We start from the raw sequence: 57,671 nt of genomic DNA, 5'->3' as shown, positions 1-57,671 counted from the left end.
CGACAACCTGTTCACCGGCACCAAGCGCAATATTGACCATCTGCACAGCAACCCGCGGTTCGAGTTCATGCGCCACGATGTGACCTTCCCTCTGTTCGTGGAAGTGGACGAGATCTATAACCTCGCCTGCCCCGCCTCGCCCGTGCATTACCAGCACGACCCGGTGCAGACGACCAAGACCAGCGTGCATGGCGCGATCAACATGCTGGGACTGGCGAAACGTCTGAAATGCAAGATTTTTCAAGCCTCAACGTCTGAGGTTTACGGCGACCCGACGATCCATCCGCAGACCGAAGACTATTGGGGCAACGTCAATCCGGTTGGGCCGCGGTCCTGTTATGACGAGGGCAAGCGGTGTGCCGAGACGTTATTCTTCGACTATCACCGTCAGATGGGGCTCGAGATCAAGGTCGCCCGCATCTTCAACACTTACGGGCCCCGAATGCACCCCGCCGACGGGCGCGTCGTGTCGAATTTCATCATGCAGGCCCTGACCGGCGAGGCGATCACGATCTTTGGCGACGGCACGCAGACCCGGTCATTCTGTTACGTGGATGATCTGATCGAAGGCTTCATCCGCCTGATGGATACCGGCAAGGAGGTCACCGGCCCGGTCAATCTGGGCAATCCCAACGAATTCTCGATGAACGAGCTGGCCAGCGAAGTGCAGGCGCTTGTTGGCGCGGAAACCCCTATCAGTTTCAAAGAGTTGCCCGAGGATGACCCGAAACAACGTCAGCCCGATATCACGCTGGCGCGGACCCTGCTGAACTGGGAGCCTACGGTGCAGCTGAAGGAAGGGTTGGACGCAACGATCCGGTATTTCCGGGCGCTTCAGTCAGAAGGCGCAGCCGGATAACACGTCTCACCGTGGCTCGGGGACCGGGTCAGACCGCCGTGCCGATCAGCGCGACGCCAATGGCCATAAGGACAGCGGCACCCAGGCGTCGCATCCAATTGCCTTCCTTCAGGAAAATGAACCCGATAAGCGCCGCAAAGATAACCGAGGTTTCCCGCAGAGCCGAAACCGCCCCCAGCGGCGCAAAGTTCTTGGCGTAAAGCACCAGACCATACGCCGTCATCGAAACCAGCCCGCCCAAAAGGCCCGTCATCCATATTCTGACGGGCAGGTCTTTCAGGGTGGCGCGTTTCCTGACCCCGATAAACCCTGCAATGAACAGGTGCAGAAAGGCCCCCCACGCCCAATAGCTGAGCGTATTGCCGGACAGCCGCACCCCGACCCCGTCAACAACCGAATAGATCGAAATGCAGAACCCGGTGCCTAGCGCAAATCCCAGCGCGCTGCGCCCGACGCCCGAACGCAGCGCGGCCCAGCTGCTCAGCTGAATGCCAACCGCGATCAGGGCGATCCCGCCCCAAGCCTGCCAGGGCAGAACTTCGCCCACCAGCACCATCGCCCAAAGCGAGACCAGTGCCGGAACAATCCCGCGTGCAATCGGGTAAACCACACTCAGGTCGCCATGCTGGTAGGCCTTGCTCAGCATGAAGTAATAGCCGAAATGCACGACGGTCGAGAGCAGGATATAGACAAAGCTCTGCGTGTTCGGCAGGGGCAGGACCATCACCATTACCGCCGCTGGCAAGACCTGACCCAACGCGACCAGACCCAGCATCGTGGTGCGGTCCGTCGCCGTTTTCACGATGGCGTTCCATACGGCATGCAGCAACGCCGCCGACAGAATAATCAGAGTGACGAACAGGGTCATGCCCGACCTTTCCCGCAGAATACGCGCAACAAGGGTCTTGGGCCCTATTCACTTGGGCGTGGTGTCTGCCAAAACCGGGATTTTTGTCAAGCCGGATTCCAGTGGTCAAAATACCGCCACCGTTGGGAATGTGTCCGCAAGCCGTTTCCGGTCTCGTCCTGCGCCTTTGTGCCCGGTAAGAAGTTACAACTGCACGTGATCCCGGTTGCAGGACGCGCATCAGGTTCTAAGATCGGGCACATGAGTTTTGTGACAGACAACCAATTGCCCCTGCTTATCCTGTTTTTTCTGTCAGGATCGATCGGCACCGCCTTTTTGTTCCGCAAACCAGCGGGGCACCGGGCGTGGAAACTGGCCGATCTGGTCTGGGTCGTGCTGGGTGGTATCGGCGCATTGGTGGCTGTTCTGGCAGGGCTTTATACGTCGGACAGTTCGCGACTGGATCGTCAGATTGATGTGGCCTACGCGGCAACATTGGCGTTCGACAGGGATGCCGCACGGTTTCGTCTGCGTTTCTGCGACCCTGCTTACGATCCTGACACGGCAGTGCTGTGCGACAAGGTTGAATTTCTGTCGGCTTCAACTGCCAGCAACTCGGAATTGCCCCTGTTCATCGCCGTTACCAACGAAGTAGCCCCCCTGCAGGGCCTGCACTTCCTGTTCGGAAGTCAGGCCAAGGATGATATGGACGAGCTACGGGATATGACGGCCAAAGCCGATGCTTTCGATATCGACCAGTTCCTCGTATTCACGTCCCTGGACGACAAAACTCAGGTAGCCATCGACAACATGCGCCGTAAGGTGCCCGCGATTGCCGGAGATTATCAGATCCTGGCACAAAGCTATGACGACCTGATCGAGCAGGTCGGCAAGTTGAAAAACGAATGGGAATACCTGCAGGCCAACGCCCATATTCTGGTGCTGCAAATCGTGGCGCTTTGTCTTGTTAGCTTTGCGGCCCCATTTCGATTGGGAAAATCTTTGGTCGAGTTACGTACGAAGCTCAACGCCGATAGCCCCGCGCCAACACCTGTGGATCAACTCCCAGAAAATAGCGCAGAAGTGTCCACAAGTTCCGCGTGCCCCGCCGAAACCAACCTGCCTGTTCGTAGCGCTCCGCGCTCGTAAAGGCGCGCGACTCGAGTATTGCGATCCGTGGCAATACGCGCACCAGCGCCACATCTTCCATCAAGGGTTGGTCCGGATACCCGCCAGCCGCCAGATAGACATTACGCTGAACCAGCAACCCCTGATCTCCGTACGGTAAACCGAACAGCCTGCTGCGCAAATTGGCCCATCCGGCCACCCAGGCTGGCGCAAGCCCACGCGCGCGAAAAGCCAACCGAAACGCCGCTGGTGCGTTGGATGGCAGATGGGCGCTTACGCTCTTGGCCCATCCCTCTTGCAACACGGTATCTGCATGAAGGATCAGAAGCCAGTCTCCATCAGCATGCGCGCACCCCCGGCGCAATTGACCGCCGCGCGATGGCTCACCTCTAATGACATGCGCGCCAACATCTTCTGCTATTCTCAACGTCTGGTCAGTTGAGCCTGCATCGCTGACGATCAGGTCCCGGATCAGCCCGGAATGCACCCCTTCCATCAGGGCTTCAAGGCACGCAGGCAAGGAATCGGCGGCATTCAAGGTTGGAATCACTACAGTGACGGGTGCGGGCACGTCCGATAACCTCTGGTCTTGGCTGCGAGACTTCCTATATCACGAGGCCAAAGGCAATGACGAGGACCAAGCCATGCCCACCCGCCGCATCCTGCGCCTGACTGGCTCGGACACCGAAAACTTTTTGCAGGATCTTGTAACCAATGACGTTCAGGGATTGGGCAATGGGTTGGTCTATGCCGCACTGCTTACACCACAGGGCAAGTATCTGGCAGATTTCTTTCTGAAACGCGATGACGTTGGGGTGCTGCTGGACGTGGCCGAGCCACTTGCAGATGACCTGATCAAGCGCCTGAACATGTACAAACTCCGTGCGGATGTGGTGATCGAAGGCACGGATCTGCATCTGCAGCGCGGCACAGGTCCAGCACCGGACACCGCCCTGCCCGACCCCCGTCACGCGGATATGGGTTGGCGTGACTATTCGACAGCCCCAGATGGCGATGACGGAACCGACTGGGACGCGCTGCGCGTTCGACACTGCATCCCCGAGGCTGGGGTCGAACTTACGCCAGACAGCTATATCCTCGAATCCGGGTTCGAGGCGCTGAATGGTGTGGATTTCAAAAAGGGTTGCTATGTCGGTCAGGAAGTGACTGCGCGCATGAAACACAAGACCGAGTTGCGCAAAGGCTTGCGGCGGGTCTTTGTCGAAGGATCGGTTCCGGCGGGGACTGAGATTACCGCAAACGGCAAACCCGTCGGCACCCTGTTCACGCAATCAGGCGGCCAAGGAATCGCGTATCTGCGCTTTGACCGTGCGAATGCAGACATGATGGCCGGAGACGTCGTGGTTCGCCTGACGGACCAAGCGTAACTTGTTGCCAAATCGGCACGGCCTTATCCGCCGTATGTTTCATAAAGTTTGAACCCGTTACCCAGCCCTGCCAATGTGTCGTCACAGGGGCAACACGGATACCCGCATGTTTCAGCTTTATTCCGCGATTTGGCGCGCCAGCGCCGGGCGGCAGATTATCCTCATCCTGTTATCCATTGCCATTGCGGCGCTTGCCGCTGTTCCGCTTGAATTTCAGCGCGATATCGTCAACCACCTTACGTCCAATGATCTTCACGTCGAAAAGCTGGTTCTGCTGGGCATCGGCATGATGATTGTCATCCTGCTGAGCCTCGCCCTGAAATGGGTTCTGGGTTTTCGCGCAGGGATATTGGGCGAAGACATGATCCGGCTGATCCGGCAACGCTTGCTCTGGCGCGCTACTGACCTGAAAGAAACGGGTGAAAACCTGCGCAAGGGCACCATGACGACCGCCATCTCGGCCGAAGCCGAGGAGTTGGGCAAGTTTGCCGGGGGCGCATTCTCGGACCCGGTGGTTCAGGTCGGAACGCTGATCAGCGTGATCGGGTACATATCCTCAACGCAGCCAGGCCTTGGCCTTATCGCGTTTTCCATGATTGTTCCGCAGATCATTATCGTTCTGGTGTCGCAACGCAAAGTGAACACGTTCGTCGCCGAACGCGTCCGCCTTTTGCGCAGCGCCACTGATAGGCTGACCACCGAGGATATCGATGCCGTCGAGCGGGATATCAATGCCCTGTTCGACGACATCTATGACACACGACGGCGCATGTTTCTTTGGAAGCTTTCGGCCAAGTTCCTGTTGAGCGTGATCAATGGCGCCGGAACCGTCGGTATTCTGATGTTGGGCGGTTATCTGGTGCTGCACGGCAAATCCGATGTCGGCACAGTGGTGGCCGCGACCAGCGGGCTTGGTCGGATACAGGGCCCGACCGCGTTCCTGATCGCCTTTTACAGACAAGTCAGTGCCAACCGCATCAAATACGAACTTATGTTGGAACTATTCGGCCCGGACCCCGCGCATTACCGGTACCGCAACAGTGCATAAAAAAGACCGCGCAGCGGCTGTCTGCGCGGTCTGATATTAAAAGCGACGAAACGTCACGCGCGTTCGGAATATTCCATGGTTTCGGTGTTCACGATGATCATTTCATCCTGACCGATGAACGGCGGCACCATGACTTTCACGCCATTGTCCAGAATTGCAGGCTTGAACGAGTTCGCGGCGGTCTGACCTTTTACGACCGGCTCAGTTTCGACGATCTTGCAGGTCACTTTCTGCGGCAGTGTCGCGTTCAGCGCTTCACTTTCGTAGAATTCGACAACAATCGTCATGCCATCTTGAAGGAACGGACGACGCTCGCCCAGCAAATCCGCTGGCAATTCAATCTGTTCGTATGTTTCGGCATCCATGAAGACCAGCATGCCATCGGTTTCATACAGGAACTGCTGATCCTTCTGCTCAAGGCGCACACGCTCAACCTTGTCAGCTGAGCGGAACCGTTCGTTCAGTTTTGAACCATTGCGCAGGTTGCGCAGTTCGACCTGCGCGAAAGCGCCGCCCTTGCCGGGCTTCACATGGTCAACCTTGACCGCGGCCCAAAGGCCGTCGTTATGCTCAAGCACATTGCCGGGGCGAATTTCGTTCCCATTTATCTTGGGCATTACATAAATCCTTCACAAACGGTTGATGCGTCAGTTGCGCCTCCTATATCTGGCGGGAACATACCTGACAAGACAACCAAACCTAGTGCTGCAGGTGCAGCGAGATATGCAAGTGACGCAACGCAACTATGCATATTAGCTGTATCCGAATCGCACTTTATCGGTCATAAGGACCGTCACGCCGAAAATTGCAAGAGCAAGAAAAACAAGGAAGACGAGATGAGAGATTTCGTTGACGGCACTGCCTTTAACAACGAACAAGGCAATCGTGCTCGCAAACTTTTCGCGGCCGTTGTGTTGGCCGCACTCGATGACGCCATTGCCGATGACAAGAAATATGGCAATGGTCCGGAACAAATCGCCCGTTGGGCGCGCTCGCGCGATGGACGCGAAGTGCTGTCTTGCGCGGGAATCGACCCGAACGAACGGGTTGTCAGCGGACTGATGGAGTTCGTTGGCCGTGGCGTGCGGACCTCGGTCGCGCTGTCGCGTGAAGAAAGCGAGCGTCGCAACGCCGCTCAGCAGGCTGAAGCTGCCTGATCCAAGGCTGTTTCAACTCAGAAAAAACGCGCTCTGCCATCAGAGCGCGTTTTTCTATGCGTATACCGCCACAATCCCGATCCCGGGCGTCAAGGTGAGTTCGGGGCTTCCCCTGCCCGCCCAAATCAGGTCATCTGCGCTTTGACAGGTAGGAGACAATCCATGGTTCGCGCCATCATGATTCAAGGCACCGGCAGCAATGTCGGAAAATCCGTTCTGGTGGCGGGGCTTGCGCGAGCTTTTACACGGAGAGGTCTTCGGGTTGCGCCCTTCAAGCCGCAGAACATGTCGAACAATGCTGCTGTTACGGAAAACGGTGGGGAAATCGGTCGCGCACAGGCCCTTCAGGCACGGGCGGCAAGGCGAGCGACGCATACGGATATGAACCCTGTATTGCTGAAACCTGAAACCGATACCGGCGCACAGATCATCGTTCAGGGGCAGCGTGCGGGCACCATGAAAGCCGGTGATTATCGCAAGGATAAATCCAGGCTAATAAGCGCCGCACTGGAAAGCTTTGACCGACTGTGCAGCGATGCGGATCTGGTTCTGATCGAAGGTGCGGGCAGCCCGGCCGAAACCAACCTGCGCAAGGGTGACATCGCCAATATGGGCTTTGCCTGCGCTGCGAATATACCTGTTATACTTGTCGGCGACATTCACCGCGGCGGTGTGATCGCACAGATCGTTGGCACTCAGGCGGTTCTGGATGAGGGTGATCTTGCGCGAATTCGGGGCTTCGCCGTCAATCGGTTCAAGGGGGATGTGTCCCTTTTTGACGAAGGGCGCGAGGATATCGCCTCTCGTACAGGGTGGCCCTGTCTGGGGGTTGTGCCATGGTTTCACGACGCCTGGAAACTTCCGGCCGAAGATATGATGGACATCCGCTCTCACACAGGCGGCACCTGCAAGGTTGTTGTGCCGCAGCTTGAACGGATGGCGAATTTCGACGACCTTGATCCATTGTCGGCCGAACCCGGTGTGAGTGTCGAGATCATACCGGCCGGACGCGCATTGCCGGGCGATGCCGATCTGGTTTTGCTACCGGGCAGCAAATCCACCATCGGAGATCTGGCCTATTTCCGTGCACAAGGCTGGGACATCGACCTGTACGGTCATGTTCGGCGCGGCGGGCATGTTCTGGGTCTCTGTGGCGGCTTTCAAATGCTGGGCAAGACCATCTCCGATCCCGATGGCGTGGACGGTCGACCGGGTAAGGTCGAAGGGTTGGGGTTGCTGGATGTAGACACGGTCATGGGGGGACAAAAGCAAGTTGTCCTGCGTAAGGCCCATGCCTTGCCGGACCGCGAGCCGGTCACCGGATACGAAATCCACATGGGCCATACAGACGGACCGGATTGCGCCAATGCATGGCTTGAGGTCGAAGGCCGCCCCGAGGGCGCGGCCAGCGCAAACGGGCGGATCAAGGGAAGCTATCTGCACGGTATCTTTTCGTCCGACGCATTCCGGGCGCGGTATTTGTCAGCGTTAGGCGTGACCTCGGACCTGTCCTATGAAGATGGCGTCGAGCAGGCGCTGGACGATCTGGCCGATCATCTGGAGCGCCACATGGACCTTGACCTGCTGCTCAGCCTCGCGCAGCCCCCGCACCGCAGCTGAGAGTTACTCCAGATCCTGAGCCGCAAGAGCGCGGGCGATCTCTCGTCTGACCATCTTGCGCACATTTCTTGTAATTCGCTCGCCCATCGTTCCTTGCAGTTCGGTGCGGACAACCTCTGCGATCAGGGTGCGCAGAGCGTCCTCGTCCATGTCGATCGTCCTGACGTTTTCGTCGGAATCAGGTTCTTCGGCATCGACATCAGACACAACAGCCTGAGACGACCGGATGAATTCCGCCTGATAAGGTGCACCTTCGTCCTGCTGAGCCGCCTCTGGTTCATCGTCTCCAGCAGCATCAATCGACATCGCAGCGGCAAATTCTTCTTCGACATCCCATGGCAGCGCATGTGACGGTGTGCCCGAATATGCATCCTGGCTGTCACCGTCCGGTTCCCACTGGTCTTCTGTTTGTGCAATGGCCGCTTCCAACGCTTCGATCTTTGCACTCAGGCTGATTGCAGCATCATCCGACGGGGCGTGTTTCGTCTCGGCTGCTTCTGGCTTGTCCTCGTCGGCGTTCGCGGGTTGACCCGTCTGAACGATGTCACAGGTTCGCAGCAACATCGGCTTGGCGGCATCTGTAACTTCGGCTTTGGATACAGCTTTAGCGGGAATCACTCCTAACTGATCTGGTGTGCTGATCCGCAAAGCATCGGTAAGCACCAGCCGCCCCGGCTTGCGTGCCTTAGTCGTTTGATCCGAGACGGATTTATCACGACTGTCTTCACTGACCAGACGTTTGACCGAAGACAGAACGTCTTCGATCCCTGCTTTCACGACATTATCAGACATTGTTCTCTACCGCTCTATCCTTGGATCAAGTGTAGCCAAACAATCCGTGCCTCACAACAAATAGTATTGGCGATCAGTCCCGGCGCAACGCTTTGAGAACACGATCCAGATCCTTGCTTTGCTTGCTGACCTGTGCAGGTGCATTCTTGACCAGGTTGTAATACAAAGTCGGATCATAGATTTGCACCGCCAGCCCAAGACGCTCGGCTGTCAGAAGGCCCTGCGCCTGCAACAACTGATAGGCAGCCCGCGACCGTTCGGTGCGCGAAGCAACTTCCGCCAGCTGTGCATCCAGCAAATCCTGCTGTGCATTCAATACATCCAGAGTTGTTCGCGCGCCCAGAGTCGCCTCTTCCCGGATGCCATCAAATGCCACCTGCGAGGCGTTAACGCGCTCGGTTGACGCCCTCAAACTGGCGCTGGCCGCCTGAAACGCCGCATACCGGTCGGTCACACCCTGCGTGATGTTCTTTTGAACGTTCAGCAGATTCGCACGCGAGGCATCCCGGCTGGCCATTGCGCGGCGCACATTTGCCGCCAACCGGCCACCTGCGTAGATGGGTTGATTGAAGTTCAGCGACACGGTCGCGTCGTTCACATAGTCACTATTGTCATAGCGCTCGGACACGCCAGCGTCGGCATTCAGGCTGACATTCGGCCCAAGGTTGGCCCGCTGTTGCTGCACGACCAGATCGAACGCCCTGACCTGATGCTGTGCCGACAGAATGGCCGGGTGGTTGCGTTGCGCCAGGTTCACAGCTTCAGCTTCGGAACGCGGCAGATTGGGCAGGCTCGGCTGGCCAGCCGTTCGCCCCGGTGCCTTTCCGACCGCGTTCACGTATTCGGCCTGGGCAATGCTCAATTCACCGCGTGCCACAGCCAGATCCGCCTGAGAGCTTGCCAGCTGCGCTTCGGACAATGCGACGTCCGTCCGGGTTACTTCGCCCACTTCGAAGCGGTCATTCGACGCCCTAAGTTCCTCTGCCGACACATCCACGTTGTTCTGGCGGATCGCCACGGTCTCTTCCTGCAACAGGACGCCCAGATAGGCATTTGCTGCGCGGATAAGAACCTGTTGTTCGATATCGATCAGGGTTTGCCGGGTCGATAGCACCGTTTCCTGCGCCGACTGCTTGCCCAGCACCGACGCGCCGCCATCATACAAAAGCTGGCTCAGCGTCAGGCCCGAAAAGAACCGCGACGGCTCGTTTGTCGTCACGACGTTATTGACCCGCGAACGGGTGTAATCCTGGCTGACCTGCACGGTCCAGTTGATGATTGGCCGCAACGCAGAAAGCGCAATGGCCACATCTTCATCCGCCGCGCGCAGCAACGCCCGGTTCTGCTCAAGCAAACCACTGGTGTTATACGCGCCGATGAACGCATCCGTTATGTTGTCTGCCCACGCTGCACGCCCTGGCATCACGCTCATGGCAAGTCCTGCGGTCACAGCAAACGCCCTGACCAGCTTACCTGTCGCCGAACCACGCATACCAAAATCCTCTCAAACGAAATTACACTGCCCTACAGGCAGTTTGCGGCCTTCTTTTCAACTAATCAAGGCGATAGAAAAATCTATCGGCGGACTATAGCGAAAATGCACACTCTGCCGAAAAACCTTCCAGAACCGGCGCATGGGCATTGAACACATCACGCCAACTGACGCGACCACCGGTTTTTCGACCGATCCGCACGGTACCCAGGTTGCCGTTGACAAACAGACACACGATCCGACCGTGGTCCTTGAGCTGATCCAACAGGGCATCGGGCACCTGCTCGACACCGCCCTGCACCATGATCGCATCATAGGGGCCGTGTTCCGCCACACCCTGTTCCAACGCGCCGACGTGGATGATGGCGTTGTGCACGTCAGCTTCGGCCAAGAGGTTTTGCGCCTCGGCTGCAAGGGTTTCGTCGCATTCAACACCCACAACCAACTCAGCCATCCGTGCGGTGACAGCCGTGGAATATCCCATTGCCGGAGCGATATCGAGGACCATCTCGTCCTTGGATATGTTCAGCACGTCCAGCATTTTAGCCAGGGTCCGCGGCTCCAGCATGCTGCGCCCTCCACCCAGATCAATCAGGCCGTCCACATAGGCCGCCTCGCGTTGAGAATCGGGTACGAAGCTTTCCCGCGGAACACTCAGCATAGCCTCAATGATCGGGAACTTGGTGACGTCAGAGGGGCGGATCTGTGTATCAACCATTGTGCGGCGCCGGGCTGCGAAGTCAGTCATTGGATATCTCGTCTCATTCCCAAAGATGTCGGGCTTGTGCCATATCCTGAACCTTCCAGCAACGCCCCTGTTGCCGCAACCTGAATCGTGATCACCTTCTTGGGCATGGACTTCGGCAAATTTCAGTCTTGCCGGCAAATTCGCACGCAATCCACTGGACGCCCCCGAGGAAAGCTGTTAAAAACCCAGTTACACCACAGCAAGTATTTGATTTTACTTGAAAAGGCGAGTTGGCGGAGTGGTGACGCAGCGGATTGCAAATCCGTGTACACCGGTTCGATTCCGGTACTCGCCTCCATTTCATTCTAAATCATTGACTTAGCCCTGTGGTGCTCGGGTGTGACACAAAGTGGGACACACCTACAATGATGCAGTCATCCTACCTAAGCCATTCAAGACACGGCGTTTATTACTTCCGCTGGCCTATCCCTCCGTCTTCTGAGCAAAAGAGAACATCTGTCAGAATATCGCTGCGTACCCGATGCCCGCATAGGGCTAGTGATCTGGCGCGATTTCTAGCATCTTGCGGTCGATTAATACCGGATCAAGAGAACGTGCCACGACTAAGACAAGACCAAATCCGATCAATGGTGCATCGGTACTTCAAGGCTTCGCTCGACAAATACTCGGAACGGCTGAACGACAAGGGTTTTTTCGAGAAAGCTGTAAGCGCAATGCAGCAGGAATGCAGCGTATGGTTCCTCAACATCATGGATGAAGGTGACGACGACAACAAACGTATAAAGTCAACTGCAGCTCGACGGAAAGTCCCGGTACACCCGGATTTGATCGGCCTAGGCTTCCTCGAATTCGTGGACAGAAGATGGAATGGCACCCGGTTATTTCCAGACTACAACTACAACGCAAACGGTGGCTATGGTCGAACCTTGGGGCGCTGGTGCAATGAGAGTTTTCTGCCTAAGCTAGGGCTTAAGGAACCCGCGCTAGTATTTCACTGCCTTCGCCATACAGTCGTAACACGACTGAGCCAAGCGGATGTTCCCGAACCTATTGTGCAATGCATCGTTGGCAATGCACGATCAGGTGTCAAGCAAGAGGTCTATAATCGGGAAGGCTACATGCTGGCCCAATTGAAAGAGGCCATTGACCGCATCACGATTGACAAAGCCAACTGAGCGATACTCGGGTCGGGGCCATTCCGCATGGCCTCTTCCATCTTCAAAGCAAAGTGGCCAGCTTCAATCCGCACTGCTTCGAGCACTATGGAAGTCACTTTTTCTATGACCTCCGCTCTGCTGTCCGGGCCAATCTTTTCCATGCCGCCCATGACTAAGAAAGTACGCAACGATAAACGCCGCGTAATGTGTGCAGTTATCAAGGTCGGATGGCAGCAAGTCGAATGCCTGCAAAGTTCGGTACGATGCGCGAAGTGCATCTGCAGTAATCTGTTTGTCCTAACAGTCGTGTTTGATTGCAGTCAAATTGCCAAACATGATGCACAAGCAATGTAGTGGTCAGGCGACTTGTTGTTAAGTTTCATGGTGCTTTCTTAACTGCGCTGTGTACCAAGTATCGACCGTTAAGACACTACCTTCTTAGATAGTCATATTGCGTATCGGCATCGAAACTTCGGCTTCCGCCATCGCGAACATCCAACACGAGGATGAAGGCTACGGGCGAAACAACAAAGAACAGAACCAAGGCGGCTACCTTCAACCTTTCGACCACCATGTCAGCATCTAGTCTGCTCTGAGTATAGCGAACGAACTTCACACCACCCCAAACAAATAACCCACATACGGCAAGTACGATTACTCCGAGATAGGCAACAAGAAACTCGCCGCTATTCTGCGTTGCAATGCCCAAAATCGAAGCGGCACCGAAGAAACTTATTAGGATGTAGTGAAGTCGCGTCATCGTATATTCTCGAATTGGTCGGCTTTTCGTGACTTTTTGCCCCAGTGGTGGGGAGAGACCTTCTCCAGTCCCGGCAAACTAGCAAGAGTAGAAAAAGGAAACGGACCACCTGCATAGCGCGCCTTTAGTGAATGCAGCGCCAGCAGGTTGTTGCCCTTGATGAGCAGGTTGTTGCCCTCCGAAGTCATGTACTCAGGTCTATACCTACGCTCACGATCAAGCCGTTCTTTCTGTCTACCTATGCCAAGCGGCATGCCCTGTCGCTTCACGTGTGCCCTCCCCCGCACCCCTGTGCGCGATGCAACGCAGTCTGCAAAGGTTCTTAGCTTCGCTGTAGGGAAGTAACCACCCTAATCAATCGAGTTCGATGATCGACCGCAGTCTCGGGTGAGTTAGCCCCACAAGAGTATTAGGTGCCAGACGGACCGCGATGTTCCGGCCCGGCTGGTCTTCGCTAATTCCACCAAGGCAGTTGGTATAGCTGATGTACCATTCAAAAGACTTACAAAGATACGTTAGCCAGACTGGTTTTCTTCCTCATCAGCACCCATCGCGATGTGAAGAGCTTCGTGGATCATGAAAGCCTCCAGCAAGGACAGACCATAACCTGTTCCAATTGGGATCATGTCACCAGAAATCGTCTTATTCACGTAGGCTTCGACGTCCCATCTCTCTCTTGCTCTTGTTAGATTTTGTACTTCCATTCGGTACATCGCATCTTCGAAGGCGTAGTTCGCTATTCTGATTGCCTTTTGGCGCAATGCGCCGGTTAGGCCCGGGCGACCAAACAACGGCGTCGCGTTTAAACGTGCAAAAAGATTATAGATGGCACCGTTTTTTTGAAGTTTCTCGAGGAAATTGAGAGAGGTAAAGCGGATTTGTTGCCCAAGCATCTGCACCAGCGTATCTCACGCGTCTGCGATCGAGAGCTGTTAGGTCTTATAAACCCAGTCAGATCTGCCTAAGAGCAATACAGGCACTCAGAAGAGCTGGGGGAAGCAGAGATGCTATCTATTTTTCACACTATCCAATGCTGATTGGGCCGTTACCTCATCAACCACCAACGTATTAATATGTTGGCCATTTAATGCAGCTAAGATCGGTTCAACTTTCTCTTTACCGCTCGCTACGCCAATTCGTATCGGAACCAACTTGGCGTCTAATAGCGGTAGGCTGACAAGTCTGGAGTTAAGCGCACTACTGCACAACTCTCCTTCACAATCGACCAGATGCCCGAGCAGTTCAGCCCTAACTCCGCTGTTGTACAGCTTTACCCGTTCCTCGTCAGACAACGGATGAGCTTTGTAGTAGGTCGCATCCTCATCGGTTACTGCACCCAGCCCCAATAACGAGACATTTGCGTTCCGTGCCTGATTGAGCACATCGCTGACCGCACGGACCGACAGGAGCATGTCGCGCTCTTCCTTGGTATCTGCGTGCAATGGAATGTGGATAAGAGTTGCCGTACCGCCAAGCCCGTCTGCAATGCGCGTTGCCAGATGGTTTACGTCTGTATAGTGCTGTCCCTGAACACCGCCCGTCATTGGTATGACAATGTTCGACGTAGCTCCTTGAGGTTGGAGGTGATTGGCAACAACGCTCAGGGCTTTGCCTCCCGAAATTGCGATGACATCGTCCTCTTTCACGATGTCCTGAAGATGCTGAGCTGCCGCCTTACCGACCAAATCCAGCGTGGTACCCGCATTCTCGGTGACGGTATCGACCACAAGAAATTCAACACCGGACCATCGCTGTTTCAGTTGGTTTTCCAGATTGAACAACCGCTGAAACGGGCTGTGAATACGAAATTCGACCATACCCATTTCGCGGCCCTGCTTGATAAGCCGGTTAACTTTTGCAGTCGACAACCTTAGATTTTTTGCGATCTCGGCCTGCAATTGACCTTCTTGAAAATGCAGGGTCAGGACACGTGCGATCAGGCGCAAGGTTTTTGGGTCAGGTCCGCTTGCGTTCAACTTTCACTGTCCTTTCTGCTCACCAAATGGTTCGACGCCGCTGCCAGCAACAACGCGGCTCCTACTACAAGAGTTTGGAAATAGGCGGGCACCAGTGTCAACATTCCGACGGTTAGGGACATAATTATCAGAGCCCCAATAAAGGACTTCAGAACACGCCCTTCACCGCCACTGAAGGCAGTACCACCCAACAGAACTACAAGTATAGCGGTTAACTCCATACCGTCACCTGACAATGGATCGCCCAGCGACATAAAACTGGACCGCGCGATCCCAGCCAGTGCAGCGCAGATGCCAATCAGCACGTAAAGGATGATCACGGTCCGCGCTGTATCGATGCCCGACAATTTCGCCGCCATTGGATTGCCCCCAGTTGCTGCCGCGTATTTCCCCAACTTCATCCGATCCTGCGCGACAATCATTGTGATCGTGACCAAAATGGCGACCCAGAATGCCCAAGGCAGACCAAAAAATACGCCATCGCGACCATAGTCGTTAAACCAACCCGGCATTTTCAACCCTCCGCCGGATTTTATGGCCGAAACGCCATCTTCGACCAACAATAATGCGATACCTTTATAGAGGCTCAGTGTGATCAGCGTGGCGATCACCGGCGTAATCTTTAATCGGATCACAAGAAAGCCGTTGATCGCGCCCAACAGAACACCGACCAAAACTGTTGCCAGAAAGGCAGGTACAAATGGTACACCGTTGATGGCCAACAGGGCATAGACCACCGCGCTAAGGCTCATGGCGCTACCCACGGAAAGGTCAATATAACCCGAGATCATCAGCAGCGTGAACGCCCCTGCAAGCGTCAGGATCGGGGCCGAAACGCGCAGAATGTTGATGATATTGCGCTCACTCAGGAAGTTGCCGCGCTCGAACAGCGGGAACTTGTCCAGATTGGCGGTGCTGAGCACTACGACCACAAGGATCAGGACCAAATAGATGTAGTAGTCTTTCAGGAACCGTTTTAGCCGGTCACCGGAATGTGGGGATTGGGTCAAATCAGTCATCCCGCGTGCCTCCGGGCCAAGGCCCAAGTCTGGGCCATGATCGCGATGAACACGGCGATGGCTTTTAGAGTGAATTGCCAGTCTGGCGACAGCACCAACCCAGTGGCCGCCGAGGTCACTGTCGCAAGAATGATCGCGCCAAAGAACATTCCGATGACAGAGCCGAACCCACCCGCGATTGCAACACCGCCCAGCAATGAGATCACCAGCGCGTCAAACTCCATCAATGTGCCGCGGTTCGAGAACCCGGATTTGAACTCGGACGCGAGCAGGATACCCACCCCCCCAGCCATCACAGCGCTGAACAGGTATAGCTTGACGACATGGCGCGCATTGTCGACCCCCGACAGGCGCGAGGCGACGGGGTTGGCGCCGATCAGATAGGTTAGCCGCCCGAAGACGGTCTTACGTTCGACAAACACTGCCACAAGGATCAGGGTCGCCATTAGCACCACCGGCAGTTTGATCGAGGTGCCGAACATGGTCATGTTCCCCAATGTCCCGAAATCCGCCGGCAGGTTGGTGTTGCGTTGCGAACCTTGCGTGACCACCTGAGCGATCCCGCGCGCCAGCATCATCGTGCCCAGCGTGACAATGATCGACGGCACCCGCAGCGCGACCACAAAGGCGGCGTTGACGGCTCCGATCGACATCGCGCCGATCAGCGCGCAGACCATTGCCAGCCACGTGGGCATTCCCCAGCCCGAAGACAGCGCGTTGGCCCCATCCGTCGCCTGCGCGAACCACACAGCCAGCACGCCGGACAGCGCCACGATACCTCCGACCGACAGGTCGAAATTGCCCGAGACCAGCAGGAACGTGACCCCAACGCCCAGCGAGATCACCGCCCAGTTGTTTGTCACCAGATTCACAACATTCTGAAACTGAAAGAAATTCGGCACCAGAATGGACGCCAGCAGGAACAACGCCACAGCGGCCCCGGCCACCAGAGACGTGATGAACATCTCATCGCTCAGCCTGTTGTCCTGTTTGGCCAGCCTGCGGCCTGCAACTGCCTGATCGGTCATTTGTTTTCACCGCCCCCGCCGGTTACAACATTCAGGATATGCTGAATGTCGACCTCTGTCCCGTTCTTGATTTCAGCCTGGATGCGCCCGTCGTACATCAGGAAAACCCGGTCGCAGATACCCAGCACCTCTTCGAGTTCGGATGAAAAGATGCAGATCGCGCGGCCATTGTTGGCCAGATCGCGGATCAGGTCGTAGATTTCGGATTTCGCGCCCACATCGACGCCGCGTGTGGGTTCGTCGAGCAACAGCATATCCGCATCTGCAAACAGGCATTTCGACAGGACTACCTTTTGCTGGTTCCCGCCCGAGAGTTTCTCGGCATATTTCTCAATCGAATTCGTTGCGATCCCCAGCTTGCCGACATATTCGCGGGCGACTTCTTTCTCACGCTCATCCTGAAAAACGCCGAAACTGGCCAGTTTACGGATCTTCATGATCGGAATGTTGCGCCGGATCGTGAGTTCGGTGAACAGACCCTGCGTACGCCGCTCCTCGGGCACCAGAGCGATGCCTGCGGCGATAGCCTCCTTGGGAGAAGCCGCACGTTTGCGGCCCTTGAAATCGATCCGCCCGTCGGCTTTGTCGGCCCCATAGATGGCGCGCGCAACCTCGGTCTTACCTGCGCCGACCAGACCGTAAAAGCCGACGATCTCACCCCCTTTCACGTGAAAAGACACGTCTTTCAGCAGGTGGTTGGTCAGCCCCTTGACCGTTAGCACCGGTTTACCCGCGATCTCACCACGCGGTTCATATTCATGGGTAATCGCACGGCCGACCATCATCTCGATTAACTCTGGGCGACCATTCACGTCTGCCAGAGGTTTTGTAGCGATGTGCTTGCCATCGCGCAGGACGGTAACGTTATCGCCCAGCTCAAAAATCTCATCCAATTTATGCGAGATATAGATGACCGTCACATCCGAGTCCCGCAGACGGCGGATGACCCCAAAAAGCCGTTCAACCTCGCGCTCCGACAGGGCAGCGGTGGGTTCATCCATAATGATAATACTAGCCCCGGAAGAGGCCGCGCGGGCAATCTCGACAATCTGTTTCTGCGCCACACTCAGCGATGAAACACGCGCTTTGGGGTCAATCGTCGGTTCTATCGCGGCAAGGGTTTCGACGACACGATCTTCAAGGTTGGACTTGACCAAAAAGCCAAACCGGCTGGCCTCCATCCCCAAGGTCAGGTTCTCAAGAACGGTCAGCTGATCGACCACATGCAGTTCCTGAAACAGCGTCCCCACACCGCTTTCGCGGGCGTCCTGCGTACTGTTCGGCTCAAAACTCTGACCCAGAATGGCCATCGAACCGCTGGTCGGGGCCAGCGCGCCGGTCAGCATCTTTACAATGGTCGATTTTCCGGCCCCGTTCTCGCCGACAAGGCAATGCACGGTGTTGCGTTCAATGTCGAAAGACACGGTATCCACAGCCCGCACGCCAGGATAGTCCTTGGTCAACTCTCTGACAGATAGTGCTTTTTCCTGCGCGTTTTCGGCAAAAGCATTCTGCACGATCATCCCCTTTTTGCCCGCGCCGTTCCAGAAGGCGCAAAATGGCCGCGCCTTGATGTCAGCTTATCCAAGTTTGATTGTTTTGCCACCAACACCGGGACCCATACGCAGATCCCGATGTTGGACGAATGACAGATCAGCCGGTCAGCTGCCGAACTGATCTTTCAACCACTGTTCGGCCTCTTCTTTCGGCATCGACCAGTAGGACACGGTGTAGGCCTTGTAGAAGAATTCTTCAGCAGTGTCCGAGGTTGGCTGAACCTTACCATCAAGCACATCCATGATCAGGTCAATGCGGCCTTGTGCGGTTTCAACCGGCGGCAGACCCATCGAGACTTTGAGGCTGGAATTCGGGTCATAGACCTGGTCGAACTCGACCGAGTCAAAGTCGACGCTCGCCACGATTTCGGTCAGAGGCTTTCCGTTGTCGAACTTACCGCGCCCTAGTTGCGCCAGACCGGCCATTGTGCCAACGGTCAAGTTAGAGGCCTCGGAGTAAATCAAGTTTACTTCGGGCCGCTGCGTCAGCAGGTCCACGATGATCTGTTTCGCAGCTTCCTGACCCTTGCTCGAATCCAGCGCGCCCAGATTTTCCGCATCCGGGTCAACCGACAGTACTCCTTCGGCAAAAGGCGCGGTCCGGCCCGAATTCACCTCGGTATGGTTCGGCCAACCCAACTGCACCATCACGATGGGCTTGTCGGGATGCGCCTCTTTCCAAGCTTTCGCCATCTGCGCGCCCATCTCGAAAGACACCGCCGCCTCGTCACTGCGCGCGGTCGGGATGCCGGTATCGGTAATTGGGCTGAAGAACGAGGTCATCACGACATCATCGGCCAGCGCGTCTTCAACGCCGGGCGTCGCGGCCTCGGCATCCCAAATATGCAATGTGGCGGCATCGAAACCACCCGCAACAACCTGATCGACATTCTGGGTCATCACGGCAGAATCCGCCTGCCCGTCAAACACCACAACCTCGGCCCCGTATTTTTCCTTGGCATAGCGCTCTGCTTCAGCCGCCTGAGACTGGTGAAACACGTTCGACAAGTCAGACACAAAGAACGCGATCCGCTTGCCATCCTCAGCAAATGCCCCTGCCCCACCTACAAATGTCAGTGTCGTTGCCAGCAGGCCCGCCTTTAGTACATTCCTCCGCTGCATATTTCTCTCTTCCCTTTTGTTTTCTCCAGAGTGCGGTCGATCCGGAGCGATGCGCTCCAAAGCCGCGATCCCAGTCAGCACCTCTCCTCAGGAACTGAATCTGAAATTTATTGCAGTAAGTGTTATTATTATCATTTACTCTTACTTAGTCAACTTTCTTGACGACTCTTCAATGAAAAAAATTGACGTTCGAGATCAGTCTGATGATCCCGCAATACATTGATAATATTAGATATTTTTCCAAAACAAACTCAAACACTCGGCAGGCGAACGGCCTCTCTGAAATCCGGTTAGAAAAAGAGAGAAAAACCTTTCTGAAACTCTGCGAAAAATCGAAAAAACGAATCCCGCAGCGCCTAAAGCTTCGCCAACTTTTGAACGGAAATTTGGGCCTTTCCGTTTACGGCCTCCTTGAACCGGACCATGTGTGACATGCGCCCGTGATTGATGATCGCCTGAGCGCCAGACCAAATCTCGTGGATCAGAAACTCTGACCTTCGGTGGGGTGAAACGAACACATCATAGCCTTTATTACCTGCCTCCTCACGGCTGGCAAATGCCAATTCCTCGATGGCGGCACGCACTATATCTGACTGACCGTCTTCCGGAATGATGCGTGCGATGATTACAATCTCATTCATATTTCAAGCTCTCTTGCGGATCATATCCGCCGCTTTTTCAGCGATCATCACAACAGGTGAGGCCGTATTGCCCGAGACAATCTTGGGCATGATCGACGCGTCAACCACCCGCACTCCAGTCAACCCGTGCACCCGAAGGTCCGTGCCGACCACGGCAGCGGGGTCCGAGCCCATTTTGCAGGTGCCGACAGGGTGGAAAATCGTGGTGGCTATGTCGCCTACGCCCTTTACCAGATCGTCTTCGGTCTCCATCGTCGGTCCAGGTAGGATTTCTTCGGGCTGATATGGGCTCAACGCCTTGGCCGTCATGATCATCCGCGCCTGCCGCACGGATTTCGCTGCGACCCGCCTGTCATTCTCGGTCGACAGGTAATTCAGGCGAATATCGGGCTGGGATGTGGTGTCCCTTCCCTGAATATGGCAGTTTCCCACGCTTTCAGGTCGCAGATTACAGACCGAGACAGTGATGGCCGGGAACCGGTGCAGCGGATCGCCCAGCTTGTCGGTCGACAGGGGTTGCACGTGGTATTCCAGATCGGGCGTGGCCAGATCAGGGTTGGATTTGGTAAACATCCCAAACTGGCTGGGGGCCATCGACATCGGGCCTGACTGGGTCAGCCCGTATTGCAGCGCGATTTTGGCCTTACCGACCAGTGAGTTCGCCATCGTGTTCAGGGTTTTTGCGTTCTGAACCTTGAACACTGTCCGAATTTGCAGATGGTCCTGCAGGTTTTCACCCACGCCCGGGCTTTCGAGGTGCAGGGCGATCCCATGTTCGGTCAGAACGTCGCCCCGCCCAACACCCGAAAGTTCCAGGATTTTGGGCGAGTTGATCGCACCGGCGGCCAGCAACACCTCGGCCCCGGCAAACGCGTCGTAGCGAATGCCCTTTTGCACGTAGCGCACGCCCGTCACCTGCTTGCCGTCAAACAGCAGCGTCTCTGTTTCCGCGTGAGTCAGGACCCGCAGGTTGGGGCGTTTCATCGCCAGCCGGAGGAACCCTTTGGCCGTATTCCAGCGCACACCGTTGCGTTGATTGACCTCAAAAAAACCTGTGCCTTCATTGCTGCCATCGTTGAAATCCGCGCGTGGCATGATGCCGAATTCTTTGGCGCCTTCCTGAACTGCTTTCAGAATGTCCCATTCCAGACGCTGCTTTGAAACCTTCCACTCTCCTCCACCGCGATGCATATCGCTGTCACCGGCATGGTGATCTTCGGATTTGAGGAAATAGGGCAGCACGTCATCCCAACCCCAACCGGTATTGCCCAGCTGCCGCCAGTGATCGTAGTCCGCCGCCTGCCCGCGCATGTAGATCATGCCGTTGACCGAGGTGCATCCGCCCAGAACCTTGCCCCTTGGATACACCAGAGAGCGCCCGTTCAGCCCCGGCTCAGGCGCGGTCTTCATCATCCAGTCCGTGCGCGGATTGCCAATGCAATAGAGGTAGCCCACCGGAATATGAACCCAGTGGTAGTTGTCGGATCCGCCGGCCTCAAGCAGCAGGACCCGCGTATTGGGATCCTCGGTCAGGCGATTAGCCAGAACGCAACCCGCCGTGCCCGCGCCAACGATGACATAGTCGTAATCCCCATCAAGTTTCCGCGCGTCGGTCATGAATTCCCGGTCTTTCTGGTTAGTACGCGACGACAAGCTTGCCGATCATGCGACCGGTTTCAATGATCGCATGTGCCTTTTTCAACGTAGCCGCAGACAAGCCGTGCAGCGTTTTCTGCTCGGTCGTGCGGATGATCCCGTCATCGACCAGGCGGGCAACCCGGGCCAATATCTGCCCCTGCCGCGCCATATCCGCGGTACCGAACAGAGATCGGGTGAACATCAATTCCCATATCAGCGCGGCAGACTTTCCTTGCAGGGCTGAAATGTCCAGCTTTTCAGGGGTCTCGACGATGGTGCCAATCCGGCCCTGCGGCGCGATCAACTCGCACATGGCGTCCCAATGCTGCGCGGTGTCGGCATATTGGGTGATATAGCTTACGGTTTCGTGTCCCGCCGCCCGTACCTCGGCAATCAGATCGCGGTGGTTGACCACCTGATGCGCGCCCATATCCCGGCACCAGTCTTCCGTTTCCTGGCGCGAGGCGGTTGCGATCAGATGTAGACCGGTCAGCTTGCGCGCCAGTTGCACGGTAATCGATCCGACCCCGCCGGCCCCGCCGATAACCAACAGACTGGAAGGCGCCTCGTTTGTCGGCACTTGCAGCCGGTCAAACAGCATCTCCCACGCGGTCAGCGAGACCAAGGGCAATGATGCCGCTGCCGCCGGGCTGACCGAGGACGGCGCCTGTGACGCAATCCGATGATCGACCGCCTGAAACGCAGCATAGGACCCGGCGCGATTGGCATCGCCTGCATACCAAACCCGGTCGCCCTTGGTGAAACCCGTAACTTCGGGCCCTTTATCGCGAACAATGCCAACAGCGTCATATCCCAGAATGAACGGCTCCGCATGGTCCTGCTCCGCTGCGGTGCGGATGCGGCGTTTGGCATCTGCGGGGTTGACCGAGATCGCCTCAATCTCCACCAGAAGATCGTTGGGCAACACCTCCGGTTCTGGAAGGTCCACATCCAACAAGCTGTCCTGTGCTTCAATTGGTAGTGATTTCAAAAAACCTACAGCTTTCATTTGCTTACCCTTCGATTGTTTTCTGAGCGGAGTCCCAAAACCCGCGCATCGCCTTGATCAGCGCGAGATACTGCGCATACCGGGCGTCGTAGTGCGCTTGCATTTCGGTGTCCGGCTGGAACTCGGACTTGCGGCGGGTCATTTGGGTGATGGCCTCTTCGTACGATCCGTAGGTGCCTGTGGCGACCGAAACCCCGATGGCCGCACCCAAGGCTCCGGTTTCCTGCGCTTCGGCCACGTAAATCGGAACGCCGAGGCAATCGGCGAACATCTGCGGCCAGACCGGGCTGCGCGATCCGCCGCCGGACAGAACCGCCCGATCGAAACTGACCTCTGCGGATTTCAGAACTTCGATGTGTCGGCGATGCTCGAAAAGCACGCCTTCGAACAAGGCCCGCAGCATATGACCTTCGCCATGCCAGCCGGCAACGCCATAGAACCCGCCCCGGAACGACGCCCCCTGCGCCGAGCCATAGAGGAACGGGTGAAAAAACGGATCATCCGCTGCGGGCGTGACCTCGGCCACTTTGACATTGCAGTATCCGAACGGGTCATCGTGATGCGCGCCGCGTTCGACAAATTCACGCACATACCATTCTAGATTAGCCGCCGAGGTGGCGCTGGCCTCGATATTCACGAAGCGGTCTGGTCCGAAGCCCGAGACCATGAACAGATCGTCATTAACCGCCGGCGTATCCGAGAAAACCTGATTGATGCTCCACGTCCCTGCGATGATCGAGGCCTCTCCGGCGCGGACAACGCCTGACCCCATCGCACTGGAAACTACGTCGAAATAGCCGCCGATCACAGGCGTACCTGCGGTCAGACCGGTTGCTTTCGCGGCCTCGGCGCTGACGGTTCCAGCAATCTCCGCCGGGTCGATTAGGGGCGGCATCATATCGCGCGCATCGCCAAGGCCGTAGAGCGCCAGCAACCCGTCATCATAGGTACAATCCGGCATTTGCGTCAGGCCACAACCGGACATATCCGAGATCTCACTGACCCGTTCACCCGTCAATTTGTAGGTGATGAAATCCTTACACAGCATGACCGTGCCGGTTTGCGCATAGACATCGGGCCGGTGGCGTTTGATCCAGGCCAGTAAGACTGGCGTCTGGGACGGCCACGGTTTCTGCAGGCACAGCACATGCAGCGCATCGCCTGCGGCTTCGGAAAGTTCCTCGGCCAATCCGGCGGCGCGGGTATCCAGAGACTGGATGCCCACCAAAGGTTTGCCTGCCTTGTCCAGCAGATAAAGCCCGTTGCCATGGCCCGCGCAGCCCACACCGATGATCTGATCGGGCGCAATCCTGGCCTTTTCGATGCATCCGGCGATTACCTGCCGGGCATTGGACCATAGCTCATTCAGGTCGCGTTCCACATGCCCAGGCTGAGGGGTCGAGGATTGACCGTCGAGCGCCTGCATCGCCACGGGGCGGCCCTGCAGATCGAAGAGCACGGCCTTGATGACCGTATTCCCCGCATCCAGCCCCAGAATATACCCGTCCTTAGCCACGGTTATAGATATCCCACGCTTCTTCGCCACTGGCGCCATTGTGGATCATCGCCATCAGCGCCGCCACAACCGCCTTAGGGTTGTCGTGCTGATAGATATTGCGGCCATAAACCATCCCCTGCGCGCCTTGTGCCATAAGGGCCGCGGACTTCATTAGCACGTTCTTGAGATCTTCCTTGCCACCGCCACGGACCAGAACCGGCACGCGCGCAGCCTCGATCACGCGATGAAAGTCCTCGGGGTTTTCCGTGGGGTCGGCCTTGATGATGTCCGCCCCCATTTCCGAGGCCAGTCGCACCAGCGTCACGATCTTTTCGGCATTGCCATCCACCTGATAACCGCCACGCACATCATTGGGCAGCATGACCAGAGGTTCGATCATCAGCGGCATGCCATATTTGTGGCAGGCCGCGCGCACCTTGCTGATGTTTTCGACGCACTGACGGAACAGCTCGGGCTCATCTGGCAGCATGAACAGGTTCACGACTACGGCGGCCGCATCCATCTCAAGCGCGCCGATGATCGGCTCGTCGGCGTTTTGCAGCATCGACCACATGACCCGGTGGCGCTGATCGTTATAGGGGTTGCCCATGTCGATCCGCATCACCAGCGCGGGCTTGTCCTTTTCGGGCCGCGATTGCAGCAGATCCGCCTGACCATAGGCACACTGGATCGCGTCCGGCTTGGCCCCTATCAGCGTGTCCATGACACTGGCCATATCCTCAAGCCCAACCATGAAGCTGGGCTCATTACAGACCCCGTGGTCAATCGCCACGTCCAGACAGCCCCCATTGGTAAACATCCGGTTCATCCGGGCCTTGGTGCTTACACGCATTCTGTTCTCCGTTTCTTGTTTCGCGCGGCCAGAGCCTCGGCGGTGACGCCATAGAACTCGGACAATTCGTGAATAAGTGCTTGTTTTTGATCGTTGGTCTCTTGCGGGCTAAGGCCGCGCTCGTGGGCAAAGACATCGGCAAGCTGTGCCAGCAGGGCGTTCGAGATTTGCCCCGTGATAGCCAACGCGGTCCGGCGCAGTACGATGTCGGACAGGGTCTCGACATATTCGGTGCGCGTCAGCCAGATGATTTCGGCGCGTGTATAGAGGCATCCTTGCGTGAGCGGTGCGTCCTGAACCGACTGGCAGAACTGCGCCACGTCATCCGCTTGTGTCCCATAGTGCTCCATCAGGTGATGTGCGCGCTCGGGTGCGATGCGAAAATCCGCAACCAGACGGGATTTCAAGCTCTCACGATCATCAGGGAATTGCGCACCGCCGCCAATGGGCAGCCCAAGGGTCGAGGCCCGGCGTGTGTGCTCCAACTCAGCCATCACCTCATCTGCGGCTTGTTCACCAAAGGCGCGGAACGTGGTCCATTTGCCGCCGACCATGCAGAATTGTGGCACATCCCCGTCCAGCCGCCGCGTATCATGCCCGCGCGAGATGCGCCCGGTGAAATCCTGATCACTGCGCGGCAGCGGGCGGATGCCGCTATAGCTAAACACCACCTGATCAAGCGTGATCTCGACCCCCGGAAACACCAGTCGCAGCGAACCCAGGATATAGTCCAGCTCGTCGGGCTCACACCGCACCCGTTCGGCCTTGTCAACGCGGATATCGGTCGATCCGGCCAGGACCTTGCCTTGATAGGGGAACACGATGCACACCCGGCCGTCGGTGTTTTCAAAATATACCATGTGCCCACCAAGCGCCTGCAGCAGCGCCGGGTTATCAACGATCAGATGCGAGCCCTTGGTGCCCGAGACCATCCGTTCATTGACCCGGCCACCCAGCCCATTGACCGTGTCATCAAGCCACGCTCCGGTGGCGTTGACGATCACTTTCGGCATCACTGGCACAGTGGCACCGCTGCGCCGGTCGGTGACGGAATAGCTATCGCCATCCCGCGTCATTTCCGCATAGTTCAGCGCGATGCAGTCCGAGGCCTCGGCCGCGACATCGCGGATCATCTCAACGCACAGCCGCTCAGGATGGGTGATCTGGGCATCATAATACACCGCCGAGCGTGTGGCCTTTGGGGTCAAAGCGGGCCAGTCCTTGCGGGTCTGGCCGGCGCTGTTGAAATGATGCCTGGGCAGGATGCGCCGCTTGCGCGTTACCCAATCATAAAGCGACAGGCCCAGTTTGATCGGCACTGCGCCCCGGCTCGAAGGCTTGCCCTGCCAGCCAACAAAGCTGGCCGCTGCGTTGAACATACCCGAAAACACCGAGGTGATTGGAATGACCGTCGGCAAGGGCCGCACCATATGCGGTGCGTTCAGAAGTAGGGCATCGCGTTCCTGCAGGGATTCCCGCACCAGATCGAACTCACCATTCTCCAGATAACGAAGCCCTCCATGGATCATCCGCGAGGGCGCTGCACTACAGCCCGAGGCAAAGTCATTCCGTTCAACCAGAAGCACCCGAAGGCCCTGCAGGGCCAGCTCGCGGTAGACCCCAATGCCGTTGACCCCCCCGCCGACAACCACCACGTCAAACGCGGCGTTTTTGCGCAGATTTGCCAGGTTTTGTTGTCGTTGTTCTGACATGGTGATCCTGTTTCTCGCGGGGTTCAGGGCTTAGCTGTCCAGATCGCTCAGATGCGCGCGGGCCTGGGTGTCGATTTCGGCAATCTCGGCCTCGGTCAGACGCAACCGACCGGCCTTTGCATTCTCGACCGCCTGCGCCGCATCGCGCGCGCCGCATAGCGAGAAGGTGATCCCCGGCTGCTGCACCGTCCACGCAATGACCGTCTGCGCCAGCGTCGCGCCATGTGCTTCGGCAATGGGTGCGATGGTCTGCATCAGATCCGCCACTTTCTGCCGGTTCGACATGGAGAAACGTGGATTGTCCTTACGCTGATCGTCACCCGTAAACTCTCGATCCGGGCCGATCTTGCCGCTGAGCAGGCCCAAGGCCAGCGAGGAGTAGCTGAGAACCGACACGCCATTCTCACGACATACGGGCAGCAGCGTGCCTTCGATGTCGCGTTTGACCATCGAATATTCTTCCTGAATCGCATCCAGCTGACCGGCGGCCACATAAGCTTTGACCTCGTCTGCCGAGGTGTTGCTGGCCCCTATGGACCGGATCTTGCCCTGCTGTTTCAGGGTCTCCAGTGCCTCCATCGTCTCAGCGATGGGGGTGGTCGGGTCCTGCCAGTGGGTGATGTAGTGGTCGATATAGTCGGTGCCCAGACGGGTCAGGCTTTGTTCGACCTCATAGATAATCGCGTCCTTGCCCAGATAGCGATGCACCGGCTTGCCGTCATAGTCGAAGAAATGGTTGCCCTTTCGCGTGTGCCAAACCAGCCCGCATTTGGTGGCCAGCACCACCTTGTCGCGGCGGCCTTTCAGCGCTTTGCCCACAATATCCTCGGCCACACCCTGCCCATAGGCAGGCGCCGTGTCGATGAGTGTCACGCCCGCATCGACCGAGGCCTGAATGGCGGCGATGGATTTTGCCTCATCCGTGCCGCCCCACATCCAGCCACCGATGGCCCATGTGCCCAGCCCGATGACCGAGGCTTCGATCCCGGATGCTCCGATTTCGCGAGTCAGCATCTCATGCGACATCTCGTGTTCCTTCCATTTCCTGTATGACTGCGGTCGCTGTATCTTCGTCCAGGATCAGCGAATTGAGAAACTTTCCGTTCAGCACCGCCTTGATCGGCAATACTTTTTGTGCCCCCGCACTAACACCGATCACTCGTGTGCATGGAGTCAGATCGGTCGGCGCAACCGAGACCAACCGCGAATTCAGCGCATAATTCGACACAGATCCGTCGATATGGATCAGATGAGCAAGGAACTCTCCGATCACACCCATGCCCATCAGCATCTTGCGGTCTGCCTCGGGCACCGGATGCAAGTCGTAGTAGCTGGAACCTTCGGGCTCGATTGACCCGACACCCACCAGCGCCACATTGGCGCGACGGGCGAGGTCCAGCACTTCGCGGATCGAGGACACCTGTTCCAGCATATCCCGCTGATCGCGGCTTTCGGCGAACAGCGGCGCGTGCAGCAGCATGGATTTACCGCCCAGCCGATCCGCCATCTGCGTCGCCAGATGGTTAACGTCTGTATAGTGCTTGCCCTGAATTCCACCCGTCAGCGGTACAACGGTCACGTCAAAGGCACGCTCAGCCTGCAGCACCTCAACTGTGGCACTGACCGCTTTACCCCCGGTGATCGCAATGACATCCCCATCACGCAATGTCTCAAGCAGGTGGTTTGCGGCTGCGCGACCGACTTGCTGCAGAGTTGTTTCCGCACTGCCCGCAACCGATGGCGTCACGATAACTTCTGAAAGGCTGGTCGAGCCGGTCAAGCCACGCTCGATATCCATCAGCGTCTCGAACGGGCTCTCGATGTCGATCTTGACCATGCCCATCTTGCGGCCCTGAGTGATCAGGCGATTGACCTTGGAATTCGACAGGTTCAGGTCGCGCGCGATATCGGCCTGTTTCTTGCCCTCAAGGTAATGCAGGACCAGGACGGTGTGGATCTGCCGGATCAGTTCAAAGTCATTCTTCTTATCGACCATCACCCGCGCCTTTTGTTCAGGTAGTGGTCGATGGTCACCGCCGCCAGCAGGATCGAACCGCGGATGATGTCCTGCCAGTAGACCGACACGTCCAGCAGCGCCAGCGAACTGGACACCAATGACAGAAGGATCACGCCGAGGATTGCACCCAGGATAGACCCCGAGCCGCCGTTCAGGCTGGCCCCGCCGATGACGGCTGCGGCGATGATGGTCAGCTCCAGCCCTAACCCGAACGTGGGCTGGGCCGAGCCAAACCGGGCCATGTAGATGATGCCCGCGATACCGCACAGCGTCGAACACAGGGTGGTGGTCAGGAAGATCACCTTTTTGGTGCGAATGCCGGAATAGGCGGCGGCTTTCTCGTTGCTGCCGGTGTAGAACACTTTGCGGAACATGGTCGTCCGGCGCAGCATGAAGTCGAAAGCGATCACGAAGACCAGAAAGATCACGATCACGATCGGGATCGGGCCGATGGTGCCCTGCCCGATGAATTTGAACTCGGGCGGCAGGGTATAAAGGCCCAGTGGTCGCCCTCCGGTGAATAGCAGGCAAGCGCCCCGCGCGATCACCATGATCGCGAGCGACACGATGAAATGGTGCAGCCCTACCTTGGTCACGAAGAACCCCATAAAAGCTCCGATCCCCGTACACAGCGCAATCGCCATGACCGAGGCGACCCAAGGGTCAATTCCGCTGAGGAACAGCCACCCCGCGATCACCATCGCCAGTGCCGTCACTGACCCCACCGACAGATCGATCCCGCCCGAAATCAGCAGGATCGTCATCCCAATCACCAGCAGGCCATCGACGGCAAATGCCATCGACATGGCGCGCATATTGGCCCAGGTCAGAAAATAGGGCGAGGCAAAGGACATAATCAGGAACAGCGCCAGAATGATGACGATCAGCCCTGTCTCGCGCATCCGAAACAGGCGTTTCAGCAGAGGCGTGTTGCCGGTTGCACCCGCTTCGGCCAGATTTACGGTGTTGTCCATATTCGTCTCTCCGCTCATGCGATCGAGGCCTGCGCGTCCATGACCGAGGCTAGGTGCATGATGTTTTCTTCTGTCATCTCATCGTCCGTGACCTGCCCGCTGATGCGTCCTTCGCGCACCACCAGCACCCGGTCGCAGACACCGATCAGTTCGGGCAATTCGGATGAGATCACCACGATCCCCACGCCATCATTGGCCAGATCGCGCAGGATGCGGTGAATCTCGGATTTCGCGCCCACATCAACCCCACGGGTCGGTTCATCCAAAAAGATCAGGCGCGGGTTGACCGAGAGCATCTTGGCCAGCGCCACCTTTTGCTGATTTCCCCCCGACAGAGATGAAACCGGATCACTCAACGACCCGCACTTGAGGTTCAGCTTGCGCCCCAATACTTCGGCCTGCGCCTCTTCAGTGTCTGGCTGGATCAAACCGATCCCGTTGGCCACCTGTTCCAAATTCAGCGCCGAAACGTTGGCGGCAATCGGCAGGTCCAGGAACACCCCATCCCCTTTGCGATCCTCGGACAGGTACACCATCCCCTTGGCGATACTGTCCTGGTAATTGCGCAGCTTCAGCTCTTCACCGTTCAGCCAGATTTGTCCGGTCACCTCGCCCTCAATCTGGCAGATGCCCTTGACGATCTCGCTGCGACCAGCGCCGATCAGACCGGCAATACCCAGAATTTCACCCTTATTCAGCGTGAATGACACATCACGAAACCGCTTCGCTTCGGTCAGGCTGCGCACGTCGAGGATGACCTGATCTAAGGGCACCTCCTGTTTGTTGGGGTAGAGATTATCGATCACCCGCCCGACCATCGCGTTGACCACATCACTGGGCTGAACATCGGCCACATTGTTCGTGACTATATGCTGACCGTCCCGGAACACCGACACCCGGTCGCAATTGTCGAAAATCTCGACCATACGGTGCGAAATATAGATGATCGAGATCCCCTGATCCGCCAGATTGCGCATGATCCCAAAAAGGGTCTGAGCCTCGGTTTCCGTGAGTGCGGCAGTAGGTTCATCCAGGATCAGAATGCGGCAATCAAGCGTCAAGGCCTTTGCAATCTCAACCAGTTGCTGGTTCGAGATCGAGAGGTTTTTCACCAGAACCGATGGGTCGATATCGCTGAGCTGGCGAAACACATCCACGGCGTCATGTTCCAGTTTGCAATAATCCATCAGCCAGGACCGGCTGACATTGGTCTTGGCCATGAAGATATTCTCGGCCACCGACACATCCGGACACAGCGCGATTTCCTGATGAACGAAACCGATACCCAGTTGCTGCGCCATCGTTGGTGACGAGATTTTGACTGCTTTGCCGTTCAGAACGATCTGCCCGCTGTCCGGCTGCAAAATCCCGTCGATCACGTTCATCAGGGTCGACTTGCCTGCACCGTTTTCGCCTGCAATCGCGTGGATTTCCCCCTTGCGGAGTTCAAAATCGATCCCTCGCAGCGCCTTGACCGGGCCAAAGGACTTGCTGAGGTTCGATATCTGAAGGATCACGTCATCTTGCATGGCAGCACCTTCTGGGGTGTCTCTTATTTGTTGCTGGAACCGCCCGTGAAAATCGGAACTGCACGGGCGGCTCGACGGGGAGTTTCCCGATCAGGCCGGGTCGCGGCCTTCCATGTAGACGTTCAGATCAAAGCTGTCGGCATTGTCTTTGGTGATGACCGCAAAGCCATTGTCCATGAACGGGATCTGAACCGGGTTGAAGCCGCTGGTTCTCCAGTCATTGAACGGATCGAATACACCCGACCGGTTGGCCAGATGCACTGCCATGAAGCCCATGAAGCCTTGCACGCCCTGGTTGGGGTTCAGAGACATGTGGATGTTGCCCGCGCGAATATGCTCCAAGGTCGTGGGCGTCACGTCCGCATGCATAATCAAGATATCCGAATTGGCTTCCAGCTTGGCTGCAACCGCACCTTCCGCCGAGCCGGCTTCGGGGATCCAGATCGCCGCCACATTCGGGTTGGCCTGAATGATCGAAGCCGTCGCACGATAGGCCGCATTGCTGTCCTGGTTCGTGGCCTGACGACCGACCAGCTTCATGTTTGGATAGTTCGCCTCCATATACGCGATTAGAGCCGTCACGCGCAGGTCATGGTTCGACTGGCCCGGGTTCTCAAGAACCGCATATTCGGCGCTGTCACCCACTTGTTTAACAATCTCTTCGGCAGCGAACTTCGCTTCGGCATGGTTGTCCGACGTGATATAGCCGGTACGCTTGGAATTCGGGCTGTCGGCGGCGAATGTCACAATCTCAGTGCCGCCGTCGATGGCGCGATTGATTGGCTCGATGAAAGGATCGGATTGCATCGGATGCAGCAAAACACCCGCTGGCGACTTTACCAGATCCTGCTCGAACGAGGCGATCTGCTTGGTGATGTCATAGTCAGGCGTTCCTGAGAAAACAGTATCGCAACCAAACGCATTGGCCGCTTGCTTGAAGCCCTGATAAACCGGAACCCAATAGGGATGGCCCGAAACCATGACGTTCATAACATAAGTCTCGCCGGGTTCACACATGATGCCTTCGGCCTGCGTCGACTCGGCAGTGATTCCAGCAACTGCCAATGCGGCGGATGCGAAGAATGTGTTTAATCCACTGTACTTCATAGATTTCCTCCCTGCAGAAAGCTCTTGCTGTTGAGGTGCCTTGTTCCTCCTCACCTGAATCGCAAGATATTTCACTAGATGATGTTTATTGCATCTCCACTTTTAAGGTCGCCGCGAAGGAGGCGTCAAACACTTTCGGTATTAATTTTGTTATTTGAAATTTATTTCATTCACGAAATTTGATTTGCATGTGATTTGTTCCCGTTTCAACGAGAACGGGCCAATACCCAGAGGAAATCTTGATTTCGATTTAGGTGACCTCGCTGAAACTAAGCCACGAGTTTAGTTGGTCTTGTCTTACTTCAGGTCCGACAGCCCGGCCGAGGCGTGCGACTTGTTTGTAGATGAAAGATTTGTCGAACGACTTTTGAGGTTCCGAGTTTGCATCGAGCCCCTTGACAACAGCACCTTCCCATTGCCGACCGTTGTGCCTGTAGCGAAAGACCCAGGATCGCCCGCCAGTGCCGGTTATCTGCAATGCAAGCCCGGCCACGCCGCCCACTGCGTGTACGCCGGCGCGCGTCAGCCGTTTCACTTCGAGAGATCCGAGCTCTCTGGCACGTTTTGGCAATACTTGCGCCCTCTGTTCGATCAGGGAATCGAACTCGACCTGGGGATTCCAACCCCATTCCTACCCGCCCAAACGGATGCAACCCATGGCTATTTCATGCGACGAAATGGAACAAGTAAAATCGACCAGGCCATTGAAATTAAAACGAAATGATACGAATCGCGACAGCGGTTCTCAAGTGGTACTCGCCTCCAACAACATCCAAATCGCTGACTTAACCCCGCAGTACACGCGTGCGACGCTCGGTATTTCAAGACGTTCAAGGCCCGCGATTCTGTCGAATTGCGGGCCAGATATGGCGTGTTTTTCGGAACACCTGCCTACCCCTGCTCGTTCAAGGGGCGAGATTTTGTCTGGTATGTGCTTTACGTTCAGGCGCGCCCTTGTGGCACAACCTCGTATCCCGGCTCCTCCGGCTCATCATCCGTCATTTCGGCAGGGAAGCCCGGGGCGGTGATATCCAGGCCGGTTGCCTCTTCCAGCCGCTTGATAATATTTGGTGAAAGCTCGCGTTCGCCATAGCGTGCGATACCATCGTTAAAGATGTTGATCATCACCGGGTTTATTTCCAGCGGCACCCCGGCGCGGTCGGCGACCTCCTGAAACAGACCGATATCCTTCTTCACCAGATCCATGGTGAAGGAAATATCGCGCGACCCGTTCAAGATGACCTGACTTTCGGTTTCGTGCACGAAGGACGTGCCGGACGAGATTTTGATCGCCTCATAGGTCGTGTTCAGATCCATCCCCGCAGCCTTTGCCGTAACCAGTGCTTCGGCGCAGGTGATCAGGTTGGCGGTGGCAAGATAATTGGTCATCACTTTCAGCACCGAGGCCGAGCCCAGTTCGCCGGTGTGCAAAACCCGACGACCCATTGTCGTCAGGAACGGCAGAATTCGTTCAAACGTTTCCCGGTCACAGCCCGCAAAGATCGAGATATTGCCCGTCGCGGCACGGTGGCACCCGCCAGAAACCGGGCAATCGACGGCCGCACCGCCGCGCGATATGACTTCGGCTCCCAGGCGTTTGACTTCGGCCTCGTCCGTGGTCGACATCTCCATCCAGATCTTGCCGGGGCCCACTTCGGGCAACATCTCCTGCATCACTGCATCCGATGCTGCCGGAGACGGCAGACAGGTGATCACCGCATCGCAATCGCGCATCAACTGGGCGGGCCCCTCAGCCGCCTTTGCACCTTTGGCGACAAACTCGGCCACCAGATCCGCGTTCAGGTCATGCACAGTCAGATCAATGCCGTTGCGCAAAAGGGATCCCGAAAGCTTGCCGCCTACGTTACCCAGACCGATAAATCCCACTTTCATATGACGCATCTCCAAGTTCGTCGTTTTCCCGTCATGCGACCACATACCGAACACATTCTTCATGCCGCCGAACGACGCCTACAGGTCGCTTTTTTCTCCTTGGCTTATTTGTTGCGCGCGAACCGCTTGACAAGCGGGTCAGCGGTGCCGCATGTCCCTGTCGTTGGTGTCGGCGACAGCCGATGAAAAGGGAATGCGTCAACGGTTCATCCGCCAAACGCAGCCGCCCCCGCGACCGTGACCGGAGAGGATGCCCAATGCCACTGGCCTGTGCCGGGAAGGCGGGACATCCGACAGAGCGACCGCTCTGGCATCCGCAAGCCGGGAGACCTGCCAACACCCGAAGTTGAAACCGGGCGGGGTGTTCCGGTGTCGGGTCCATGTGCAGACGTGGTGCCCGCATGAAACCCCGTCCCCCGCGAAGAGGATTTGGGGGGATGAGAGACATGACCGAGAACGCACCGGTAGAGCTACTGGTCTGCACGACTTGCCGCCGGGGTCTGCCCGTCGAGGATGACGCTGAGCGACCCGGCACATTGTTGCACAAGGCCCTGGAACAGGCTGCCTTGCCGGATGGCATCATTCTGAAACCGGTCGAATGCCTTTCGAACTGCGATCAGGGCTGTTCCATCGTTCTTCGGGGCGGGCCGGATCGCTGGACCTTTGTTTACGAGAATCTGAACGAAATCGATCACGTCGATGTCATCATCGATGGCGCGACTAAGTATCTGGCCACAGGCGATGGTCTGGTGAAATGGCGCGACCGTCCTGAACATTTCCGCAAAAACTGCGCCTCGCGCATTCCCCCGATTGGAGCCTGAGATCATGTCGAACCTTGAAAAACTCCCCGTCACTGTGATCACCGGCTTTCTGGGCTCGGGCAAAACCACGCTGGTGCGCCATCTGATGCAGAACCCGCAGGGCAAGCGCCTTGCGATTGTTGTTAACGAGTTTGGCGATGTGGGTGTTGATGGCGACATCCTGAAGTCCTGCGCGATTCCGGAATGCCCTGCGGAAAACATCATGGAACTGGCAAACGGCTGCATCTGCTGCACCGTGGCCGACGATTTCATCCCGACCATCGAGGCGCTGATGGCGCTGGAACCGCGCCCGGATCACATTTTGATCGAAACATCCGGCCTTGCACTGCCCAAACCGCTGCTGAAAGCGTTTGATTGGCCTGATATCCGTTCGAAAATTACCGTTGATGGCGTTATTGCGCTGGCCGATGCCGAGGCCGTGGCCGCCGGTCGCTTTGCTCCGAACGTTGAAGCGGTGGATGCCCAACGGCTGGCTGATGACTCGATCGACCACGAAACACCCTTGTCCGAGGTGTTCGAGGATCAGATCTCGTGCGCGGATATCATCCTGCTGACCAAGCCCGATCTGGCAGGTCCCGAAGGTGTCGCGAAAGCTAAACAGATCATCGCCGCTGAGGCGCCGCGCCCGCTTCCTGTCGTCGAGGTTGCCGAGGGTGTCGTCGACGTACGCGTCGTGCTTGGCCTTGAGGCTGCCGCCGAAGATGACATGGACGCGCGCCCGTCACATCACGATGGCCATCACGATCATGAGCATGACGATTTCGAAAGCATCATCGTCGAGTTGCCGGAACAGACCGACCCGGCGGAACTGGTTGCCAGGATTGAACGTCTGGCAACTGAGCTGAATATCCTGCGCGTCAAAGGCTATGCCGCCGTCACAGGCAAACCGATGCGCCTGCTGGTTCAGGCTGTCGGCGCACGGGTTCGTCACCAATACGACCGCCCGTGGGAACCCGGTGAGGTGCGCCGCTCGCGCCTGGTCGTCATTGCCGAACATGACGACATCAAAGAGGCTGAGATCCGTGATATCCTAGTGGGTGTGACCGAGGTTGCCGAGTAAGTCATGCACGTCGTCTTTCGCGAAAGCCACGGGCTCGAGGAAACCGAGACCCCAACCGATCTGGGCCAAAGCCCGGCCGATCTGGTTGTACTGTCCTTTTCCGACAGTGACCTGGGCGCTTTCGCGGAGGGCTGGCATCGCGGCGGCGGACCTGAGGGGCGGATGCCCACGATGCGGCTGGCCAATCTTGCTGCATTGAAACACCCCCTGTCCGTCGACACCTATGTTGAACAGACACTTGAAGGCGCAAAGGGCATCCTGATCCGTCTGATCGGCGGCGTGCCCTATTGGTCTTACGGGCTGCAACAGGTTCTGGCACTGGCGCAGGCCAAAGGCATCGCGCTGGCCGTTCTACCGGCGGATGGGCGAGAAGACACTCGGTTGGATGAGTATTCGACCCTGCCCCTCTCGACCCTGCGGCGGCTGGCACATCTGTGTGATACCGGCGGAGAAGTCGCCGCGCAGGCCGCATTGGCCCAGATGGCGTTAGCAGCAGGGCTTTATGCCGGCCCGGTGATGGGCGCGAAAACCCTGCCCGAATGCGGTGCGTGGTGCCCGGAACAGGGTGTCATCCCGGTGGATTCCGCGTTCGAGAACGATGCTAAACGCATTCTCGTAACCTTCTACCGTGCTTATCTGACATCAGCAGACACAGCCCCGGTCGCGGCCCTGATCCGCAGCTTGCGCGCCCGCGGGCTCCAGGCGGTGGGTTTGTTCGCCCCGTCGCTCAAGGCCCCGGCCGCTGCCGACTGGCTCAGGGAACAGGTCGTTGCCCTGAGACCATCGGCCATCATCAACGCCACTTCATTCTCGGGAAAGGGCGCGTCTGGCACGTCGCCTTTGGACGCAGCGGATGTGCCGGTGTTTCAGGTCGCCCTCGCCACCTCGCGACGCAAGGCTTGGGCCGAGGCCGAACGCGGCCTGTCGCCTGCCGACCTCGCCATGCATGTGGTATTACCCGAAGTGGACGGGCGAATATCAGCAGGCATTGCCTCCTTCAAAGAGCCGGGCAAGCGCGATCCGCATCTGGAATACTCGCGTTTTGCGCATCGGGCCGAGCCGGACCGGATCGAGGCGATCATCGACCGGGTATCGGGCTGGCTCGCCCTGAATGACAAACCCAAGGCAGACCAGATCCCCGCGTTGGTACTGTCCACATATCCAGGCAAAGACTGGCAGATGGCCCATGCGGTCGGTCTCGACGCGTTGGCCTCAGCCGAAGCGATGCTGTCTGATCTTCACGGTGAAGGCTACGACATCACGGCTGCCGAACCGATTGCCGACACACTCTTGGACGCCCGGGTATCGTGGCCGCTTGAGGATTATCTGAGTGCACTCGCTGAATTGCCCGAGACCCTGCGCACCGATCTGCACACCGTATGGGGCGATCCCGAGCAAGACCCAATTTTCGCTCATGACGCGTTTCACTTCACGGCTTTGCGACGCGGCAAGGCACTGGTCGCACTGCAACCAGAACGCGGAACACCCGAGCTGCGCGATGACGACTATCACGACCTTTCGCGCACCCCGCGCCATAGCTATGTCGCCTTCTATTTGTGGCTGCGCAAAGGTCTTGGAGCGGATGCGCTGATCCATATCGGTGCGCATGGCACGCTGGAATGGCTGCCCGGCAAATCAGTCGCCCTATCGGCAAACTGTTGGCCCGAGGCACTGATCCGTGACCTGCCGGTGATCTACCCGTTCATCGTCAACGACCCGGGCGAGGCCGCGCAGGCCAAACGCCGGATCGGCGCGGTGACCCTGGGCCACATCCCGCCTCCCATGAAAGAAAGCGGAACGCCTGACCGGATGGTGCGGCTGGAAGCCCTGCTGGACGAATTTTCAAACGCGGACGGTCTTGACCCCAGACGCCGCGACCGGCTGCAGGAAGATATCCGGGAAGAAGCACAGGCCATTGGACTGGAGAACGATCTGGGTCTGGATCAGGCCACCAGCACCGCCGAAGCAATCACGCGCATTGACCGCTTTGTCTGCGATATCAAAGAAAGTCAGTTCGGCGACGGGCTGCACGTCTATGGGCGTGTACCGGACGTGACCGGCAGTTTCGACCCAGCCCCATCCGCCCATGCCGAACGCAAGGCCCTGATCAATGCGCTGGCCGGCAAGAGGATCGAGGCTGGCCCGTCCGGCTCGCCCTATCGGGGCCGCTTTGACGTGCTGCCGACCGGGCGAAACCTTTACACCACCGATCCGCGATCTGTGCCCACCCGCGCAGCTTACACGCAAGGCGTGAAACTGGCCGAGGAACTGGTACGGCGGCACTTGCAGGAGGAAGGTGATTACCCGAAAGGGCTGATTGTCGATCTGTGGGGATCGGCCACCATGCGCACTGCGGGCGAAGAATTCGCCATGGCCCTGCACCTGCTGGGTGTAAAGCCGGTTTGGGACAAGGGATCCGAGCGGGTTTCGGGTATCGAAGTTTTACCCATCACCGACCTGAGCCGCCCGCGTCTGGACGTCACCCTGCGGGTTTCGGGCTTGTTTCGCGATGTGTTCCCCACATTGTCAGCCCTTTATGGTCAGGCGGTTCGGGCTTTGTCAGAGCGTGATGAAGCGACCGACTGGAACCCCTATGCCGGTCACGCCCCGGCTACGCGGGTGTTTGGCCCGGCACCCGGCAGTTACGGCCTGAACATGACCCATCTGTCCGAGACCTATACGGACGAGGCGCGCGCCCAAGCCGGGGAGGCATGGCTTGAGGCCAGCTCGTACGCGCTGGAAGGTGAACACATCGCGCAGGACAAAGCGGGAATCACGGATCGTGTCGCCAATGCCGACAGTTTTGTTCACCTCCAGGATCTGACGGAAACTGACCTGCTGCTGGCCAACGACTATGCCACGCATGAAGCCGGTTTTGCCGCCGCCAAAAAGGTCGCTGGGGGCACCGCTCAGCTTTACCATCTGGACAACACCAACCCAGATAATCCGCGCGCCCGGACTCTGCCGGAAGAAATCAGCCGCGTCGTTCATGCCCGCGCTGCCAACCCCGGCTGGATTGCGGGGATGCAGCGCCATGGTTTTCGCGGCGCCGCCGAGATTGCTGCGACGCTGGATCACATGGCCTCTTTCGCGCATCTGTCCGGCACTGTCGCTCCGCATCTGTTTGATCTCTATCACGAAGCCACATTGGGTAATGAGGCCGTTGATACCTTTCTGCAAGAGACCAACCCGAAGGCACATCAGGCCATGCAAGACAGGTTCCGTGCATTGCTGGAAGCGGGGCTTTGGAACACGCGCCGGAATTCGATCCGGGCCGATTTGGAGGGTTTGAGATGAGTGCACCTATCGTTCAAGGCTGGTGTCCCGGCGCGCATCGCCCGATGATGTCAGGCGACGGGCTGGTCGTGCGGGTCCGTCCGCGCCTGGCGCGACTGAATGCCAGGCAGGCTATTGGCTTGTGCGAATTGGCTGAACGGTTCGGCAACGGCACCATTGACCTGACCAATCGTGCCAACCTGCAACTGCGCGGCGTGGATGAGCGCGACCACCAGCCGTTGCTTGTGGAACTTGCGGCGCTGGACTTGCTTGATGCGGAACCCGGCATCGAAGTACGCCGCAATATTCTGGTCACTCCGCTCTATCAGGCGGGCGATTTGACCGCGCGGCTGACGCAGGAATTGATCGATCGACTGGCGGAACTGCCTGCTCTGCCCGCTAAGTTCGGTTTTGCCATAGATACAGGCCCGACGCGCCTGTTGGCCTCGGATTCCGCAGATATTCGTCTGGAACTGGGTGCTGACGGTCTGATCCTGCGCGCCGACGGCTGCAAAACCGGGCGGTGTGTGGCCGAAGGCGACGCCATCGACCACGTGATCGCGCTGGCCCGTTGGTTTGCCCAGACCTATACGGCCGAGACACGCCGCATGGCGCGGGTCGCCTACGCGCTGCCACAGGATTGGCAGGGATTTGCCCCCGGTCCTATCGGTGAAAAACTGCAACCCGGCCCCTGTGAACTGGGTTCTCTCTACGGCGCGGCATTCGGCTCGCTGCCTGCGCGCAAGCTTTGTGAACTGATCGAAGCCAGCGGCGCTTCTGCCCTGCGTGTCACCCCGTGGCGGCTGATCCTGCTGGAAGGCGGGGCGGCGATACCCTCCCCGGATTTCGTCATGGACGGAGCCGATCCGATGATGACAACCGACGCCTGCCCCGGCGCGCCGTTCTGCCCGCAAGCGCAGGTGGAAACCCGCGACATCGCCCGTGCATTGGCCCGGCGCATTCCCGGTCGCCTGCATGTCTCGGGCTGCGCCAAGGGATGCGCCCATATGGGCCCGGCCGAGATCACAGTGGTCGGCAACAACGGGCGATTTGATCTTGTCAAACAGGGCCGCGCAGGGGATGAGCCCTGCCAACGCGGGCTCGCCCCCGAAACACTCATGACCATGGACTTCACCTGATGCCCTACACTTACGAAACTGATGGCGCGGCGATCTACAAGGAAAGCTTTGCCACCATCCGGTCCGAGGCTGATCTGACCCGCTTTGATGCCGATGAAGAGCAGGTCGCCGTTCGGATGATCCACGCCGCCGGCATGGTCGGGCTGGAGGAGTTTGTACATTTCTCACCCGGATTTGTGCAGACTGCACGCACGGCGCTGGAAAACGGCGCGGCGATCCTGTGTGACGCGCGCATGGTCAGCGAAGGTGTGACCCGCTTCCGTCTGCCTGCCGACAACCAGGTGATCTGCACCCTGCATGACGAACGCGTGCGCCCTCTGGCCGCCGAGATGAGCAACACCCGTTCTGCCGCTGCGCTGGAACTCTGGCGTCCGCATCTGGAAGGTGCTCTGGTCGCCATTGGAAACGCGCCCACCGCGCTGTTTCACTTGCTGAACATGCTGGAAGACCCGGATTGCCCGCGCCCTGCAGCGATCATCGGCTGCCCGGTCGGATTTGTCGGAGCGATGGAATCCAAAGACGCGTTGTGGCAGGCGCAACCCGTCCCCTCCTGCATTGTCAAAGGCCGTCTGGGTGGCAGCGCCATCACCGTTGCAGCCATCAACGCCATCGCAAGCCGGGCGGAATGAAAATGGGTACCATATACGGCGTGGGCCTTGGCCCCGGTGACCCTGATCTGATGAGTGTCCGGGCCGATCGCCTTCTTCGCAACGCCAAACACGTGGCATTCTTTCGCAAACCGGGTCGCAGCGGTCAGGCCCGCAAAATCGTCAACGGGATGATCCCCGAAGGCGCGATTGAATTCCCGATGGAATACCCGGTGACCACCGAAATCCCGGTCACTGATCCGCGTTATAACGAGTTGCTGGCCGCGTTCTATGAAGAGTGCACAGCACACCTGAAGACGCTGTCGGAACAGGGTGAGGATGTGGTGGTACTGTGTGAGGGCGATCCGTTTTTCTACGGCTCGTTCATGCATCTTTACAATCGGTTGCGTGACGAAGCTCCGGTCGAGGTTGTACCAGCCATCACCGGTATGTCCGGTGCATGGACGGCCACCGGCGATCCGATCACCTGGGGGGATGATGTGCTGACCGTTCTGGTCGGCACCCTGCCCGAGGAGGTTCTGGCTGAACGCATGGCGAAGACAGATGCTTTGGTCGTGATGAAGATCGGGCGGAACATCGACAAGGTGAAACGCGCACTGAAAACCTCCGGGTTGTACGACCGCGCATGGATTGTCGAATACGCGCAAATGCCGAACCAGACGGTGACAAAACTGTCTGAGGCCTGCGAGAAGATCACCCCGTATTTCTCGATAATCGTTGTTCATGGTCAGGGGCGCCGACCATGAGCGGCTGGGTCAAGATCGCAGGCCTTGGTCCGGGCAACGAAGCGCAGGTCACCCCCGAAGTTACAGCGGCTTTGGCCGACGCCACTGATGTGGTGGGCTATATCCCTTATGTGGCCCGCGTGGCCGACCGCCCCGGCCTGACCCTGCACGCCAGTGACAACCGGGTTGAAATCGACCGCTCGCAACACGCGCTGCAAATGGCCGCCGACGGCAGGCGGGTGGTTGTTGTGTCCTCGGGCGATCCCGGTGTGTTTGCTATGGCTGCAGCTGTGTTCGAAGCGTTGGAGAATGGCCCAACAGAATGGCGTGACATTCAGATAGATGTGCTGCCGGGGATCACCGCGATGCTGGCCGCATCTGCCCGCGCAGGCGCTCCGATGGGGCATGATTTCTGCGCCATCAACCTTAGCGACAACCTAAAGCCCTGGTCGCTGATCGAAAAACGCCTGCGCTTGGCTGCGCAGGCCGATTTCTCGATGGCATTCTACAACCCCCGCTCGAAGTCACGCCCGGAAGGTTTTGTAAAGACATTGGAAATCCTGCGCGAAGAATGCGAGCCCAAGCGGGTGATCCTGTTTGCGCGCGCCGTGTCACGAGCGGATGAGGCGATCCGGATTTCCACACTGGCCGAGGCCACGCCCGAGATGGCGGATATGCAGACCGTGGTAATTGTTGGCTCCTCGCGCACTCGCGTCATCGAACGCAATGGCACGCCGATCGTCTATACGCCACGCTTCACCCCGGTCGAGGATCAGGGATGAGACAGCCAGTCCAGAACCTGTGCGACAGTCGAAAGCTCGGTCCGCTTGGGAAGCACCGGGCGGTCGATCATAAGCACTGGCAGGCCCAGCGCCCGCGCTGCGTCCAGCTTGGCGCGCGCGCCCGAGCCGCCCGCGTTCTTGGACACCACAAGTTGCGTCCTATGTTGCTGCATCAGTGCGCGGTCATCGGCTTCTGCAAAAGGACCCCGGGCCACGACAATCTGCGCCAGAGGCAAGGGCAAGCTGTCGGGTTCGTCCACCAGACGCAGCAGGTAGTGGTGCTGGGGCTGGGCAGCAAAGTCTTCAAGATGCATACGTCCGACAGCCAGGAACACACGCTGAGGATCACCTGCAAGCGCATCGACGGCGGCAGGGATATCGGGCACGCGGTGCCAGACATCGCCGGGTTGCGGCTTCCACGCCGCGCGGGTCAAGGCGGCCAGTGGAACCTGAGTTGTGTGACACGCCTCAATCGCGTTCCGGCTCATCTGCGCCGCAAATGGATGGGTCGCATCCACGACATGGGTGATCGCGTTTTCACGGATGTAGTGGGCCAGACCTTCCGGGCCGCCAAACCCGCCAACTCGCACCGGCAACGGCTGCGGACGCGGGGTTTCCACCCGTCCCGCATAAGAATACACAGCCGTAATCCCTTGTTCCGCAACAGCTTTGGCCAAAGCGTTGGCCTCGGTCGTGCCGCCAAGAATCAGGAGGTTGGGCATGTCTGAGTCTCCGTGGCTGACCGTTTTGGGATTGGGCGAAGATGGGCTTGATGGCCTGTCGCCTGCAAGCCGTCAAGTGCTGGACCGGGCCGAAGTGATCATGGGGCCGCCTCGTCACCTGTCGCTGCTGCCGGAAAACGAGGCTGAACGGGTCGAATGGCCGGTGCCGTTCTCGGACGGATTGCCGATCCTGAAAGGCCTGCGCGGACGGCAGACGGTGGTTCTGGCGTCAGGTGATCCGTTCTGGTTTGGCGCAGGGTCCGTCATCGCGCGTAACTTCGATGCCAAAGAGTGGACCGCCCTGCCCGGCCAGTCCACGTTTTCGCTGGCCGCCGCGCGGCTGGGCTGGCCTTTGGAAAGCACGCCGACGTTCGGCCTGCACGCTGCGCCTTTGACCCGATTGCGGCCGCATCTGGCCCCGGATCTTCATGCCATTGTGCTTTTGCGTGACGGCAAGGCGGTTGCTGAACTGGCGACATATCTGAGCGAAACCGGTTTTGCCGACAGCGCGTTGCATGTGATGCAGGCCCTCGGCGGCCCGCGGGAAAGCATCCAGACAGTGAGCCTGACCGAAGCTCTGCTGGGAACCTTCGATCATCCTGTCTGCGTCGGGTTGGAAGTGACCGGCACTGGGCAGGGACTGTCCAAGGCCTCGGGCAAGCCGGATGATCTATTTGAAACCGACGGCCAGATCACCAAACGCCCGATCCGGGCACTGACCCTGTCCGCACTGGCACCGCAGCGGGGCGAACATCTGTGGGACATTGGCGGTGGCACCGGCTCGATCAGTATTGAATGGCTGATGTGCGACCCGACCCTGACCGCCGCCAGTATCGAACCCCGCGCCGACAGGGCCGAACGCATTCGCCGCAATGCCGACGCGCTGGGGCAGGATCGGTTACAGGTTGTCCACGGCACAGCACCCGAAGCGCTGGCCGGTTTGCCACTGCCGGATGTGGTTTTCATCGGCGGTGGGCTAAGCGCCAGCCTGCTGGCGTGGCTTCGCGACGCCCTGCCCGCTGGCACCCGGATGGTCGCCAACGCGGTAACGCTGGAAAGCGAAGCCCTGTTGGCGCGATGGCACCAAGACCTGGGCGGAGACCTGTTGCGGATCGAACTGGCTCATTCTGCACCGCTCGGACCGCGGCGCGGCTGGAAATCTGCCTATCCGGTCGTCCAGTGGAGCGTGACGTTATGATCGTGGCAGGCTTGGGCTTCTCATCCGACGCGACGGCAGACAGTTTGCGCGCCGCCTATGACGCGGCAGCGGCCAGCCATGATGTCCAAGCTCTGGCGACGGTCGCTGACAAAAACGGCCACTCTGCGCTGGTGGCCTTTGCGGAAAGCCTTGCTCTTCCGCTGCATTTCGTGGCGGCTGCCGATTTGGCCGGACAACGCACCCTGACATGCTCGAACCGCAGCCGTGCCGCTTATGGCACCGGCAGCGTTGCCGAAGCATCGGCCCTTGCCGCCGCCGGGTCCGGCGCGCGACTGCTTTCACCCAGACATATTTCGGACGACCGGCTGGCCACCTGCGCCATCGCCATCGGAGGACAAACATGACCGTTCATTTCATCGGCGCCGGACCGGGCGCTGCAGACCTGTTGACATTGCGTGGGCGCGACATCATCGCCTCGTGTCCCGTGTGCCTTTATGCCGGATCGCTGGTGCCCGAGGAAATTCTGAGCCACTGCCCCAAAGACGCAAAAATCATCAACACTGCGCCCATGGATCTGGACCAGATCATGGCCGAGATCGAAGTCGCGCATAAAGCGGGTCAGGATGTGGCACGGCTGCATTCGGGCGATTTGTCAGTCTGGTCAGCGATGGGCGAACAAATCCGACGCCTGAAAGAAGTGGGCATTCCGGTCAGCGTCACCCCTGGCGTGCCATCCTTTGCCGCCGCCGCAGCGGCCCTGGGCACCGAACTAACCCTGCCGGGACTAGCGCAGTCGGTGGTTCTGACCAGAACTCCGGGGCGCGCGTCATCCATGCCCGAAGGTGAAACCCTGGTTAATTTTGCCCGTACCGGCGCGACACTGGCCATTCATCTGTCAATCGGCAATCTGGACAAGGTTATTGCAGACCTGACCCCGGCTTATGGCCCGGACTGCCCGGTGGCCGTTGTGTATCGCGCAAGCTGGCCGGATGAACAGATCATCCGCGCAACGCTGGAAACCCTGAAAGGGTCGCTGGATGAAAGCATCTCGCGCACGGCTTTGATCATGGTCGGCCCCGCGCTGGCCGGTGAGGGTTTTGAGGAAAGCTGTCTTTATTCCAGAGATTACGACCGCCGCTATCGCCCGCAAAGTGCCGACAGCCCTTGGTCAAGCTGGAGCCATGGTGATGACTAACCCTCCGGGTATTCTGATTTCAGCACCCTCTTCGGGTACTGGCAAGACGACAGTCATGCTGGGCCTTTTGCGCGCGCTGGCCGAAGATGGCCTGACCGTGCAACCCTTTAAAAGCGGGCCGGATTATATCGATCCCGCCTTTCACCGGGCAGCTGCCGGGCGGGCTTCGTTCAATTTGGACAGCTGGGCGATGGCAGATCCCCTGCTCAGTGCAATTTCTGCTCAGGCCGAAGGCGCTGACATTGTGGTGGCCGAGGGCTCGATGGGTTTGTTCGACGGTGTCGCAAAGCCTGGCGAAGTCGGGCAAGGATCGAGCGCCGAGACCGCCCTGCGCATGGGCTGGCCCGTTGTGCTTGTGCTGGATGTGGGCGGGCAGGCACAATCAGCGGCGGCAACGGCGCTGGGGTTCAGGATGTACAATCCCGATCTGCCCTTTGCCGGAGTGATCCTGAACCGATGCGCCAGCCCCCGCCACGAACGCCTGACCCGTCTGGGAATGGAGCGCGCGGGCCTGCCTGTTCTGGGCGTGCTGCCCCGCCGTGGTGATTTGACCCTGCCAGAGCGGCATCTGGGACTTATTCAGGCGGTCGAACACCCCGATCTGGAAAGCGCCATTGTAGGCTATGCTGCGTTTTTACGAGAACATGTGGACCTTGACGCAATCAAGCGGGCAGCTTCCTCAGGCCCCAGCGGACCTTCGTCAGCCGCACTGCCGCGGCCCCCGGCCCAGCGGATCGCGCTGGCCCGTGATGCCGCCTTTTCCTTTACCTATCCCCACCTTTTGCAAGGGTGGCACGAAGCGGGTGCCGAGATCTTGCCTTTTTCACCCTTGGCAGACGAACCTCCGGCGGCGGATGCCGATCTGGTCTGGCTGCCCGGCGGGTATCCCGAATTGCACGCCGGAACATTGGCAGCGGCCACCACCTTTCTGAGTGGTTTGCGTAAACACGCGGAAACAAAACCGGTGCACGGAGAATGCGGCGGCTACATGGCGCTTGGTCAGGCGCTGATCGACAAGGACGGCGTGCACCACGAAATGGCTGGTTTGCTGGGCCTTGTCACATCTTATCAGAAGCGCAAGTTCAACCTTGGTTATAGAAAGGCCGCCCTTCTGGCCCCTATGCCCGGCTTTGCCAAAGGCTCGGCCTTGCGCGGACACGAGTTCCATTATTCCTCGATCGTGGACCAACCGGACGCCCCATTGGCACGCGTGTTTGACGCCGAAGGGGAAGAAGGCCCGCAAACCGGATCACTGCGTGGCAATGTCACTGGCACGTTCTTTCACCTGATTGCGGAGGCGTCGGCATGAGTGGCTTTGTCTCTTTCATCGGCTCTGGCCCCGGAGATCCGGAACTGCTGACGCTCAAGGCGGTGGACCGGATGCAAAAGGCCGACGCGATCTTGTTCGACGATCTCAGCAGCGGCCCGATCCTGAGCCATGCGCGCGACGATGCGGATCTGGTTGGTGTCGGAAAGCGGGCCGGTCGTCCGTCACCCAAGCAGGACCATGTCAGCCGGTTGCTGGTGGATTACGCGCAATCCGGTCAGCATGTGGTGCGCCTGAAATCCGGAGACGGCGGTATGTTCGGACGGCTTGAGGAAGAGCTTGTCGCCCTGCGCGTAGCCGGTATCGCCTATGAGATCATTCCCGGCGTCCCCTCAGCAGTGGCAGCGGCAGCGGCCGCAGGCATTCCATTGACGCGTCGGCTTACGGCCCGGCGGGTTCAGTTCGTGACCGGCCATGACGTCAGTGGTGAGTTGCCCGACGACCTGAACCTCAAGGCGCTGGCCGATCCGCAGGCCACCACCGTCGTTTTCATGGGCAAACGCACCTTCCCCTTGCTCGTCGAAGCCCTGCACACTCAAGGTTTGCCTTTGGATACTCCGGCGCTTATGGCCGAATCCGTCTCAACCCCCGACCAAAAACTGCAACGCGCCACGATTGGCGCGCTGGCAGAGCAGCTGAAAACCGAGATCGGCAAAGCACCGGCACTGATTCTTTACGGCCCGCTGGCGGAGTTCGACGATGATTGATCTGAGCCTGATCGGCATCGGCACCGGCAATCCGGATCATGTAACGTTTCAGGGCGCGCAGGCGATCCGGGCGGCGGATTTGATCCTGATTCCACGCAAAGGGGAAAACAAGGCTGATCTGGCCGGGCTACGTGAAGCGATCATTGAGCGTGTCGCCGAAACGCCGCCACAGATCGCCTATTTCGATATTCCCCAGCGCCGGGCCGACGATGGCTACCTGCGCGGTGTCGATGAATGGCACGACGCCATCGCCCTGCGCTGGCAAGCGGCCATTGCCGCTCATCCAGAGGCGCAGCATGTCGCGTTGCTGATCTGGGGGGATCCGTCCCTCTATGACAGCTCATTGCGTATCGCTGCCCGGTTGAACCCGCAACCCGATACCAAGGTTATCCCCGGCATCACCGCGTTGCAGGCGCTGACCGCTGCCCATGTGATTCCCATCAATGATCTGGGCGCGCCCTACGTTGTCACAACCGGTCGTCGTATCCGGGACGAAGGCTGGCCCGATGCGGCCTCGAACGTCGCGGTGATGCTGGATGGCGAATGCTCGTTCCAAACCCTTGATTTGGCAGATTATGACATCTGGTGGGGCGCCTATGTGGGTATGAAAGAAGAGGTTCTGATCAGTGGCCCGCTGGATGAAGTCGCGCAGAACATCCTTGAGACCCGGGCGAAGGCCCGCGCCGAACATGGCTGGATCATGGATATCTACCTGTTAAAGACGCGCCGGAAAAACCGCACGGGCACATGAACACGGGTTTGTGATGTCGCGGGACGGTAAGGTCTGGCACACAGGTTGCACCTCAATACAGGAGACGTGACAATGAAAGCCCTCATTCCCTTGCTCTGCCTGATCACTTTACCCGTTTGGGCACAAGACGCCCCAGCCGGTTGGGCCGTGTTTCCTGCGGACAAAACCTATTCGGAACTGGTCGATGCAACCAAGGCTGCGATCAAGGACAACGGATTGATAGTGGTCACGCAGGCCGGCCCCACCAAGGCAGCTGCGGCGCGCGGAATCACCATTCCGGGCAATCTGGTTATTGGCGCGTTCAACAACGATTACGCGGTAAGGGTGCTGGAAACCTCTACCAATGCAATGATCGAAGCACCGATCCGTTTCTATGTCACCGAGAACGAGGACGGAACCGCAACCCTGTCTTACAAGACCCCCAGTTTCGTGTTTGACCCTTACATGGCGGAAGGCGGACAAGCTTTGCAGGACATTGCTGCAGAACTTGATAAAACCTTTCAATCTGTCGCTGAAGACGCAGTCAAATAGTCACACTGACGTGATCCGCCTTGCGTCTGGTGGCGTCCTCCGCAATCTGCTTCGAAACGGTTATCTCGGAGCATGACTGATGCAGGACCCCACGCCGCGCGCCGCCGATCTTCTGGCCCAACGCCTGTATGAAGCGGGGTGCCGCCACGCCTTTGGAATGCCGGGGGGTGAGGTCCTGACACTGGTGGATGCGCTTGAAAAGGCGGGCATCACCTTTCATCTGACAAAACATGAAAACTCGGCCGGATTCATGGCCGAGGCCGTGCATCACCGCGACGGCGCGCCTGCGATTCTGGTCGCCACTTTGGGTCCGGGCGCGATGAACGGCATCAATGTGGTGGCCAATGCGTTGCAGGACCGTGTTCCGATGATCGTTCTGACCGGTTGCGTCGATGCGGACGAGGCGCTGACCTATACTCATCAGGTCATGGATCACAGCCAGGTTTACCGTTCCATCACCAAGGGCACGTTCACACTGACGGCCAAGGGCGCGGATATCGTCGCAGACAAGGCTGTGTCGCTTGCCACACAGCCGCGACCGGGCCCGGTCCATATCGATGTTCCGATCTCGGTCGCCGATACGCCAGTGACGGGCGTGAAACGCCGCCGTCTGGCCAAGGTCGCGCCCGTCAGCCCCAATGGCGAATGCCTTGAAAAGGCCCGGCGCTGGGTGGCTGAGGCCGAGCGCCCAATCGCCATTATTGGTCTCGATGTCCTCTATGACGACTCGCGCAGTGTGGTGCAGGCGTTTTTGGAACATTTCGGAATTCCATTTGTGACCACCTACAAGGCCAAGGGTGTTGTTCCCGAAGATCACCCATTGTGTTTGGGCGGCGCTGGCCTGTCGCCTTTGGCAGACAAGCACCTTGTCCCATTGGTCGAACAAGCCGATCTGGTGCTGTGTCTGGGGTATGACCCGATCGAAATGCGCCCCGGCTGGCGCGAAATCTGGGACCCCGAAGAAAAGCGCGTCATCGACATATCAGCGGTGATCAATGACCACTACATGCATCAGGCGGGTCTTAATCTGGTGGCCGACACGGGCGAGACGCTTGAGGCCATTGCCAAGGGAAACCCCGCCCGCACGACATGGCCGGGTGGTGAGCCCGCGCAGGTCAAAACCGCACTGGCATTGGCCTTTCCCACCGATGAGGACTGGGGACCCGCCGCTGTCATCGCCGAAACGCGCACTACCCTGCCCCCCGAAACACTCGCAACCGCTGACAGCGGCGCGCATCGCATTCTGCTGAGCCAGATGTGGGAATGCAGCGAAGAACGTGGGCTGATCCAATCCTCGGCGCTCTGCACCATGGGCTGTGCTGTCCCAATGGCCATTGGTCTGAAACTGGCCGAGCCCGACCGCCCGGTGATCAGCTTTTCGGGTGATGCCGGGCTTCTGATGGTCGCCGGGGAATTGTCGACGGCAGCTGAAATGGGCGGCAATCCGATCTTTCTTGTCTTCGTAGATGCCAGCCTTGCCCTTATCGAGTTGAAACAGCGGCAGCGGCAGATGGGCAAGAATGGCGTGGATTTCGGCCACCATGACTTCGCCGCCATGGGCCGTGCATTTGGTGGAAACGGCCACACTGTCCGCAACCGGGCAGAGTTGCGTGCAGCACTTGAAGCTGCTGTAAAGGCCGAGACATTTACTGTCATCGCCGCTGAAATCGACCGTGGAGGATACGATGGCCGCATCTGAGGGCCCGCTGAAGGGCGTCAAAGTTCTGGACCTCAGCCGTATTCTGGCCGGGCCAACCTGCACGCAGTTGCTGGGTGATCTGGGCGCAAGTGTCATCAAGATCGAGAACCCTGCCACCGGGGGCGACGACACACGGCAATGGGGTCCGCCCTATGTCACCGATGCCGATGGCAACCGTTCGGACCTGAGCGCCTATTTCATGTCAGCGAACCGAAACAAAAAATCTGTGGCCCTGGATATCGCAACCGAGAAAGGTCAGGCGGAAGTACGGCGGCTGGCCTCACACGCGGATATTCTGATTGAGAATTTCAAACCTGGCGGTCTCGCGAAATACGGGCTGGACTATGCAACCCTGTCGCAGGAATTCCCTAGCCTCGTTTACTGCTCGATCTCAGGCTACGGCCAAACCGGGCCAAATGCCAGCAAACCCGGCTATGACCTGATGGCACAGGGCTATGGCGGGATCATGTCCCTGACCGGCGACCCGGAAGGCGCGCCGACGAAAGTGGGGGTCGGCATCGCTGATGTGATGTGCGGAATGTATGCAAGCGTTGGCATTCTGGCCGCGCTGCGCCACCGCGACCTGACCGGTGAAGGTCAACAGGTCGATCTGGCACTTGTTGATTCTCAGATCGCGTGGCTGATCAACGAGGGCGTCAATTACCTGACTTCTGGCAACGTTCCGCAGCGCCGTGGAAACGGGCACCCCAACATCGTGCCTTATGACGTCTACGAGACATCCGATGGGCATGTCATTCTGGCGGTTGGAAATGATGGCCAGTTCAGAAAGCTGTGCGGTTTCCTGGGACAACCCGAACTTGCCGACGACCCCAGATTCGTGACCAACCCGGCGCGACTGGAACACCGTGATGCGCTAAACGCCGTTCTTCGGCCCGCTGTCCAAGGTCTGGATACACGATCAGTAATTTCCGGTCTTGAAGCCGTGAAAGTGCCCGTAGGACCGGTCCAGACGCTGGATCAGGTTTTTGATACGGAACAGGTGGCAGCACGAAAAATGCAGATTTCGATGCAGGCCCAGCCCGGTATCGTGAACCTGATCGGGAATCCCCTGAACTTGTCACGCACGCCTGTAACATATCGCAGCGCGCCACCCACCTGCGGGGCCGATACTTACTGGGTGTTAAGCGCTGAAAACCCGTTCGACGATTGAAACACTTGCACAACTAGGCGGCAAGTTGCTGAAACATGCCTTTGAATCGGCGGATTTTTTCGACTTTCTTACACACGACATTTCACCAATTCGAGAGCGGGGTCGATACTGATACGCCGCTCTCGCACACTCTGTTACATCAAACAGTGTCAAATACCGCAATCAGATTGGACCCAAGTATGAAACAAGACGTTTTTGGACAGATGAACACCTTGGCGCAGCCGGAAGCTGTCGAAGCCTGGAATGGTGTTCTGCTTGGGTTTATGGCGCATGCCGCGGCTACACCCCAACATCTGGGCAAAGTGTTGGAGCTTGAGCCCGATTTTGCTTTGGGTCATGCCGTGAAAGGCCTGTTCATGGCCCTTCTCGGTCGGCGTGAGATGATGGCGGTTGCAGTCGAGGCTTTGGCGGCTGCCAATGCTGCGATGAGCCGGCAGCCCGTCTCGGCGCGCGAGCGGCTGTTTGTCGATGCATTGGGGCTGTATCTGGCGGGCCAACTGACACAGGCGGTGCAAAAGTTCGAAGCAGTCCTGCGCGATCATCCACAAGATACGTTGGCGATGAAACTCAGCCATGCGACCCGTTTCGTTCTGGGGGATCCGGATGGAATGCGCCGTTCGATCGAACGGGTAATGCCAGCATATGAACCCGATCACCCCGGTCGCGGCTATCTGCTGGGCTGCCATTCCTTCGCACTGGAAGAAACCGGAGCCTACGAAAAGGCCGAAATTGCAGGACGTCAGGCGCTTTGGATGGTGTCCGACGATGCCTGGGGTCTGCACGCGGTGGCCCATGTCCATGAAATGACTGGCAACGCGCAGCTGGGCCTTGACTGGCTGGCCGGACGCGAGGCGGCCTGGGCCCATTGCAACAACTTCCGCTATCACGTCTGGTGGCATAAGGCTCTGATGCATCTGGATCTGGGTCAGATTGATCAGGTGATGGATCTGTATGACAACCACGTCCGCAAGGACAAAACCGACGATTACCGCGACATCTCGAACGGAACTTCGCTGCTGATGCGGCTTGAACTTGAAGGCGTAAATGTCGGAAATCGCTGGGAAGAACTGGCTGACCTGAGTGCTGCGCGCACCGAAGACGGCTGCCTGATCTTCGCCGATCTGCACTATCTACTGGCGCTGACCGGTGACAACCGCGCCGACGCCACCGCCAAGATGCTGACCCGCATGAACAAGGATGCAGCGCGTGCCAATGACGACACCACCCGCCGTATGGCCGATCCCGGTGTCGCGGCCGCCATGGGCCTTGAAGCCTTTGGTGACGGCCATTATGGCACGGCATTTGATCACTTGTTGGCGGCGCGCGGTTCAATGCAACTGGCCGGTGGAAGCCACGCACAACGTGATGTATTTGAACGCATTACCATCGACTCGGGTCTGCGTGCCGGGCGTCTGGATGCCGTCGAACGTATTCTGGATGACCGCCGTGCTAAACGCGCCGGCGGTGAAGACAATTATGCCATTGCGCGCCGCGCCCTGATTGATGCGGCGCGCGACGGCGGAGACATGCAAAGCGTCCCCGCCGAGTAACAAGACGACCAAGAAGGACAGAGACCGTATGGCGACCATATCGCCCGCTGCTGATTTTGCACCCGTCGCGGCCTCGGCTGCGACCCCCGCCCGCACGCGTGACCCGCGACTGGATTTCTATCGCGGCATCGCGATGTTCATCATCCTGATTGCCCACATTCCCAATGATCCCTGGGCGAATTGGATCCCGGCGCGCTTTGGGTACTCAGATGCAACCGAGATCTTCGTGTTCTGTTCGGGCATGGCCTCGGCCATCGCCTTTGGCGGGGCGTTCCTGTACAAGGGCTGGTGGATGGGCACAGCCCGTGTGGCCTATCGCATCTGGCAGGTTTATTGGGCCCATATTGCCCTGTTCTTCTTTGTTGCCATGACAATGGCAGCGCTGGACCTGACCGGTGCGTTCGAGAAAACCTATGTCTCGTCGCTGAACCTTCAGCATTTCTTCGATGATCCCGCCCCGCAGATGGTGGGGCTCTTCACGCTGACTTATGTACCGAACTACTTTGACATCTTGCCGATGTATCTGGTGGTACTGGCGCTGATGCCGCTCTACATCGCGCTATACCGTATCAGTTTCTGGCTGATGGCTGCTGCATCTGTGGCAATCTGGTGTGTCACCCAGACCGGCGCGCTGGCCCTTCCGGCCGAGCCGTGGTCGGATCGGCAATGGTTTTTCAACCCGTTTGGCTGGCAATTGCTGTTCTTCACCGGATTTGCCTTGATGCGCGGCTGGATTCCCGCTCCACCGGTATCGAAATCTCTGGTCTGGGCGGCTGCCTTGTTCCTGATCCTGTCAGCTCCGTTTGGATCTTGGAAGGTCTTCCTCTGGGTCAATACCGCTGCGCCTGAGTTGGGCGCTGCGATCCGAAAGATCTGGCCACTGACTGACGAATTGCGCGACAAAACCGAGTTTGGCGCGCTGCGATATGTCCATTTTCTGTCATTGGCCTATCTGGGTTGGGCCGCGGCAGGCGAACATGGTCACCGCCTGATTGCGACGGGTCACAGCATGGGCGCGCGCGTCTGGCAGTTCCTGTTGACAGTCATCACCAAAGTCGGTCAGCAATCCCTTGCAGTCTTTGTATTTTCCATGGCGGCAGCACGACTTATCGGCGTTGCCCTTGATCAGACTGGGCGGGATGTTGCCACCGTCTTTGTCGCCAATATGATTGGCTTTGCCATGATCATTGGCGTGGCTTATCTGGCATCTTGGTTCAAGTCTCAACCCTGGAAATTGAAGAGATGAATTTAACCCGTCGCGCATTCCTCGTCTCGACGACAGCCTTGGCCTTTGCCCCATCGGCCTATGCATCCGGGGGCGCAGTCCCCTTTGACCGCGACTACGTGGTCGAATTGGCCCGCGACCTGGCCAGCCGCCCTTATGCGGAACGTGAAATGGTTCCTCAGGAATGGCAGGATCTGACTTACGAACAGTATCGCTCGATCCGATTCCGACTGGACCGGGCTTTGTGGTACGAGACCGAAACACCATTCAACGTCGATTTCTTCACACCGGGCCTGTATTTCCCCCGGACCGTCAAGGTGGAAACGGTCGAAAATGGCATGACCACACCGGTCGTTTTCGATCTGGGGATGTTCGAGAAATCTGAAGATGTGCCACAATTGCCCATCGACGAGACTCTGGGCTTTTCAGGCCTGCGCCTTCGGACCGAGATGCACCGCCCCGGCAAGACGGATGAATTCTGCGTCTGGCAGGGTGCCAGCTATTTCCGCGCTATCGGTCTGGACGAGGTCTACGGTTTGTCAGCACGCGGTCTGGCCCTGAAAACAGGTGAACCGGATGGTGAGGAATTTCCTGAATTCATCCGTTTCTGGCTGGAACGCCCCAAACCCGGCCATCGCAATATGGTCGTCCATGCGTTGATGGACAGTCCGAGCGTGACTGGCGCCTATCGCTTCAATGTCACGGCGGGGGCAGATTGCGTTATCGATGTCGAGGCCACGCTTTTTCCCCGCGAAGACCTGCCTCATGTGGGTATCGCGCCGGGCACCTCGATGTTCCTGTTCGACCAGACCAACCACAGCCGGTTTGACGATTTCCGCCCTGCCGTCCATGACAGCGACGGGCTGTTGATCCGCAATGGCGCGGGCGAGGTGTTGTGGCGTCCGCTGGCCAACCCGACCCGCCTGCAAATATCTTCCTTCGTTGACGAGAACCCGCGCGGCTTCGGGCTGATGCAGCGCAAGCGCGAGTTTTCGGACTATGCCGACCTTGAGGCGAATTATCACAAACGCCCGGGCCTGTGGGTCGAGCCTCAGAATGACTGGGGCAAAGGCACCGTTAGTTTGGTCGAAATACCGGCAGATCAGGAAATCTACGACAACATCGTTGCCTATTGGCGCCCGGCAGAACCCTATGCAGCAGGCAGTCGGGTTGACCTGTCCTATCGTCTGATATGGGGTGAGGAGCCTCAGCGCACTCCAATGCCACGGGTGACCAACACTGCCATGGGCGAGAACACCTTCGGTGAAGGGCGTTTGGCTGTCATCGATTTCGAAGGCAGCGATTTGTTCGATGATATCGAGGCGATCAGTGTCTTCGTGGATTCCCCTCATGCAGAAACCTCGGACGGTGTTCTGCAACGCAACCCGGATACGGGTGGATTGCGTCTTGCGTTTTCATTCCAGCCAGATGGGCGCGATCATGTCGAGTTGCGCGCGCAACTGCTGAAAGACAAACAGCCTGCCTCTGAGGTGTGGCTTTACCGATGGACCATATGAACCGCGATCTGCATATCATGCCGCCCGAGGCACCTCTGGCGATGCCCACGCAGAATTTCAGCGTTGGGTTCCACGATGCCGATGCCCCGTCGGGCACAGACATGGGCGCGACTGGATTTTGGCGCGCGCTTGCGTTTTCACCGGCGATGGTAGCGACATTGGGCCTGCTGTGGATCATGAGCGACTGGTTCAGCGCCCAGGGGATCAATCTGATCGAGGGCATCCTGTTGGCGCTTATCTCGTTCAACTTCTTCTGGATTTCGTTCACGGTCTGCACCGTTCTGCTGGGTATGGTTTCGCTGTCGAGACAGGATCGTCCGCAGCGCAAACGCACAGCACAGCCCCTGCGCGTTGCCCTTTTGACACCGGTATACAACGAAGTGCCATGGAACGTGCTGGGCAACGCCCGCACCATGCTCGAAGATTTGCAGGCACGCGGTGGGCAGCATCACTATGCCATGTTCATCCTGTCCGACACGCGCGATCCTGAAATCGCGGCACAGGAACAGGCCAGCGTCGAAGCCCTGCGCACCACGCTCGCCCCAGGACTGGAGTTGTATTACCGCCGTCGCGAGCAAAACACCGACCGCAAGGTGGGAAACATCGCCGACTGGGTCAGTCGCTGGGGCGCAGACTGGGACGCGATGCTGGTTCTGGATGCGGACAGCCTGATGACCGGCCGCGCTATACACCGGCTGACCGATGCGCTGGCGCGTGATCCCGGTGCCGGGCTGATTCAGAGCTATCCGCAACTGATCGGCGCGCAATCGGTTTTTGCCCGAATGCAACAATTTGCCAATGGAGTCTATGGCATCGCCTTTGCCGAAGGGTTGGCGCGTTGGTGCGGGCAAGAGGGTAATTATTGGGGCCACAACGCAATTATCCGCACCAAGGCTTTCGCTACCAGTGCCGGACTGCCCAAGATGCGTGCGATCAACGGTCAGGATAAGCTGATCATGAGCCACGATTTCGTCGAGGCTGGATTGCTGCGCCGTGCCGGATGGGCGGTGCGGTTCCTGCCGCGCATTCGGGGATCTTACGAGGAAACGCCCCCCACACTGATCGATCATGCGTTGCGGGATCGGCGTTGGTGCCAGGGCAATCTGCAACACCTGAAACTGTTGGGCTCGACTGGATTCCGGGCCGTCTCGCGTTTTCACATGTTCCACGGTGCCGT

Annotated in this window: 54 protein-coding genes, 1 tRNA gene and 1 riboswitch (1 of these 56 running past the window's edge); of the genes, 28 read left to right on the top strand and 27 right to left on the bottom strand. The window is 58.3% G+C overall.

From position 1 onward, the window contains the following. On the top strand, positions 1-859 hold the 3' portion of the coding sequence (locus AC2FNC_RS06485; RefSeq protein WP_480492906.1) for a UDP-glucuronic acid decarboxylase family protein. Its footprint begins 113 nt before the window's first position; 859 of the gene's 972 nt are visible here — the last part of the coding sequence; the start codon falls outside the window, past its left edge; it ends in the stop codon at positions 857-859. Between the two features lie 28 nt (positions 860-887). Here the strand turns inward: AC2FNC_RS06485 and AC2FNC_RS06480 are convergent, their stop codons facing one another. Together AC2FNC_RS06480 and AC2FNC_RS06475 are read right to left on the bottom strand one after the other, a co-directional pair. After that, entirely contained in the window at positions 888-1,727 is an 840-nt protein-coding gene (locus tag AC2FNC_RS06480; protein WP_480517606.1) for an EamA family transporter, read from the bottom strand. A 1,003-nt stretch (positions 1,728-2,730) separates the two neighbouring features. Continuing rightward, positions 2,731-3,405 (bottom strand): TIGR04283 family arsenosugar biosynthesis glycosyltransferase, encoded by a 675-nt coding sequence (locus AC2FNC_RS06475; protein WP_480484216.1) that lies wholly within the window; start codon positions 3,403-3,405, stop codon positions 2,731-2,733. 73 nt (positions 3,406-3,478) lie between these two features. Here AC2FNC_RS06475 and ygfZ point away from each other — a divergent pair, with 73 nt between their 5' ends. Together ygfZ and AC2FNC_RS06465 are read left to right on the top strand one after the other, a co-directional pair. Further along, complete coding sequence (ygfZ, locus tag AC2FNC_RS06470) at positions 3,479-4,222, top strand: CAF17-like 4Fe-4S cluster assembly/insertion protein YgfZ (RefSeq protein WP_480484217.1); 744 nt, start codon at positions 3,479-3,481, stop codon at positions 4,220-4,222. A 106-nt stretch (positions 4,223-4,328) separates the two neighbouring features. Continuing rightward, positions 4,329-5,270, top strand: a complete 942-nt coding sequence (locus AC2FNC_RS06465) for an ABC transporter transmembrane domain-containing protein (protein ID WP_496714842.1) — start codon at positions 4,329-4,331, stop codon at positions 5,268-5,270. A gap of 53 nt (positions 5,271-5,323) precedes the next feature. Here AC2FNC_RS06465 and efp read toward each other — a convergent pair whose 3' ends face one another. Then, positions 5,324-5,887 carry an elongation factor P gene (gene efp / locus AC2FNC_RS06460; RefSeq protein ID WP_209503361.1) on the bottom strand — a complete coding sequence of 188 codons (564 nt, stop codon included), beginning with the start codon at positions 5,885-5,887 and terminating at the stop codon, positions 5,324-5,326. Between the two features lie 219 nt (positions 5,888-6,106). Between efp and AC2FNC_RS06455 the strand changes: the two genes are divergently transcribed. After that, positions 6,107-6,427 carry a DUF6280 family protein gene (locus tag AC2FNC_RS06455; protein WP_037310273.1) on the top strand — a complete coding sequence of 107 codons (321 nt, stop codon included), beginning with the start codon at positions 6,107-6,109 and terminating at the stop codon, positions 6,425-6,427. 162 nt (positions 6,428-6,589) lie between these two features. Beyond that, positions 6,590-8,047 carry a cobyric acid synthase gene (locus AC2FNC_RS06450; RefSeq protein ID WP_496714841.1) on the top strand — a complete coding sequence of 486 codons (1,458 nt, stop codon included), beginning with the start codon at positions 6,590-6,592 and terminating at the stop codon, positions 8,045-8,047. A 3-nt stretch (positions 8,048-8,050) separates the two neighbouring features. Here the strand turns inward: AC2FNC_RS06450 and AC2FNC_RS06445 are convergent, their stop codons facing one another. The 3 genes from AC2FNC_RS06445 to AC2FNC_RS06435 form a co-directional block, all read right to left on the bottom strand. Beyond that, positions 8,051-8,839 (bottom strand): hypothetical protein, encoded by a 789-nt coding sequence (locus AC2FNC_RS06445; protein WP_496714840.1) that lies wholly within the window; start codon positions 8,837-8,839, stop codon positions 8,051-8,053. Between the two features lie 73 nt (positions 8,840-8,912). Next, complete coding sequence (locus AC2FNC_RS06440) at positions 8,913-10,331, bottom strand: TolC family outer membrane protein (RefSeq protein ID WP_480625034.1); 1,419 nt, start codon at positions 10,329-10,331, stop codon at positions 8,913-8,915. Positions 10,332-10,425: 94 nt separating this feature from the next. Continuing rightward, positions 10,426-11,079 carry a protein-L-isoaspartate O-methyltransferase family protein gene (locus tag AC2FNC_RS06435; protein WP_480517618.1) on the bottom strand — a complete coding sequence of 218 codons (654 nt, stop codon included), beginning with the start codon at positions 11,077-11,079 and terminating at the stop codon, positions 10,426-10,428. A 224-nt stretch (positions 11,080-11,303) separates the two neighbouring features. On the opposite strand from AC2FNC_RS06435, the gene AC2FNC_RS06430 reads away from it, so the two are divergent. Beyond that, a tRNA-Cys gene (locus AC2FNC_RS06430) sits at positions 11,304-11,377 on the top strand. A gap of 256 nt (positions 11,378-11,633) precedes the next feature. After that, complete coding sequence (locus AC2FNC_RS06425) at positions 11,634-12,215, top strand: site-specific integrase (RefSeq protein WP_496714839.1); 582 nt, start codon at positions 11,634-11,636, stop codon at positions 12,213-12,215. Between the two features lie 412 nt (positions 12,216-12,627). On the opposite strand, the gene AC2FNC_RS06420 is transcribed toward AC2FNC_RS06425, so the two are convergent. The 19 genes from AC2FNC_RS06420 to AC2FNC_RS06330 form a co-directional block, all read right to left on the bottom strand. After that, positions 12,628-12,957 (bottom strand): hypothetical protein, encoded by a 330-nt coding sequence (locus tag AC2FNC_RS06420; protein ID WP_170770237.1) that lies wholly within the window; start codon positions 12,955-12,957, stop codon positions 12,628-12,630. Beyond that, positions 12,954-13,226, bottom strand: a complete 273-nt coding sequence (locus AC2FNC_RS06415) for a hypothetical protein (RefSeq protein ID WP_170770235.1) — start codon at positions 13,224-13,226, stop codon at positions 12,954-12,956. Before AC2FNC_RS06415 ends, AC2FNC_RS06420 begins: the two co-directional genes overlap by 4 nt. A gap of 246 nt (positions 13,227-13,472) precedes the next feature. After that, positions 13,473-13,856 carry a hypothetical protein gene (locus AC2FNC_RS06410; protein WP_170770233.1) on the bottom strand — a complete coding sequence of 128 codons (384 nt, stop codon included), beginning with the start codon at positions 13,854-13,856 and terminating at the stop codon, positions 13,473-13,475. 108 nt (positions 13,857-13,964) lie between these two features. Continuing rightward, positions 13,965-14,933 (bottom strand): sugar-binding transcriptional regulator, encoded by a 969-nt coding sequence (locus AC2FNC_RS06405; protein ID WP_170652436.1) that lies wholly within the window; start codon positions 14,931-14,933, stop codon positions 13,965-13,967. Further along, positions 14,930-15,952 carry an ABC transporter permease gene (locus tag AC2FNC_RS06400; RefSeq protein ID WP_170770231.1) on the bottom strand — a complete coding sequence of 341 codons (1,023 nt, stop codon included), beginning with the start codon at positions 15,950-15,952 and terminating at the stop codon, positions 14,930-14,932. Before AC2FNC_RS06400 ends, AC2FNC_RS06405 begins: the two co-directional genes overlap by 4 nt. Then, positions 15,949-16,980, bottom strand: coding sequence for an ABC transporter permease (locus tag AC2FNC_RS06395; RefSeq protein ID WP_170538859.1), 1,032 nt, complete (start codon positions 16,978-16,980; stop codon positions 15,949-15,951). Before AC2FNC_RS06395 ends, AC2FNC_RS06400 begins: the two co-directional genes overlap by 4 nt. After that, a complete protein-coding gene (locus AC2FNC_RS06390; protein ID WP_496714838.1) occupies positions 16,977-18,497 on the bottom strand; it encodes a sugar ABC transporter ATP-binding protein in 1,521 nt (506 codons plus the stop codon). The genes AC2FNC_RS06395 and AC2FNC_RS06390 overlap by 4 nt, the downstream gene beginning before the upstream one ends. A 144-nt stretch (positions 18,498-18,641) precedes the next feature. Further along, a complete protein-coding gene (locus AC2FNC_RS06385; RefSeq protein WP_170538855.1) occupies positions 18,642-19,658 on the bottom strand; it encodes a sugar ABC transporter substrate-binding protein in 1,017 nt (338 codons plus the stop codon). Positions 19,659-20,014: 356 nt separating this feature from the next. Then, positions 20,015-20,299 carry a putative quinol monooxygenase gene (locus AC2FNC_RS06380; RefSeq protein WP_170770227.1) on the bottom strand — a complete coding sequence of 95 codons (285 nt, stop codon included), beginning with the start codon at positions 20,297-20,299 and terminating at the stop codon, positions 20,015-20,017. Between the two features lie 3 nt (positions 20,300-20,302). Beyond that, a complete protein-coding gene (locus AC2FNC_RS06375) occupies positions 20,303-21,916 on the bottom strand; it encodes a GMC family oxidoreductase N-terminal domain-containing protein (RefSeq protein WP_170770225.1) in 1,614 nt (537 codons plus the stop codon). A gap of 19 nt (positions 21,917-21,935) precedes the next feature. Then, complete coding sequence (locus tag AC2FNC_RS06370) at positions 21,936-22,946, bottom strand: zinc-binding alcohol dehydrogenase family protein (RefSeq protein WP_170770223.1); 1,011 nt, start codon at positions 22,944-22,946, stop codon at positions 21,936-21,938. A 4-nt stretch (positions 22,947-22,950) separates the two neighbouring features. Then, positions 22,951-24,462 (bottom strand): FGGY family carbohydrate kinase, encoded by a 1,512-nt coding sequence (locus tag AC2FNC_RS06365; RefSeq protein WP_170770221.1) that lies wholly within the window; start codon positions 24,460-24,462, stop codon positions 22,951-22,953. Beyond that, complete coding sequence (locus tag AC2FNC_RS06360) at positions 24,455-25,297, bottom strand: class I fructose-bisphosphate aldolase (protein ID WP_170770219.1); 843 nt, start codon at positions 25,295-25,297, stop codon at positions 24,455-24,457. Before AC2FNC_RS06360 ends, AC2FNC_RS06365 begins: the two co-directional genes overlap by 8 nt. After that, entirely contained in the window at positions 25,288-27,009 is a 1,722-nt protein-coding gene (locus AC2FNC_RS06355) for a glycerol-3-phosphate dehydrogenase/oxidase (protein ID WP_170770217.1), read from the bottom strand. Before AC2FNC_RS06355 ends, AC2FNC_RS06360 begins: the two co-directional genes overlap by 10 nt. Positions 27,010-27,039: 30 nt before the next feature. Next, positions 27,040-28,035: an aldo/keto reductase gene (locus AC2FNC_RS06350; protein ID WP_496714837.1), complete on the bottom strand. Its 996-nt coding sequence runs from the start codon at positions 28,033-28,035 to the stop codon at positions 27,040-27,042. Further along, complete coding sequence (locus AC2FNC_RS06345) at positions 28,025-29,005, bottom strand: sugar-binding transcriptional regulator (protein ID WP_170538837.1); 981 nt, start codon at positions 29,003-29,005, stop codon at positions 28,025-28,027. Before AC2FNC_RS06345 ends, AC2FNC_RS06350 begins: the two co-directional genes overlap by 11 nt. Next, positions 29,005-30,000 (bottom strand): ABC transporter permease, encoded by a 996-nt coding sequence (locus AC2FNC_RS06340; RefSeq protein ID WP_496714836.1) that lies wholly within the window; start codon positions 29,998-30,000, stop codon positions 29,005-29,007. Before AC2FNC_RS06340 ends, AC2FNC_RS06345 begins: the two co-directional genes overlap by 1 nt. Before the next feature lie 14 nt (positions 30,001-30,014). Next, complete coding sequence (locus AC2FNC_RS06335) at positions 30,015-31,529, bottom strand: sugar ABC transporter ATP-binding protein (RefSeq protein WP_496714835.1); 1,515 nt, start codon at positions 31,527-31,529, stop codon at positions 30,015-30,017. A 90-nt stretch (positions 31,530-31,619) separates the two neighbouring features. Beyond that, on the bottom strand, positions 31,620-32,636 hold the full coding sequence (locus AC2FNC_RS06330) for a substrate-binding domain-containing protein (protein ID WP_496714834.1): 1,017 nt from the start codon (positions 32,634-32,636) through the stop codon (positions 31,620-31,622). A gap of 334 nt (positions 32,637-32,970) precedes the next feature. Here AC2FNC_RS06330 and AC2FNC_RS06325 point away from each other — a divergent pair, with 334 nt between their 5' ends. Next, positions 32,971-33,360, top strand: coding sequence for a hypothetical protein (locus AC2FNC_RS06325; RefSeq protein ID WP_496714833.1), 390 nt, complete (start codon positions 32,971-32,973; stop codon positions 33,358-33,360). 218 nt (positions 33,361-33,578) lie between these two features. Here the strand turns inward: AC2FNC_RS06325 and AC2FNC_RS06320 are convergent, their stop codons facing one another. Next, positions 33,579-34,574 (bottom strand): NAD(P)-dependent oxidoreductase, encoded by a 996-nt coding sequence (locus tag AC2FNC_RS06320; protein WP_480517776.1) that lies wholly within the window; start codon positions 34,572-34,574, stop codon positions 33,579-33,581. 102 nt (positions 34,575-34,676) lie between these two features. Then, a riboswitch (cobalamin riboswitch) is annotated at positions 34,677-34,881 on the top strand. Between the two features lie 94 nt (positions 34,882-34,975). Between AC2FNC_RS06320 and AC2FNC_RS06315 the strand changes: the two genes are divergently transcribed. Genes AC2FNC_RS06315 through cobJ form a run of 7 tightly spaced genes read left to right on the top strand, consistent with a single transcriptional unit; the run spans position 34,976 to position 42,940 of the window. Beyond that, complete coding sequence (locus AC2FNC_RS06315) at positions 34,976-35,350, top strand: DUF1636 family protein (RefSeq protein WP_480967969.1); 375 nt, start codon at positions 34,976-34,978, stop codon at positions 35,348-35,350. A gap of 4 nt (positions 35,351-35,354) precedes the next feature. After that, positions 35,355-36,410 carry a cobalamin biosynthesis protein CobW gene (cobW, locus tag AC2FNC_RS06310; protein ID WP_480517620.1) on the top strand — a complete coding sequence of 352 codons (1,056 nt, stop codon included), beginning with the start codon at positions 35,355-35,357 and terminating at the stop codon, positions 36,408-36,410. Positions 36,411-36,413: 3 nt separating this feature from the next. Continuing rightward, positions 36,414-39,707: a cobaltochelatase subunit CobN gene (cobN, locus tag AC2FNC_RS06305; protein ID WP_496714832.1), complete on the top strand. Its 3,294-nt coding sequence runs from the start codon at positions 36,414-36,416 to the stop codon at positions 39,705-39,707. Next, positions 39,704-40,825 (top strand): ferredoxin-like domain-containing protein, encoded by a 1,122-nt coding sequence (locus tag AC2FNC_RS06300; RefSeq protein ID WP_496714831.1) that lies wholly within the window; start codon positions 39,704-39,706, stop codon positions 40,823-40,825. Before cobN ends, AC2FNC_RS06300 begins: the two co-directional genes overlap by 4 nt. Next, the gene (locus tag AC2FNC_RS06295) at positions 40,825-41,454 is read left to right on the top strand and encodes a precorrin-8X methylmutase (protein WP_480504570.1); all 630 of its coding nucleotides are present in this window, start codon (positions 40,825-40,827) and stop codon (positions 41,452-41,454) included. The genes AC2FNC_RS06300 and AC2FNC_RS06295 overlap by 1 nt, the downstream gene beginning before the upstream one ends. Then, the gene (locus AC2FNC_RS06290; RefSeq protein WP_480473500.1) at positions 41,451-42,179 is read left to right on the top strand and encodes a precorrin-2 C(20)-methyltransferase; all 729 of its coding nucleotides are present in this window, start codon (positions 41,451-41,453) and stop codon (positions 42,177-42,179) included. Before AC2FNC_RS06295 ends, AC2FNC_RS06290 begins: the two co-directional genes overlap by 4 nt. Further along, entirely contained in the window at positions 42,176-42,940 is a 765-nt protein-coding gene (cobJ, locus tag AC2FNC_RS06285) for a precorrin-3B C(17)-methyltransferase (protein WP_496714830.1), read from the top strand. The genes AC2FNC_RS06290 and cobJ overlap by 4 nt, the downstream gene beginning before the upstream one ends. Here the strand turns inward: cobJ and AC2FNC_RS06280 are convergent. Then, positions 42,931-43,662 (bottom strand): cobalt-precorrin-6A reductase, encoded by a 732-nt coding sequence (locus AC2FNC_RS06280; protein ID WP_480625039.1) that lies wholly within the window; start codon positions 43,660-43,662, stop codon positions 42,931-42,933. The genes cobJ and AC2FNC_RS06280 overlap by 10 nt on opposite strands. Between AC2FNC_RS06280 and cbiE the strand changes: the two genes are divergently transcribed. The 13 genes from cbiE to mdoH all read left to right on the top strand — a co-directional run. Beyond that, entirely contained in the window at positions 43,661-44,860 is a 1,200-nt protein-coding gene (gene cbiE, locus AC2FNC_RS06275; protein WP_496714829.1) for a precorrin-6y C5,15-methyltransferase (decarboxylating) subunit CbiE, read from the top strand. The two genes, AC2FNC_RS06280 and cbiE, sit on opposite strands and share 2 nt — an antisense overlap. Then, positions 44,857-45,225, top strand: a complete 369-nt coding sequence (locus AC2FNC_RS06270; protein ID WP_480476793.1) for a cobalamin biosynthesis protein — start codon at positions 44,857-44,859, stop codon at positions 45,223-45,225. Before cbiE ends, AC2FNC_RS06270 begins: the two co-directional genes overlap by 4 nt. Next, on the top strand, positions 45,222-46,016 hold the full coding sequence (gene cobM / locus AC2FNC_RS06265) for a precorrin-4 C(11)-methyltransferase (RefSeq protein WP_480603102.1): 795 nt from the start codon (positions 45,222-45,224) through the stop codon (positions 46,014-46,016). Before AC2FNC_RS06270 ends, cobM begins: the two co-directional genes overlap by 4 nt. Beyond that, positions 46,003-47,325 (top strand): cobyrinic acid a,c-diamide synthase CobB, encoded by a 1,323-nt coding sequence (locus AC2FNC_RS06260; RefSeq protein WP_496714828.1) that lies wholly within the window; start codon positions 46,003-46,005, stop codon positions 47,323-47,325. Before cobM ends, AC2FNC_RS06260 begins: the two co-directional genes overlap by 14 nt. After that, entirely contained in the window at positions 47,322-48,050 is a 729-nt protein-coding gene (cobA, locus tag AC2FNC_RS06255; protein WP_496714827.1) for a uroporphyrinogen-III C-methyltransferase, read from the top strand. Before AC2FNC_RS06260 ends, cobA begins: the two co-directional genes overlap by 4 nt. Further along, positions 48,043-48,801 (top strand): precorrin-6A synthase (deacetylating), encoded by a 759-nt coding sequence (cobF, locus tag AC2FNC_RS06250; RefSeq protein ID WP_480492891.1) that lies wholly within the window; start codon positions 48,043-48,045, stop codon positions 48,799-48,801. Before cobA ends, cobF begins: the two co-directional genes overlap by 8 nt. Before the next feature lie 72 nt (positions 48,802-48,873). Next, entirely contained in the window at positions 48,874-49,332 is a 459-nt protein-coding gene (locus AC2FNC_RS06245; protein ID WP_480603098.1) for a DUF302 domain-containing protein, read from the top strand. A 79-nt stretch (positions 49,333-49,411) separates the two neighbouring features. Then, positions 49,412-51,031: a thiamine pyrophosphate-binding protein gene (locus AC2FNC_RS06240; RefSeq protein WP_480553853.1), complete on the top strand. Its 1,620-nt coding sequence runs from the start codon at positions 49,412-49,414 to the stop codon at positions 51,029-51,031. Continuing rightward, positions 51,018-52,202 (top strand): CaiB/BaiF CoA transferase family protein, encoded by a 1,185-nt coding sequence (locus tag AC2FNC_RS06235; RefSeq protein ID WP_496714826.1) that lies wholly within the window; start codon positions 51,018-51,020, stop codon positions 52,200-52,202. The genes AC2FNC_RS06240 and AC2FNC_RS06235 overlap by 14 nt, the downstream gene beginning before the upstream one ends. Positions 52,203-52,381: 179 nt before the next feature. Further along, the gene (locus tag AC2FNC_RS06230) at positions 52,382-53,752 is read left to right on the top strand and encodes a tetratricopeptide repeat protein (RefSeq protein WP_480473515.1); all 1,371 of its coding nucleotides are present in this window, start codon (positions 52,382-52,384) and stop codon (positions 53,750-53,752) included. A gap of 28 nt (positions 53,753-53,780) precedes the next feature. Next, positions 53,781-54,998, top strand: coding sequence for an OpgC family protein (locus AC2FNC_RS06225; RefSeq protein WP_480517648.1), 1,218 nt, complete (start codon positions 53,781-53,783; stop codon positions 54,996-54,998). Continuing rightward, positions 54,995-56,494 (top strand): OpgD/OpgG family glucan biosynthesis protein, encoded by a 1,500-nt coding sequence (locus tag AC2FNC_RS06220; protein ID WP_480517650.1) that lies wholly within the window; start codon positions 54,995-54,997, stop codon positions 56,492-56,494. The genes AC2FNC_RS06225 and AC2FNC_RS06220 overlap by 4 nt, the downstream gene beginning before the upstream one ends. Beyond that, the coding region (gene mdoH / locus AC2FNC_RS06215; protein WP_496714870.1) for a glucans biosynthesis glucosyltransferase MdoH at positions 56,491-57,671 on the top strand (1,181 nt) is incomplete at its 3' end. The genes AC2FNC_RS06220 and mdoH, both read left to right, overlap by 4 nt.

The organism is Ruegeria sp. BHSA123 (genome assembly GCF_059613425.1).
The sequence above is the reverse complement of the archived record's forward strand: the minus strand, read 5'-3'. Positions and strand labels throughout refer to the sequence as shown.

Coding starts and splice junctions, on each gene's coding strand:
- cobA (WP_496714827.1), top strand. CDS start 47,322: ATGAGTGGCTTTGTCTCTTTCATCGGCTCTGGCCCCGGAGATCCGGAA.
- AC2FNC_RS06375 (WP_170770225.1), bottom strand. CDS start 21,916: ATGACCGACGCGCGGAAACTTGATGGGGATTACGACTATGTCATCGTT.
- efp (WP_209503361.1), bottom strand. CDS start 5,887: ATGCCCAAGATAAATGGGAACGAAATTCGCCCCGGCAATGTGCTTGAG.
- AC2FNC_RS06295 (WP_480504570.1), top strand. CDS start 40,825: ATGCCCTACACTTACGAAACTGATGGCGCGGCGATCTACAAGGAAAGC.
- AC2FNC_RS06340 (WP_496714836.1), bottom strand. CDS start 30,000: ATGGACAACACCGTAAATCTGGCCGAAGCGGGTGCAACCGGCAACACG.
- AC2FNC_RS06320 (WP_480517776.1), bottom strand. CDS start 34,574: ATGTGGTCGCATGACGGGAAAACGACGAACTTGGAGATGCGTCATATG.
- AC2FNC_RS06335 (WP_496714835.1), bottom strand. CDS start 31,529: ATGCAAGATGACGTGATCCTTCAGATATCGAACCTCAGCAAGTCCTTT.
- AC2FNC_RS06440 (WP_480625034.1), bottom strand. CDS start 10,331: ATGCGTGGTTCGGCGACAGGTAAGCTGGTCAGGGCGTTTGCTGTGACC.
- cobW (WP_480517620.1), top strand. CDS start 35,355: ATGTCGAACCTTGAAAAACTCCCCGTCACTGTGATCACCGGCTTTCTG.
- cobJ (WP_496714830.1), top strand. CDS start 42,176: ATGAGCGGCTGGGTCAAGATCGCAGGCCTTGGTCCGGGCAACGAAGCG.
- AC2FNC_RS06260 (WP_496714828.1), top strand. CDS start 46,003: ATGGTGATGACTAACCCTCCGGGTATTCTGATTTCAGCACCCTCTTCG.
- AC2FNC_RS06300 (WP_496714831.1), top strand. CDS start 39,704: ATGAGTGCACCTATCGTTCAAGGCTGGTGTCCCGGCGCGCATCGCCCG.
- AC2FNC_RS06280 (WP_480625039.1), bottom strand. CDS start 43,662: ATGCCCAACCTCCTGATTCTTGGCGGCACGACCGAGGCCAACGCTTTG.
- AC2FNC_RS06395 (WP_170538859.1), bottom strand. CDS start 16,980: ATGACCGATCAGGCAGTTGCAGGCCGCAGGCTGGCCAAACAGGACAAC.
- AC2FNC_RS06385 (WP_170538855.1), bottom strand. CDS start 19,658: ATGCAGCGGAGGAATGTACTAAAGGCGGGCCTGCTGGCAACGACACTG.
- AC2FNC_RS06455 (WP_037310273.1), top strand. CDS start 6,107: ATGAGAGATTTCGTTGACGGCACTGCCTTTAACAACGAACAAGGCAAT.
- AC2FNC_RS06220 (WP_480517650.1), top strand. CDS start 54,995: ATGAATTTAACCCGTCGCGCATTCCTCGTCTCGACGACAGCCTTGGCC.
- AC2FNC_RS06315 (WP_480967969.1), top strand. CDS start 34,976: ATGACCGAGAACGCACCGGTAGAGCTACTGGTCTGCACGACTTGCCGC.
- AC2FNC_RS06350 (WP_496714837.1), bottom strand. CDS start 28,035: ATGTCGCATGAGATGCTGACTCGCGAAATCGGAGCATCCGGGATCGAA.
- AC2FNC_RS06225 (WP_480517648.1), top strand. CDS start 53,781: ATGGCGACCATATCGCCCGCTGCTGATTTTGCACCCGTCGCGGCCTCG.
- AC2FNC_RS06360 (WP_170770219.1), bottom strand. CDS start 25,297: ATGCGTGTAAGCACCAAGGCCCGGATGAACCGGATGTTTACCAATGGG.
- cbiE (WP_496714829.1), top strand. CDS start 43,661: ATGTCTGAGTCTCCGTGGCTGACCGTTTTGGGATTGGGCGAAGATGGG.
- AC2FNC_RS06245 (WP_480603098.1), top strand. CDS start 48,874: ATGAAAGCCCTCATTCCCTTGCTCTGCCTGATCACTTTACCCGTTTGG.
- AC2FNC_RS06290 (WP_480473500.1), top strand. CDS start 41,451: ATGAAAATGGGTACCATATACGGCGTGGGCCTTGGCCCCGGTGACCCT.
- AC2FNC_RS06445 (WP_496714840.1), bottom strand. CDS start 8,839: ATGTCTGATAATGTCGTGAAAGCAGGGATCGAAGACGTTCTGTCTTCG.
- AC2FNC_RS06355 (WP_170770217.1), bottom strand. CDS start 27,009: ATGTCAGAACAACGACAACAAAACCTGGCAAATCTGCGCAAAAACGCC.
- AC2FNC_RS06240 (WP_480553853.1), top strand. CDS start 49,412: ATGCAGGACCCCACGCCGCGCGCCGCCGATCTTCTGGCCCAACGCCTG.
- AC2FNC_RS06400 (WP_170770231.1), bottom strand. CDS start 15,952: ATGACTGATTTGACCCAATCCCCACATTCCGGTGACCGGCTAAAACGG.
- AC2FNC_RS06450 (WP_496714841.1), top strand. CDS start 6,590: ATGGTTCGCGCCATCATGATTCAAGGCACCGGCAGCAATGTCGGAAAA.
- cobF (WP_480492891.1), top strand. CDS start 48,043: ATGATTGATCTGAGCCTGATCGGCATCGGCACCGGCAATCCGGATCAT.
- ygfZ (WP_480484217.1), top strand. CDS start 3,479: ATGCCCACCCGCCGCATCCTGCGCCTGACTGGCTCGGACACCGAAAAC.
- cobM (WP_480603102.1), top strand. CDS start 45,222: ATGACCGTTCATTTCATCGGCGCCGGACCGGGCGCTGCAGACCTGTTG.
- cobN (WP_496714832.1), top strand. CDS start 36,414: ATGCACGTCGTCTTTCGCGAAAGCCACGGGCTCGAGGAAACCGAGACC.
- AC2FNC_RS06420 (WP_170770237.1), bottom strand. CDS start 12,957: ATGACGCGACTTCACTACATCCTAATAAGTTTCTTCGGTGCCGCTTCG.
- AC2FNC_RS06370 (WP_170770223.1), bottom strand. CDS start 22,946: ATGAAAGCTGTAGGTTTTTTGAAATCACTACCAATTGAAGCACAGGAC.
- AC2FNC_RS06330 (WP_496714834.1), bottom strand. CDS start 32,636: ATGAAGTACAGTGGATTAAACACATTCTTCGCATCCGCCGCATTGGCA.
- AC2FNC_RS06230 (WP_480473515.1), top strand. CDS start 52,382: ATGAAACAAGACGTTTTTGGACAGATGAACACCTTGGCGCAGCCGGAA.
- AC2FNC_RS06480 (WP_480517606.1), bottom strand. CDS start 1,727: ATGACCCTGTTCGTCACTCTGATTATTCTGTCGGCGGCGTTGCTGCAT.
- AC2FNC_RS06435 (WP_480517618.1), bottom strand. CDS start 11,079: ATGACTGACTTCGCAGCCCGGCGCCGCACAATGGTTGATACACAGATC.
- AC2FNC_RS06465 (WP_496714842.1), top strand. CDS start 4,329: ATGTTTCAGCTTTATTCCGCGATTTGGCGCGCCAGCGCCGGGCGGCAG.
- AC2FNC_RS06345 (WP_170538837.1), bottom strand. CDS start 29,005: ATGGTCGATAAGAAGAATGACTTTGAACTGATCCGGCAGATCCACACC.
- AC2FNC_RS06235 (WP_496714826.1), top strand. CDS start 51,018: ATGGCCGCATCTGAGGGCCCGCTGAAGGGCGTCAAAGTTCTGGACCTC.
- AC2FNC_RS06380 (WP_170770227.1), bottom strand. CDS start 20,299: ATGAATGAGATTGTAATCATCGCACGCATCATTCCGGAAGACGGTCAG.
- AC2FNC_RS06270 (WP_480476793.1), top strand. CDS start 44,857: ATGATCGTGGCAGGCTTGGGCTTCTCATCCGACGCGACGGCAGACAGT.